Here is a 57,671-nt window from a genome sequence, read left to right on the forward strand (position 1 = left end):
TGCGGCTCGATCCGTATGTAGTCGGCGCGATAGCCGTCCCAGGCGGATACGACGATGCCGCCGAACAGCGAGGCGCCGACGTTGTCGGGATGGCCCTCCAGCTCGGTTGCCATCTGGAACAGCTTGTCTTCGCCGAGCGCATTGCCGATAAGCGCGTTGGCGGCGACCAGCGCCCCGACGATCGCCGACGCGCTGCTGCCGAGTCCGCGGGCCAGCGGAATCTCGCTGTACATGGATACGGCCAGCTCCGGAACGGATACGCCCGCTTCATCGAATACGAGCTGGGCAACCTTGTAGAGCAGATTCGATTTGTCTCGCGGCAAGCCCTGCATCTGATCGCCATGGAAACGGAACGTCGTCTGCTCGGACGCCTCAAGCTCGATCCAGGCGTACAGCGACAGCGCCATTCCCAGCGAATCGAAGCCGGGTCCCAGGTTGGCGGTGCTTGCCGGTATTTTCACGATGACTTTGCGATTGTTCATGCCGTTTATCCTTCAACCCGATAGACGCTCTTCACTTTGTGAACGACGTCGAGCGATTCGAAGCTGTCCAGCACCTTCCGGATCGCCGCCTTGTTCGCATCGTGCGTAATAACGATGATCTCGGCATCCGGGTTGCCCGGCGTCGGCTGCTGCAGCACGGACTCCAGGCTGACCTCGTAGTCGGCGAATACTTGCGTGATGCGGGCAAGGACGCCGGCGCGGTCCGCAACCTGCAGGAGAAGGAAATATTTCGACGAAATCTGCTCGTCGGTCTTCAGCTTCTTCTCCTTGTATGCGAGGCTTCCCTGCTTGCCGTTCACGCCGAGCTTCAAGTTCTTCACGACCGCGACGAGGTCGGACACGATCGAAGTCGCCGTCGGCAGCTCGCCCGCGCCCGCGCCGTAGAACATCGTCTCCCCTACCGCTTCGCCGTAGACGTACACGGCGTTGAATACGCCGTTGACCGAAGCGATCGGATGCGTTTGCTTCACCATCGTCGGCTGCACGCTAATGCTGATCAGGTCGTCCTGGCGCTCGGCGATGCCGAGAAGCTTCACTTCGTAGCCGAGGCGCTTCGCGTACAATATATCCTCCTTGCTGACCGAGGAGATACCCTGCACCGAGACGTCCTCGAGCGCGACGTTCGCGCGGAAGCCGATCGTCGCTAGAATCGTCATTTTGCGGGCGGCATCTAGCCCTTCGACGTCCGACGTCGGATCCGCTTCGGCGTAGCCGAGCTCCTGCGCCTCTTTGAGCACGTCCGGGTAGGAAGCGCCCTCTTGGCTCATTTTCGTCAAAATATAGTTCGTCGTGCCGTTCACGATTCCCATTACCTTCGTAATCCGGTCGGAAGAGAAGCCTTCGACCAGCGTGCGGATAATCGGAATGCCGCCGGCAACGCTCGCTTCGTACAGCACGTCGCAGCGATGCTCCCGCGCCTTGGCCAAAATTTCCGGTCCGTGCAGCGCCATCAAGTCTTTATTCGCCGTCACGACGGACTTCCCGCGCTCCAGCGCTTCGAGGATATATTCCTTCGTCAAGGCGATGCCGCCCATCACTTCGACGACGACGTCGATTTCGGGATCGCGGATAATGTCCCACGGATCCTCGGTGAGCTTATCCGCCGCTATCGACACGCTGCGCGACTTGCCTTTGTTCTGCACCAATACCTTCTCGATGACGATCGGCGAACCGACCTGGCTGGCGAGATCCTCCTGATGCCCTTCCACGATGCGGACGACGCCCGTACCGACCGTTCCTAACCCCAATAATCCTACTTTTACCGGCTTCATAGGTTCCCCTCCATCTATGCATATTTGTTCCATTCTTATCGTCAACCTTGCCCGATCACCGATGCTTTGCGAACGCCCGCCAGGCCTCGCAGCAGCTCGATGAGCGCGGACAATTCGCCGGACAGCTGCGATATATCGACCGATATGACGACGTTCGCGAAGCCCTGCAGCGGAATCGTCTGATTCATCGTCAGGACGTTGCCCTCCTGGCCGGCCACCAGAGAGAGCACGCTCGACAGCACGCCGGAACGGTGCTCCAAATCCATCGAGATCGTGGCGATGCGCTCCCTTTCCAGCTCGTTAAGCGCGTATACGCCGTCCTTGTACTTGTAGAAGGCGCTGCGGCTAAGCCCGGCGCGCTCGACCGCCTCGTGGACGGTGGCTGCCTCCCCCCTGCTCAGCATTTCCTTCACTTGTATCGTCTTCATAATCGCTTCCGGCAAAATGTCCTCCCGAACGACATAATAGCGGCTATTCACTATTCGTCCTCCCTAAAAAGACAATTGTACATCCATAGTGGACATTATATCGGATAACGCGCACATGAGCAATAGGTAAACGCGAAAAGAAAAGACGGCTTTCGCCGTCTTCCGCTTGCGCCGCGTGCGCGATTGCCGCTAATCGTTCGGGTTGTAGTCGGTTCCTTCGAAAAACTCGAACGCGAAATCGCCGATCCGGACCATGTCTCCGTCCTTCGCTCCCTGCTTGCGGAGCGCGTCGTCGACGCCCATCTTCCGCATCGTCCGCGCGAAGCGCATGACCGCGTCGTACGAATTGAGGTTCATCCGCCTCATATAGTTGCTTATGCCTTCGCTTTCGATCACGAATACTTCGTCTTCCTTATGAATCGTGAAGGTCGTCTCTTCGCGCTTCTCGTACGTGTATACTTTCCGCTCGGCCACGTCCTTCACGTCCTCGACCTCTACCTGCTCGGATACCGTATCGAGCACATCGGCGGCTTTGTACAGAAGCTCTTGAATGCCTTGCTTCGTCAAAGAAGAGATCGGCACGATCACGTATTCGCGATCGCCCCGTGCCTCCTCGAGCTGCTGCTTGAACAGCTCGAGCTGCTCGGCCGCGTCCGGCATGTCCATCTTGTTGGCCGCGATAATTTGCGGACGATCGGCCAGCTTCTCGTTGTACAGCACGAGCTCCTCGTTGATCTTCAGCCAATCGTCGAACGGGTCTCGCCCTTCGGAAGCAGCCATGTCGATGACGTGGATGATGACACGCGTCCGCTCGACATGGCGCAGAAATTCATGGCCGAGCCCTACCCCTTCATGGGCGCCCTCGATCAAGCCGGGCAGGTCCGCCATGACGAAGCTGCGGCCGTCCCCGACGTCGACGACGCCGAGATTCGGCGTAATCGTCGTGAAGTGATATGCCCCGATCTTCGGCTTCGCCCCCGACACGACCGACAGGAGCGTCGATTTGCCGACGCTCGGGAATCCGACGAGGCCGACGTCCGCCATCACCTTGAGCTCAAGGACGACCCAGCGCTCCTCGCCCGGCTCGCCATTCTCGGAAATGTACGGAGCCGGATTGCTTTGCGTGGCGAACCGGATATTGCCGCGTCCGCCGCGTCCGCCCTTCGCGATGACGATCCGCTGTCCGTGGCGCGTCATGTCCGCGATCACTTCCTGCGTGTCGTCGTCGATGATGACCGTGCCCGGCGGGATGCGCACGACCGTATCCTCCGCGCTCGCGCCGTGCATGCCCTTCACTTTGCCGCGTTCGCCGCGCTCTGCCTTGAAATGCTTCTGATAGCGGAAATCCATCAGCGTGCGGAGTCCTTCGTCGACCTGGAATACCAGATCGCCGCCGTGTCCGCCGTCCCCCCCTGCGGGACCGCCCATCTCCACGTACTTCTCGCGGCGGAACGAGACGATCCCGTCTCCCCCGTCGCCGCCTTTCACAAAAATTTTCGCTTTATCGACAAACATGCTTTGCCCCCGTTCACGCGCGCATTTCCGCCCTTAGCAGCACTTTGCCGTACGGCTGCTCGAAGGTAATCGGCTTCATCGGCGCGCCTTCCAACTGCTGTTGTATTTTTTGCTTCCACTGCTGTTCGTTCATCAGTTCGCCTTCATAATAAAAAGCCGCGAACAGCGCTTCCTCGTCGACCGAAAGCTCCAGCCTGAGAACGGCCGCATTGCCGTAGCCCGGCTTCGCGGCGAAGCGGTAAGCGTTAATCGTATGAATGATCGTTTCGGCTATTTGATCGGCGTCGGCCGTAATTTCGTTCAAATGGATGTCGCCGTTGATGGCGACCTGAAGCTCCAGCGTATTCGATATCGTGCGGAACGATTGGATGTAGCTGACGAGAGCGGGCACGCCGAGCTTGGAAATGCTGCTCTCCACGGCCATTCTAGCACTTATTTTCTCCACGCACTCCACCGTTTTATCCAGCTTGCCAAGTCTTATGTATCCGTATACGACCTGCAGGTCGTTCATCCAGTCGTGCCGGTGATGATTAAGCGTCCGGATCGCCGAGGCTTGCATCGAATTTATCGTACGCGCCGTCCGCTCCGCATGCTCCTTTCTCTCCGACAGGATCCAGTACGTCGCCGCGGCGGTAAGCCAAACAAGAAATACAGCAGTTAACCAAACTTTCGAAGGCCAAATCAGTACCGCGGCGCCTGGCAGCAAAACGGTGGCCGCCGCATAGTACTTTGCCACAGATAAGCGTCCCATTGATTAAACCTACTTTCGTCGTATTTCCTAGCTTATCCAGTATATCATGCGTCCGTCGCCCGGTCATCAGCGCCGAAATAAAAAAAACCGGCCTTGCGATGCAGGCCGGAATTTTTATTGAAATTAAGCTTCTACTGCTGCGGCTACCGGTGCCAGATCAACAGGGTATACGCTCACTTTTTTGCGATCGCGTCCCCAACGTTCGAACTTCACTACGCCTTCTACCTTCGCATAAAGCGTATCGTCTTTGCCGATGCCTACGTTCGTACCCGGGTGGATCTTCGTTCCGCGTTGACGGAACAAAATGCTTCCCGCCGTAACGACTTGGCCGTCGGCGCGCTTAGCGCCGAGGCGCTTCGATTGCGAATCGCGTCCGTTCTTCGTGGAACCTACGCCCTTCTTCGAAGCGAATAGCTGAAGATTCAGTTTCAACATCGTGTGTCCCTCCTTTATTCAAAAGGTTTCTGAAGCTAACGGGCTTCGCAAGATTAATCCCGCGAAAGCTCATGAATTACGACATGCTTGCCGTAAGATTTGACAATGGTTTCGAGCATAACGACCATCGACTCCAGCAGCAGCTGCATCCTTCCGTCCGCGGCTTCGTCGGCAAGCTCCGGAATATCCGACGCGAGCCACCCGTTCTTCACCGTGTACGGAAGTTCTTCTCCTGCCAAAGCTTCGATTGCATTGACGGTGCCGACCGATACGGCCGACACGCCCGCGCACACGATATCTTTGCCGGGCTTCGCATATTTGGCATGTCCTTCGACAGCGAAAGATACGATCCGTCTGTCAGCGGCTCGCCGCACGATCGTAACGGTAATCATCGGAAATGCCTCTTACGCTTGGATTTTCTCGATCGTTACTTTCGTGAACGGTTGACGATGACCTTGCTTGCGACGGTAGTTCTTTTTGGCTTTGTATTTGTAAACGATGATCTTCTGGCCTTTGCCTTGCTTCTCGACTTTGCCGGATACCGACGCGCCGGATACGACCGGAGCTCCGGTTACCAGACCTTCGCCTTTCGATACGGCCAAGACACGATCAAATGTTACGCTATCGCCTGCGTTTGCGTCCAGCTTCTCGATGTAGATCACATCGCCTTCCTGAACCTTGTACTGCTTACCGCCAGTTTCAATAATTGCGAACATGTTGGTGCACCTCCTTATTCTCGAAGACTCGCCTAATCCAGGTGGCATGCCGCCGAAGCCGCCTGCGCTTGCTAACCCGATCGGAGCGGTACTTGTATGGCTCGTTCCACAGGGGTACGAGACAGACACCTGACTAGTTTATCACATAAGGGTGCTTATTTCAACATGAATTCTTCTTGCAACACAACTATTTGTTCGCGGTCTCACGCCTGCTTGCCGCGCCGCAGCTCGCGCACCGTCCGGTCAGCTGCATCGCCGCATTCTCCCGCGCTTTCTTGCGCGTCATTTCGAGCAGCCCGAGCCTCGTCCAGCCGAGCACCGTCGTTTTGGTCCGATCGTCACGCGCCTTCTCGTTCATCCGCTGCATGACCCGTTCGCGATGCTGTTCATGCTGCATATCGATGAAATCGACGATAATGATCCCTCCGACGTCCCTGATCCGCAGCAGCCGGGCGATTTCGTCGGCGGCTTCCATATTCGTGCGAAAGACCGTGTCCTCAAGATCGTGGCTTCCCGTAAACTTGCCGGTATTGACGTCGACAACCGTCAGCGCCTCCGTCTCTTCCCACACCAAGTGGCCCCCGCTCGGCAGTGAAATTCGGCGCTCGAACGCCTTCTCCACCTGCATGCCGACGCGAAACCAGTCGAACAAGGCTTGTCCGTTTCTCGGCTCGTACAGCTTCAGCCTGCCTTGCAGCCCCGGCGTCATCTCTTGCAGCAGCTCGGCCGCCTCGTCCAGGCTCGCCGCGTCGTCGATCCATATTTCGTCCATGTCCGTCTTCAGCGTATCGCGGAAGACGCGGCGCATCAGTCCCGCTTCCTTATGCAGCTCGGAGGGGGCCGGCAATCGCTCCCCGCGATCGGCAATGGCATGCCAGAGCGCCCGGGCGCGGGTGACGTCCGAATGGAGCGACTGCTCGCTCTCGCCTTCGGCGGCCGTCCGCATGATGATGCCCTCTTCCTTCTCGCGAAGCTTCTCTCCGATCGAACGCAGCCTCCCGCGTTCGCTTTCCGGACCGATTTTCTTCGACACGCCTACATAATCGGCATTCGGCATGTAGACGAGCCAGCGTCCCGGCAGCGTGAAGTGCGTCGTGACCCGCGCGCCCTTGCCGCCGATCGGCTCCTTCATGATTTGCACAAGCAGCTCCTGTCCCGGGTTGACGAGTTCCTTGATCGAGGGCTTGCGCTTCGGCTGCTTCTCCAAATGGGGGTGCAGCAGCTCGTCTATATACAAAAAAGCGTTCTTGGCCAATCCGATATCGACGAAAGCGGCCTGCATGCCCGGCAGCACGTTAACGACGCGGCCTTTGTAGACGTTGCCGACCAAGCCGCTCCCCTTGGACTTCTCCAGGAAAAATTCGACCAGGCGGCCATTCTCCAGCAAGGCGGCTTGCAGCATTTCTCCATGTACGTGCATCAACATTTGCTTCATCCAGACGTTCACCCGCCAGTTTATGCTTTTCGTCTATTTTAACTGAAAAGCTCCGATACTGCACGGGCCGGATTGCGTTCGGACAAACACCCCTCGACGATTCTCTGTTCGGGCACGACTTTCACTTCCTTGCTGCCGGGCTCCACCATATAGATCAGGTGATAGCGCTCCCTGCTGAACAGTCTTGCGACGGAAATGATCGACTGCCTGCCGCTGACGATGAGGGGACTGGCCGTCTGGCCGAGCGCCAGCGCCTTCATCGCGATGCGGCCGCGGTGCATGAGGAATCGGTAGAATAGGAAGGGGACGTTGCGATAGTAGGTCCAGTTCGTAAGCAGCAAAAATACGCCGACGATGAGCAGATTCAGCTGAATGCCTTCACGACCGGTCAAGTACGGCAGCAGGGCGCCCGCAATCATCAGTACGCTGAACAACAGGCTGATGCGCGCGGTCCAGATCAGCACTTTATAGTAATTGAACGCATAGCTGAGCGCGGCCTGCAGCAGCTTGCCCCCGTCGAGCGGATGAATCGGAAGCAGGTTGAACAGGCCGATCATGACGTTCGCCTGCCAGACGTACGCCGCCCACTCCGGGTCCCAGAAGCCAAGCTTGCCGCAGGCCCAGGCCGCCAGCCCCATCCATACGTTTTGCAGCGGTCCTGCGATTGCGACCAGCGCGTCCTCCTTCGCCGGCACGCCTCCCGCTTCTTCCACCTCCGCCACCCCGCCGAACGGCAGCAGCTTCACCTCGCGGACGGTCCAGCCGAAGCTCTTCGCCACGAACACATGGCCAAGCTCGTGAACAAGAACGATGACGAACAGCGTGAACAGCTCCACGAAATAGCCCGTGACGACCGACCCGAGCATGACGATGACGAACAGCGGATGGAACGACCATGCGGTGCCCTTCCATTTAATCAAGCGGTATCACGCCCGCCGGATCGATATATTTGTCATTCTGCTTCACGGCAAAATAAAGCAGGCTCGGCTCCGCCCCATCCGCCTTCGGCAGCCGGCCGATCGGATCGCCCGCCTCCACCCAGTCGTTCTCCTGCACTTCGGTCTGCGCGAGCTTGCCGTACACCGTCACCCGCCCGTTCGCATGCTGAACGACGACCGTCGAGCCGCCGTTCGCCTGTTCGGAGAGGACGAGCACCCGCCCGGTTTCGACGGCTACGACCTCCGCCTCCGAAGCGCCCGCAAGCTCGACGCCGTCGAGCAGCTCGGCGAAGGTCCGCACCAACACGCCGTTCGCCAGCGGCGCGACGACAGGCAGCTTCACCGTTCCGTCCGCCCCGACCGCGGGTCCCGGATCGTTCCGGAAGATCGGAATAAACGACGGAGCGCCAGCGAAATGATCCTTATACCACGCCGCCGCGGCGGCGAAATCGATCTCGTCTTCGAGCGCCTGCGTCACGATCGCCCGTCCTTGCATCGCCCATTCCGAATCTTGGCGGAACATGGCCCATATCCCGGCAAACAGCAGCGAGGCAATGGCCAGCTTCCATAGAAACTGGTTTCGGAACGAATGCTTGCTCCTTTTGACGACCGGAGGGGAATGCCCCGCCTCGCCTTGACCCTTCACGAAGCTGCTTTTGCGGAAAGCATCGTGCGCTTCGTCCCACCGCGCCCACGGGTTCGGATTCGCCTTCCACGCGTCTTCGGGATCAAGCTCGTCCTCTCTGTGCCGATTCATTTCGTTTCGGTTATGCATCCTCTACGCCTCCCCGCGACCTTCGCTGGTTTTGACAGCTTGTTCCATTATTTATAACTATGAGGGCGGGGAGACAAGTATGCGAAGGAAAGCGGCGGGTAACAAAGAAAAAGCCGCCTCCCCGGACGAAGTCCGCATGGAGGCGGCTGATCGGCCGGCCTTAATCGGCCAGCTCGTACTTTTCTTGATGCGCTTTGATGCTGAAGATGAGACCGATCGAGAGCATGTTGAGCAGAAGCGACGTTCCGCCGTAGCTGACGAACGGCAGGGTGATGCCGGTAATCGGCATAATGCCGATCATCATGCCGATGTTCTGAAACACCTGGAACACGTACATCGATACGATGCCGATGACAATGAAGGACGCTCTCAGGTCGTAGCATTGGAAAGCGATCACGATCATCCGGTAAATAAGCAGGAAATAGAGCAGCAGCAGCACCGCGGAGCCCTGGAAGCCGAATTCCTCCCCGATGACGACGAAGATGGAATCGGAATACGCGTACGGGATGAAGCCGCCGTTTTTCATGTCGCCCTGCAGGTAGCCGTCGCCGTTCAGCCCGCCGGAGCCGATCGCGATTTGCGCGTTTTCCGATTGGTGCAGGGCGTCGGCGGTTGCCTCTTCGGGATTCAGGAACGTATTGATCCGCTCATACCAATGATCCTTTTTTTGGTCATAAAGATAATCATAGATTTCCTGGTTGAACATGTTGAACAGCGTCACGAACAGGACCAAACACCCGATAACGAGGCCGAGGCCGATCAACACGTGCGTATATTTCACATTGCCGATCCAGAGCATGCCGAGCACGATGACCAGATAGATAATGGCATTGCCGAGATCCGGCTGGATCATGACGAGCATGAACGGCAGGAACGAAAACGCGAAGATCGGCAGCAAGTCCTGCGAGAACGTCAAGCGGTCCCCTTGCCGGCGCCCCATAATGTAGGCGATACCGATAATGAGAATGATCTTGACCAACTCGGCCGGCTGGAACGACAGCTCTCCGATTCTGAACCAGCCTCTCGCTCCGTTGATGATCGCGCCGAAGAAGTAGACGAGAATGAGCAGCAAGACGCCTATGCCGTAGAGCGCATGCCAGCTCTTCAGGACGATCCGGTAATCGAACAGCGTCACTGCGATCGCGACGAAGAAACCCATGCCGTAAAAAATCAGCTGTTTCACTTCCGACCCTGCGTACTTGGTCGCGTCCGTGGCGCTGTGAATGGCGACGATGCTTACGGCCATAAGGAATACCAAGATGACCAATATTCCCCAGTCCAGTTTTTTTAATTTGTTAAGCAAAATGCAATCATCCTATTCCAAGGAACTTGCGGAAGCGCTTGAACGCCCCCGCCTTCTCGTCGAGCAGCATGAGGGGAACCATGTCCCCGAGGATGCGGCGCGCAATGTTGCGGTAAGCGATCGCGGCGCGCGAGGACGGGTTCATGACCGTCGGCTCGCCGTTGTTCGCGGCGGAGATGACCTTCTCGTCGTCCGGCACGATGCCGAGCAGATCGACGGCGAGCACTTGGCAAATTTCGTCGATGTCGAGCATTTCGCCGCTTTTCATCATGCTGTGGCGAATCCGGTTAATGACCAGCTTCGACGGGATCTTCTCCTGCTCCAGCAAGCCGATGACGCGGTCCGCGTCGCGAACGGCCGCATGCTCCGGCGTCGTGATGACGATCGCCCGGTCCGCGCCGGCGATCGCGTTGCGAAAGCCGTGCTCAATGCCAGCCGGGCAATCGATGATGACGTAATCATGCTCCTTCTTCAGCTCTAGAATCATGTCGCGGACCTGCTCGGGCTTCACCGAGTCCTTATCCTTCGTCTGGGCGGCAGGGAGCATGTACAGCTCGTCGAACCGTTTGTCCTTCACGAGCGCTTGATTTAACCGGCAGCGTCCTTCGGCGACGTCCACCAAATCGTATATAATGCGGTTCTCCAATCCCATGACGACGTCGAGATTGCGAAGACCGATATCCGTATCCACCATGCATACCTTCTTGCCCAGCAGAGCCAAAGCCGTCCCCAGGTTGGCCGATGTCGTCGTCTTGCCGACGCCTCCCTTGCCCGATGTCACAACGATCGCTTCTCCCATTTGTTACACCCCTTTAAACATAATCGGATTATGACGTATGCGGAATAATTGCGTCAGCTTGTCGATCTGCATTCGCCCCTCGCTCAGGAAGGCGAATTCCATGGCCGCGTCTCCGGTCATCCACTCCTCGGGCGGCCTGCTGATGACATCCGCGATGCGAAGCTGGGTAGGCCGCATGAGAGAAGCCGCGATGATCACGTCGGTCCGCCCGCCCGTGCCCGCATGCGCAACGCCGCGCAGCGACCCGAGTACGTAGATGTCGCCCGTGCACAACAAGGTACCGCCCGGATTCAAATCCCCGATCAACAATAAATCGCCGTCATGCTCATAGGTTTGGCCGGAGCGCACGATGGAGGTCAGCACATGCAGCTTCGCGTTATGCCCGCTTGGGGATTCCGCCCGCCCGTCCGATTCTACGGATTGGACCATCAGATTCCCTTGCGCCTTGATCACGTTCTTGATCCGATCTTTCTCGTCCTCGCTCGCCTGTCTCGCCCCGAGCTTCACCTGGACGTGCACAAGCGGTCCGGTTAGAAGCTGCTGGTGGGTCTTCTCCAGCTTATATTGAAGCTCGTCCAACAGCGTCGAGAATTCGCATTTATCGTCGAGAAGGAACACGAGACCTTCCTTAACGCCTTTAATGATGATGTGCTGCTTCTCGGTCACGTTCGTCCCTCCCCAACCTATTGAATTCTTGCCGGCCAGCGCGAATTCCTGCCTGCAGCCCTTAAATTATTGTTCTTCATTCTCCGGATTCGCCTTCACCTGCGCCTCGAACAGCCGTCTCGCCGGCACGTAGCAGACGAGGGCGAACGCCAGCTGCAGGAACAGGCTCGGCAGGATGTAATCGACCAGCGCGAAAGCGTAAGATTCGCTCGTTATGCGGAATACTTTATAAATGAAAAATATGGCGGTATCGTACAGAATGCAAGCCATTCCGATGACGGAAACGGCCATCATCAGCGTAGCCCTCTTCCGCTCGAGCAGAAGGCCCGTAAAGTAGCCGATCAAACCCATGATGAACGCGTGCGCCCCCATCAAATGGCCGAAATAAATGACGTCCTGCAGCATGCCGAAGCTAACGCCGAGCAGAAGCGCCCGATGCCGGCCGCTGTAAAGGGCGGCGAATAGAACCGCCACGAATATGAAATGCGGTACGATGCGGCTGCCGAAGCCAGCCGGAATGAGCCATGGCATGATCGTGCCTTCCAGAATGAACAAAAGAAGCATCAGCCCGATGATTCGGTTCATGCTCATTGCTCGGCTTCCTCCAATTCCGGAACCTGAACGACGAATACCTCCGTCAGATGGTCAAAGCTCGCCGCCAGCTCGACGGACGCCGTGAGCGTAAGACCGAAATCGCCGACCTGCTTCGATTCCACCGTCCCGACGACGAGCCCCCGCGGGTACACGTTGCCGAGACCGGACGTGATGACCGTATCCTGCACGGCCATCTTGTCGTCCTCGTCGATTTTGGTCATCAGTATGCGGGACGTTTCTTTGTTGTAGCTGCTCAATATGCCGAACGATTCGTCCTCGCGCCCGAGTATCGTTACCGCGATGGAGTTGAACGTAGGGGACGACTCGTCCAGCTCGGTTATCGGCGTGACCGTGGAGGTGAACGGCGTAACCGAGCTGACGAGGCCGATCAGCCCTTTGATCGTCGTGACGGCCATGTTGGGCCGCACGCCGTTCTCCGAGCCCAGATTGATCGTGAGCGACCGGTTGTTCGCGTCGTTGCTGACCGATATGACCTGGGCGATCAAGTAATTATAATTATACATCTGCTTCTGGCGCTCCGTGAAGGACAGAGCTTCTTTCAGCCGTTCGTTCTCTTTCTTGATGAAGTTGTATTCGATTTTTTCGCGGGAGTAAGCGGCCGCCGTTAGACGAAGCTGCTTGTTCTCTTCGTAGAGCAGGCGGAGATCGCCGATATCCTCAAAGAAGCCCGCTATGTAACCAGCGGGCTTGTAAAACCATTGCTGCACGAATCCGGCCGTATCCTTCAAAAACTTCTCCGGCCAAGTCAATTCCTTGCGGTCGCTGAGCGAGAAGCCGATGACCGCAATGAACAGTATAAACCCGATCATAAGCATAAACATACGCTTATTTCGCATTAGCTTAAACAGCTCGATCACCTGCCCGTTTCATATCCGTCTCCCAATTTGACTAACGTCCCGCTTTAGCGTCTCGAACGGGAGGCCGAACTGCTTTTGGATTTAAACAAGTGGATGTTGTCCAAGGAGCGTCCCGTCCCGATCGCGACGCAATCGAGCGGGTTATCGGCCACGATGACGGGCATGCCCGTCTCTCGCTGCAGCAGCTTGTCCAGGTTGCGAAGCAAGGCGCCGCCGCCCGTAAGCACGATGCCGCGGTCCATAATGTCGGCCGACAGCTCCGGCGGACATTTCTCGAGCGTAACCTTCACCGCGTCCACGATGGCGTTCACCGTATCGCCGAGCGCCTCCGTAATCTCGTCGGAAGTTATGGCGAGCGTCTTCGGCAAGCCCGTAACGAGGTCGCGTCCGCGGATTTCGATCGTCTCGGGATGATCGAGCGGAAGCGCCGATCCGATCTCCATCTTCAGCTGCTCGGCCGTTCTTTCGCCGATCATCAAATTGTACTGCTTCTTAATGTACTGCGTAACGGCTTCGTCCATTTCGTCTCCGGCTACGCGGATGGAACGGGCCGTAACGATACCGCCGAGCGAAATGACGGCTACCTCCGTCGTGCCTCCGCCGATATCGACGACCATGCTGCCGGTCGGCTCCCATACGGGCAGGTCCGCGCCGATCGCCGCCGCGAAAGGCTCCTCGATCGTATACGCTTCGCGCGCTCCCGCCTGCTTCGTCGCGTCCTCTACGGCGCGCTTCTCCACGGCGGTAATCCCCGAAGGCACGCACACCATCACGTTCGGATGGCGCGGGAACAGCGACTTCTGCTTTTGCGCCTGGCGGATGAAATATTTGATCATCGTGGCCGTCGTCTCGAAGTCGGCGATGACGCCGTCCTTCATCGGACGGACCGCGCGGATGTTGCCGGGCGTTCTGCCTATCATCTTCTTGGCATGCTCGCCTACGGCTTCGATCGTTTTTGTATCGGTACGAAGGGCGACGACGGACGGCTCCCTTACGACTATTCCTTTGCCTTTAACGAAAACCAGCGTGTTGGCAGTACCCAAATCAATGCCCAAATCTTTAGAAAAACTTCCGAACATATTGTTGCTCCCTTCTAATCGCGACAATCACTTTATTATATTACAGATAGCCTTGTTCCTTCAAACTGACGAATCGTCCGTCTCCGATGACGATATGGTCCAGCACTTCGATCCCGACGAGCTCTCCCGCCTCCGCCAGCCGCTTCGTAAGCGCGATATCTTCCGGACTCGGCGCCGGATCACCGCTCGGGTGGTTGTGCGCGCAAACGATGGAAGCGCTGCTGCGCTGAATCGCTGCCCGGAATACTTCGCGCGGATGGACGAGCGACGCGTTAAGCGTCCCTATCGATAGCGTTTCCCGGGCAATAATATGGTTTTTCGTATTCAGGAACAAGCAGACGAAGTGCTCCTTCTTCAAGTAGCGGAGCTCTTCCATTACGTAATCGGCCGCGTCCTGCGGCTTGCGGACGACGACCGCGTCGCCGATCCGGCTGCGCGCCATGCGCCGTCCGAGCTCGATGCCCGCCCGCAGCTGCAGCGCCTTGGCCGGTCCGATCCCGCGTATCGCGGTCAATTCCTCGACGCTCATATCCATTAAATTGCGCAGGCTGCCGCATTGCTTCAAGATCGAACCCGCCAAGTGAATGGCGGATTGCCGCTGGGTTCCCGTACGCAGCAATATCGCAAGCAATTCGGCATGGCTAAGCGCGTCCGCCCCATATTTCATCATGCGCTCTCTCGGACGTTCTTCATGGGGGACATCACGCAAAATCATATATTGCGGCTCCATGTCCCATCCCGCCTTTTTCGTCAAAGTATGGTTAACGTTTATCCTGCCTTTTGTTCTCAAAAAACATGAACGTCGTAACGCGCAAGCATGTCCGCCAGCAGCGACACCGGCAGCCCGACCACGGCGAAGTAGCAGCCGTCGATCCGCTCGACGATCGTCGCCCCAAAGCCCTGAATGCCGTATGCGCCGGCTTTGTCTCTCGGCTCTCCCGTTGCCACGTAGCGGGCAATGCGCTCCTCGCTAAGCGGCTTCATCCAAACCTTGGTCATCCGATGCTCCACCGCCGCTTCCCCGCCGGCGGTCAGCACGCAGGCAACTCCCGTGTACACCTCATGGCCGCGTCCCTGCAAGCCTCTGAGCATGCGCTTCGCGTCTTCGTCGTCGGCCGGCTTCCCGAGCACCTCGCCGCCTTGCACGACAATCGTATCCGAGCCGATAATAAGCGACGGCTCCGTATCGCGCCGCTGCATAAGAAGCTCTTCGGCGGCCCTCGCCTTGCGCAGGCTTAGCCGCTCTACGATCTGCACGGGCGTCCAATCCGAAGGGGTGGACTCGTCCGTATCCGTAGACAAAATAGAAACCGGCAAGGAAAGGTCCAGCGATGCGACCAGTTCCTTCCGGCGCGGTGACGACGAAGCCAGAATAATCCGGCTTATCGGCTCATCATTCGTTTGTGGATTTTTCATGACTCGAATATCGCTCGCTTTCGTTCTTGCTTCATGTCATTTGCCGGCCGCTACATTTTGCGATACAGCCATACGGAAATGACGGCTCCGATTAAACTGAACAAACTGAACTGGAGATGCAGCGATAGATTGAAGCTGATGACGTATAAATCAACGGCGGGAGACCATGAAGCCATGATCGGTTTCGTTAAGAAGGAAATGCCTGGAACGGGGGATAGCCAGCGTGCTACCAAAGCGCCGGCCAATAAACCCAGTATGATAAAAATGAGAAGAATCCAGCCGTTTTTCTTCATCTTTCAACGCCTCTCGCCATGATATGACACCTGCATCTATTATACGCATGATAGGATTCGTTTACAATGCGCTGATGGACTCAAACCATTCTTTTTGGGCAAGGACGGCCTTCATCAGCTCGGATTGCACAGACCATAACGCAGCGCGCGACGTTTCTTTATTATACATGGTCATCGACTCCGCCGCCTTATTCATCGATTGGACAATTTTTTCCAAATAACCCTTTCCCGTCTCGTCCGTTACCCCTATCCGCATCGCTTCCGCGCTTTCCGTCCATTTGCGATGCGCCTCCTGCCAAGCCTTTGCCGCTGCTTCGCCAACCGGGGACAGAGAAGGCTGCTCTAGCTGGGCCAGCGCCAATTCGTCCAGCGTTCGGACAAGCTCCGCCGTCTGCCCGAAGAAGCTTTGCGCTTCCGCCTCTTCCCCGCCGTACGGCAGCTCGCCCGGAGCCGCGACGGAGACTTCTTTGATGTAAAGCTCCAGCTCGGACAGCTGCGCGCGGACGGCTTCGGCTTTGCCGCGATCGCCGGCCATACCCGCGTATACCCGATAATCGCCGGAGCCCGTCAAGGCCGCCGCGGCGAGCCCTTTGCCCGTTAGCTGCGCGATTGCGGCATCCCGGCCTTCCGTATTGCTGAACACGCCGAACTGAAGCATGTAATACGTCTGGTCCAGGCCCGATAAGCTCACCGTCTCCGCCTGCCGGTCTGCGCCTTCGCCGGATTTGCCGCCGCTTGCCGCGGGAGGCCCTTCTTCGCCGCCTTTATTAGTATTCGGGCTTGCGGGCACGCCTGAGGGGGTATCGCCCGAAATCGCGTTTTCCGATGCCGGTTCGGCACTCGGCTCGCTACCCGAACCGCCGGGCCATATAGAGGCGCCGGTAAACAGCGACAGCAGCAAATAGCCAAACAACGCGCCTGTGGCAAGCGCGCCCGCAACCGACAAAAATACGTTGAACCAGGAAGGGCCCTTCGAGGAGCGCATCATGCGGGTCGTCCGGAGTGGCTTCGTTGGCGCTTCATCGTAAAGAGCGTCGTCCGCTTCCGCTCTATCCTGAAAATGTTCCCGAATCTCGCCCGCATCGGACTCTTCCTGATCCGGTAATCTATATTCTCGTTCATCCGGTTCATTCGGCCGCGGAGCGATCGCAATCGGCTTGGCCGGTTTCTTATCCTTGAGCCGCTTGCCGTCCGTCTTCGGCGGGGATGTCGGTTCCGGGCTCGCATCCGTCTCCCGGATCAGCTTCTCTAGCGCGCCGACATCTTCTTGGAACGGGCTGTTCCACGGCGTATTTTCGCTGACGGCGTGCTGCCCGCCGGACGGATAAAGCGGGATGACGTTCACCTTCGCGGGTTTCGCGGCTTGGCTGCTTGCAGCGGTCGTTTGGGACGAGGCTTTGTCCGGCGCTGCCTCCTGTTGTTTCGCGGGCTGGCGGTTATCGTCCGGGATGGTGTTTCCTGCGCGGTCGAAACGGTACGTAATCCGATTTTTTTGATTCATCTCATTCTCTCCTTGTCCCATTCTTCTATTTTTAATCTATGAATCAAATGAGAGATTTATGACCCAAACCCTGGGGGGGCTTCACCCAAACCCTGGGAGGGCTTCTACCCAAACCCTTCAAAGGGTTTTAAACCTTTCGAAACCTTCCAAAACTTCAAAGCCTCGAACCTTCAACATTTTCGAACCCTCCCAAACCAAAACCCTTCGAACCCTCAACATTTTCGAACCCTCCCAAAACCAAAACCTTCGAACCCTCCCAAACCAAAACCTTCGAACCCTCCCAAACCCTCCCTTCCAAGGGAGGGCCCCGAGGCGCTGCGCCCTCTGGACACCCGCAATTGGACTAACGTTGGAGCGACCGAGACGAATATGAGTTACTTGAGTCGAAGGATCGCTTCCGTCCCTGGGGACACGCTTCCTCTTGTTGCGCTTGGAAGGGCCCGTATTTGGACTAACGTTGGAGCGACCGAAACGGATTTGAGTTACTTGAGTCGAAGGATCGCTTTCGTCCCTGGGGACACGCTTCCTCTTGTTGCGCTTGGAAGGGCCCGTATTTGGACTAACGTTGGAGCGACCGAGACGAATATGAGTTACTTGAGTCGAAGGATCGCTTTCGTCCCTGGGGGACACGCTTACCGTTAAGGTGAGGCGCTAAGGGCATGTTGGGGGGGGCTATCAAAGGGTGCGAACCCATATTGATGATTCAATATTAGTTGTCTATTTACAATAGTGTGCGGCATACAGTATAATGACGACAGGAGTTGATCATATGGCTGATGTGAACGAAACGATTAATGGCTTATTGGGCGAGCTGAGGCGAGGAACGATCGTCATGGGCGTGCTCAGTCAATTGTCGGAACCGCAGTATGGCTATTCGCTCGTACCCGTGCTGGAGGAGAAGGGAATGGCCGTCGATCCCGGCACCTTGTATCCGCTGCTGCGCAGGCTGGAGAAGCAGGAACTGCTGGAGAGCAGATGGGACACGAATGAAGCTCGCCCGCGCAAGTACTACCTGCTCAGCCCGTTCGGACGGGAAGTCTACTCGGGATTATGCATGGAGTGGCGCAAGCTCGTCGCAAGCATGGAAGGAATTATAGGCGAAAATAAAGGAGGAGAGCCGGATGGAAGTAATTGAACGGTATGTGTATGCGGTGACGCAGCGTCTGCCCGAGCAGCAGAGGACGGAAATTAAGCGGGAGCTGCACGGCTTGATCGAAGATATGCTGGAGGAACGGACGCAAGGTGGCAAGGCCTCGCAAGCGGACGCGGAAAGCGTGCTGCTCGAGCTTGGCGATCCGAACGCGCTTGCCGCCAAATATCGCGGCTATGATCGTTATTTAATCGGTCCGCTCATGTTCGAGCCCTACTTGACCACGCTCAAAATCGTGCTCATTTCGATCGCCATCGCCTTAACCGGCTTGTTGGCGATCGATGCGATCGCTAACCCCGCTGAAATCGTTGAGCAATTCACGGAATATGTGGTCACGCTCATTGCGGCCTTTGCCCAAGGCTTCGGCTGGGTAACGATCGTGTTCGCTTTCATCGATTACCGCATGCAAAAAGAAACCGCAGGCAGCGGCAAATCCAAGCCGTGGAAGCCGTCCGACTTGCCGCAAATCCCCGACGCGCAAGCGCGGATCAAAATGAGCGATCCGATTTCGGGCCTTATTTTTACGGTGCTGTTCACGGTGCTTTGCTTGTACGCGATCGATCTGCTCGGCGTCTGGAGAATCACGGACGGCGAGAGGAAGGTCATTCCGTTTTTGAATGCGGATGTCTTCCGCCATTATTTCCCGATTGTATGGGTGCTTGCCGCTCTTGGCCTGTTGAAAGAATGCGTCAGAATCATCGTTCGCCGCCGGACGGGGAGCATGCTGGCGCTTCACGTCGCGATTTCGGTCGCATCCGCGGTACTTGTATGCGTCGCGCTGGCCGATCCCGCCATCTGGAACCCGGATTTCATCGGTCAGCTGGAAGCGGCGGGACTGCTGCAGGCAGGAGGAGAAGGATACGATACGGTCGTCTCGATCTGGACCGGCGTAACCGATTGGCTTGTCCTTCTTATCGGACTGTTCACGCTGATCGACGTCATAACCGAAACGTACAAATGGTATAAGGTCAAAACGGCCGCTTGATCCATGCAATAATCCCGTACGAAAAAAAAATGCCCGCCGGCTCCATGGAGCCGTCCGGGCATTTTTATGTCATTGGCCGGACTTCAGCGATTTCGCAAGCGCGTCGGCCACTTTCCAAATGTCTCCCGCGCCCATCGTAATGACGAGATCGCCGGGCGCGACCCGTTCCTTCAAATAGGCAAGCACCTCGTCCTTGGTCGGAAAATACGACGTGTTCGCGTTGCTGTTCGTCTTGATCAACTCGACCAGCTTGCGGGAATCGACGCCTTCGATCTGCTGCTCGCCGGCCGGCGAGTAAATATCGGTTATGACCACCTCGTCCGCCTCCGGAAACGCGCGGCTGAACTGCTCGAACAAGAAGTAGGTGCGCGTATACCGCTGAGGCTGGAATACGGCGATGATTCGTTTTCCCGTCGCCTTGGCCGCGCTGATCGTCGCCCTGATTTCCGTCGGATGGTGCGCGTAATCGTCGATCACGAGAATGTCGTTCGCTTCGCCGAGTACCTGGAACCGTCGCTTCGCGCCGCGGAACGATTGAATCGCTTCCGCGATTTTCTCGAACGAAAGCCCGGCTTCGAGGCAAGTGATAACGGTCGCCATGGCATTGTACACGTTGTGGCGGCCCGGTACGGCAAGCTCCACGTTCCCGAGCGGTTGCCCCTTGCGCATCATCGTGAACGACACTTTACGGTCTCCCAGCTCGATATCGCGAGCCGTATAGTCCGCGTCGGCTTCGATGCCGTACGTCACCAGCTGGGAGTCGCTAGCGCCGCCGGCGTATACTTGCGGAATCAATTCGTTCACTGTCTCGTCATCCGCGCAGACGATCGCTTTGCCGCCCTCTTTCACCTGCTGCAGAAACTTCACGTAAGCCGCCTTCAGCTTGCCGAAATCGCCGTCGTAATTTTCCAGATGGTCCGGCTCGATGTTCGTTACGATGGCAAGCGTCGGATGGTACTGCAGAAACGACCCGTCGCTCTCATCCGCTTCGGCCACGACATACTCGCCCTTGCCCGCTTTCGCGTTCGTGCCGAGATTAACGATCTCTCCCCCGATAATATAAGTCGGGTCCGCTTGGCATTCTTCCATGACAAGCGCAATCATCGAGGAAGTCGTCGTCTTGCCGTGCGCGCCGGCGACCGCCACTCCCTTGCCCGCGTTCATGAGCCTTGCCAGCATTTGCGCTCGGTGCAGCACTGGGATGTTCAGCTCCTCCGCCGCCTTCCGTTCGACGTCGTCCTTCGAGATCGCCGTCGAATAGACGACGAGATCGGCTCCCTTCACATGCTCCGGCTGATGACCGATAAATATGCTTGCCCCGTTGGCCGCAAGCTTCTCCGTTAATTCTTGACGCGCGACATCGGAGCCGGTCACTTTATAGCCCATTTCCAGCATAACGCGTGCGATGGCGCTCATGCCGTATCCGCCGATTCCGATGAAATGAACGTGTTCTGCCGTATTCAAAGACGGTTCACCAACCTTTTTCAGAATCCGAGTTGTACAAGATGCGGGAGCGAACGTCAGCTATCAAATAAAGCGTGCCTGTCACGACCCCAAGGTCTGTTTCCCCGGTTAACTGTTGTAGTTTTTGTAACGCTGCTTGCCAATTCTGTTCCACGATCAGCTCGAAGGCGCGCGCCTCCGGCTGCTGCCGCTGCATTTCCCGTACTAAATCAGCCAAAGCGGGCGCGTCTTTTTTCATCCGATAATCAGGCTCGGTCACAATAAGCGTATCCACTATTGGTAGTATATGCTTAATCACATCGCGATGATTCTTATTCTCCAGCATCCCCATCATGAGATGCAGACGGTCGTATTTATAGGTGTTTTCGAGGGCTGCTGCCAGCGTCTCCGCGCCTTCGGGATTATGGGCTCCGTCCAGCAAAATGCGCGGCGAACGCGAAATCATCTCCAGCCTTCCCGGCCACGCCGCTTCCTTTAAACCGTTCTCAAGCGCCTCGTCCTCGACGACGAGCGCGTTATATTGACGCAGCACCTCCAGCGTCATGACGGCGACGGCCGCGTTCGTCCGCTGATGGTCGCCGTTCAGCGTAATCGTCAGCGGCTCGATCGTCCGGAACAAGCCGTCGAACCGAAAGCTTTGCGCATCCTCTTGCACCGTTAGCGGCGTCTCGCGGAACTTCTCGCCCAGCAGGTAGAGCGTGCTGCGCTTCTCTGCGGCCGTCCGCTTAATGACCTGAACCGCTTCGGGCTGCGCAACCGCGCTGACGACCGGGATGCCGGCCTTGATAATGCCCGCCTTCTCCGCGGCGACCGCCGCGAGCGTGTCGCCGAGCCGGTCCATGTGGTCGTGGCCGATATTCGTAATGACCGAGACGACCGGATGCACGATGTTCGTCACGTCCAGCCTCCCGCCCAGCCCTGTCTCCCATACGACGTAATCCGGGTACGTCACCTTGGCGTAGAATAGAATCGCGAGCGCCGTCGACACCTCGAACATGGTCGGCGAGCCAAGCTCCGTCTCCGCAAGCGCTTCGACATGCGGCTTCAGCTCGTTTGCGAGCGCAAGCAGCGTTTCTTCTTCGATATCGGCCCCGTTATATTGAAACCGGTTCGTGAACTTCGAAATGTAGGGCGACGTAAACGTGCCGACGTCGTAGCCGCTCTTCAGCAATACGCTCGTTAAAAAGGCGCAGGTCGAGCCTTTGCCGTTCGTGCCCGCGACATGTATGAACTTGAGCCGGCGGTGCGGGTTGCCGAGCCGCTCCATCAGCCGCTCGATCCTCTCGAGCCCCGGCCGGATCCCGAACGGGATCAGCCCCGTAATCCAATCTACCGCTTCCCGGTAGGTTTGCAGCGGCCCTCGGGGCCGCTGCGCGCTATTCGTTTCCGTCATCCTTCTCGAACCTTCTTCCGTATTTGACGCGTTAACCGCGCAATTCCGCGATTCTGGCAAGCACTTTATCGCGTTTTTCCGCGTAATCGTTCATTTTGGCGCGTTCTTCCTCAATGACCTTGGCCGGCGCCTTCGCCACGAAGCCCTCGTTGCCGAGCTTCTTCTCGACGCGCTCGACTTCGTTGTTCAAATGCTGATGCTCCTTCTCGAGGCGCGCGATCTCCTGCGCGATGTCGATCAAGCCCGCGAGCGGCAAATACAGCTCCGCGCCCGTCACGATCGCCGTCATCGCTTTGTCCGGAGCGGCGACATGCAGACCGGTTACAAGCATCGAGGTGCCGCAGAACCGCTTGATGAACTCTTCGTTGCGGGAGAGGATGGCCGCTTCCGCTTCGCCGGCCGGCTTGATCAGCAGCTCGATTTTTTTGCTCATCGGCACGTTCACCTCGGCGCGGATATTGCGGACCGCGCGGATCATGTCCATGAGCAGTTCCATCTCCTTGACGGCTTCCGGCGCTTCAAGCGCCGCGTCGTACTTCGGCCACTGCGCAAGCGTAATCGTCTCGCCCTCATGCGGCAGATGCTGCCAAATTTCTTCGCTGATGTACGGCATGAACGGGTGGATCAGGCGCTGCGTCCGGTCGAGGACGTACGCGAGCACCGACTGGGTCGCCTTCTTCGCCGCCTCGTCCGTGCCGTACAGGCTGAGCTTGGCGAATTCGATGTACCAGTCGCACAGATCATCCCAAATAAAGTTATAGAGCAAGCGGCCAGTCTCGCCGAACTCGTAGCCGTCGATCAGGCGCGTGACGTCGCGGACCGTTTCGTTCAGCCGGTGCAGAATCCAGCGATCCGCCGTTCCGAGGCCCACCGTAATATCGATGTCCTTCGCTTCCACGCCTTCGAGATTCATGAGCGCGAAGCGCGAGGCGTTCCAAATTTTGTTCGCGAAGTTCCGCGCCTGCTCGACCTTCTCCCAGCGGAAGCGCAGATCTTGGCCCGGCGTGCTGCCGGTCGATATCATATAGCGCATCGCGTCGGCGCCGTACTTCTCAATGACGTCGAGCGGATCGACGCCGTTGCCGAGCGATTTGGACATTTTGCGTCCTTCCGCATCGCGCACGAGGCCGTGGATGAGCACGTCCTTGAACGGCTTCTCGCCCGTAAATTCGAGCGCCGTGAAGATCATGCGCGCCACCCAGAAATAAATGATATCGTAGCCGGTAACGAGCACGTCCGTCGGGTAATAGCGCTTCAGGTCATCCGTCCGGTCCGGCCAGCCGAGCGTCGAGAACGGCCACAGCGCGGAGCTGAACCACGTATCGAGCACATCGTTGTCCTGACGGAGATGATCGCCCGTCAAATCGTCGCGCGATACATGCGTTTCGCCGGTATTCTCGTCATACCAGGCCGGGATGCGGTGCCCCCACCAGAGCTGCCGGGAAATGCACCAGTCGCGAACGTTCTCGATCCAGTTCAAATAAATTTTCTCGAAGCGCTCCGGCACGAATTGCACGCCTTTGCCTTCCTTCTGCGCGGCGATCGCCGCTTCCGCGAGAGGCTTCATCGCCACGAACCATTGCGTCGACAAGTACGGCTCGACGACGGCGCCGCTCCGCTCGCTGTGGCCGACCTGATGAACGTGGTCCTCGATGCGGACGCAGACGCCCTGCTCCTGCAAATCCTTCATGAGCGCCTTGCGGCATTCCGCGCGGTCCATGCCCCGATACGGGCCGGCTTCCGCGTTCATCGTGCCGGACTCATCCATCACGATGATTTGCGGCAGATCGTGGCGCTGGCCGACCTCGAAGTCGTTCGGATCGTGTGCCGGGGTAATTTTCACCGCGCCGGAGCCGAACTCCTTCTCGACGTACTCGTCGGCGATAATCGGTATTTCGCGACCGACGACAGGCAGTACGATCATTTGGCCGATCAAGTGCTTGTAGCGCTCATCCTCCGGATGTACGGCGACGGCCGTATCGCCGAGCATCGTCTCCGGTCGGGTCGTCGCCACCGTAATGTAACCGGAGCCGTCTTTCAGCGGATATTGCAGATGATACAAGTGGCCGTTCACTTCCTTGTACTCCACTTCGATATCGGAAAGCGCCGTGCGCGCGGCCGGATCCCAGTTGATGATTTTTTTGCCGCGGTAGATGAGCCCCTTCTCGTACAAGCGGACGAATACTTCGCGGACGGCTTTCGAGAGCCCTTCGTCAAGCGTGAACCGCTCGCGCGAATAGTCGAGGGACAGCCCCATCTTGGCCCACTGCTCGCGAATCGTGTCCGCGTACTCGTCCTTCCACTCCCACACCTTCTCAAGGAACGCCTCGCGCCCCAAGTCGTGGCGGGTCACGCCCTGCTCGCGCAGCTTCTGCTCGACCTTGGTCTGCGTCGCGATGCCGGCATGGTCCGTGCCCGGCAGCCATAACGCGTCATAGCCCTGCATCCGCTTCGCGCGGATCAGAATATCCTGCAGCGTAAAGTCGAGCGCGTGCCCGATGTGCAGCATGCCCGTCACGTTCGGCGGCGGGATGACGATCGTATATGGCTCGGCGTCCGGCCTCGCGCCCGCTTTGAAATAATTGCCCTTCATCCAATAATCGTACCATTTTTGCTCGGCTGCCTTCGGATCGTAGGTCGTCGGCATCCCCGTCGTTTGATTTTCTGACATTCGCTCCATCCTCCACATTGAGATCTTCAACATGCAAAAAAACCTTCCGCCCTTAGCATAAAGGACGAAAGGTTCAGCTTCCGTGGTACCACCTTTGTTCCGCGCGAACCGCATTCGCGCGACACTCGAACAGATAACGGCTGCTGCCGGCCCGGCTTAATCGGGGCATCGGCCGCTCCCGCTTGGTCCGGGCAACTCCGGGGCGACCCGTAGCAGTTCTCTCCTGCGGAACCTCTCAGCGTTACGGTTCCGCTCTCTGAAGGCATCGCTGCGTACTAATCCCCTTCATTGTCGTTAAATTACCTATATATGCTTAATCATACCTTTCTTCAAGGGCGGAGTCAACCGGGCGAACGGTACAAACAAAAAGCCCCCGCCGCTCCTAATGAAGAGAGGCGGGGGCTTCCCCGGAAACGGACGGTTACGGAATGTACAAAAGTCTGCCTTCCGATACGTCCGATTCCTCCAAACGGTTGTAGATCAATATTTCGCGAGGATTCAAGCTGTAGCGCGTGGCGATTGCTTCCAGCGTCTCGTCCCTCTGGACGATGCACATCCGGATTTTGCGGAACTCCCTCTCCTCCGACTGCTTGCCGAGGAACAGCGTTTTCCACTCGATTTCGTCGCCCGACGGCTCCCGGACTTCGGCCTGCTCCTGCCGGGCCGTCTCCTCCGCCGCCTGTCTGGCCGCCTGCTCGCGCCGGCTCGTTTGAAGCAGCGTCTGGAAGCCGACGTTCACGCCTTGGCCGCCTTCGTTCTCGGGCTGCTTGACGTTTAGCGCAATACGCAGCTCCTGCTTCTCCGGCTCCAGCTCAGGCTCCGCTTCCTGCTCCTGCTGCAGCTCGAAATACGAAGGAGCTTGCGGGATTTGGTCCTCATCCTGCGATCGCTCCGTCTCGGGCTCCTGCTGCGCTTCTTCCGCGAACGGGGATGAAGCGGAGAGCCAGCTGTCGGCCTCCGGCTGCTCGCCTGTAGCCTCGTTCGCGCGTTCCTCCTCGCCGTTCTGCTCGCGCTGCTGGGGAGGTGATGCAAATAGCTGCGAGGACGACCATACGGTTTCCGGCGAGGCGGACGAGATCGTCACCGCGGCCTCATCCGCTTCGCGCTGGCTTTCGAGATCAACGAAGCTCTCGCTTTCGGCTTCGGTCTCCTCGGGTATGTAAGCCGCTTCCTCATATGCCGGTTCCCGGCCGGACGCCTCCGTCTGCCTTTCGTCGAATGCTTCGCGCTCGTGCACGACCGTGAACGGCTCTTCCCGCCATACTTCATCTTCATCCTGTTCCTGGATAGGCTGCGCCGAGATGCCGCGCAAGGAAAGCACGCCGGTAATGTTCAGCGTTCGGGCGGACAACAGATCGACGTCAAAGTTATCGATTTCGATCGATATATCGTCCAGCCTCGAAATCCGGTTCATCGGCAGCGTAATCTCGACCGGAATCCAATGCTCCAGCGCCAGCGGAGATTCGCTTTCTTTCTGCCCCCGGTATACCCCGCTTAGAAGCAGCTGTCCTTTAAGTACCGCATGGTCGCCTTGGTCGATGACTTGAATGCGAGGGACAAGCTCGATTTCCTCCAGCTCGTCGATCGCCGCGACGTCGTCCGGCAAATGGACGCGCTCATAGACGTCAAACCGCAGTCCGTTCGTTTGATCAGACACGCCACATTCCTCCCTTCTCGTACTGAATGCTTGGGCTAACGTTACATTCACTACTTATCTATATGGTAGGATGGGCAGGAGCATGACTATCATTTTGAACGGCGGATCGCGCTGCGCGCCAGCTTCTCGAGCCAGTCCGGCCAGGGAGCCCGCGCCTCCATTGAGGCGTTTGTCCATGGATGGGGAAAAAGCAGCTTCTCGCCGTGCAGCGCCTGATGCGGCAGCACGCGGGAATCGCCGCCATACAGCGCGTCTCCGAGGAGGGGATGGCCGATATGGCTCATATGCACCCGAATTTGATGCGTCCGGCCGGTTTCCAGCTTCACCCTTACGATCGTGAACTGCCGTCCGTCCGCGATCGCTTCGTAATGCGACACCGCAGGCTCGCCGCCGGCCGAGACGCGCCGCCTGGCGCGGTGATGCCGGTCCTTGCCGATGGGCAGGTCGATCTTCCCCGCAGCCTTGGCGAGGCGGCCTTGCACGACCGCGACGTAATGCCGGTCGATGCGCTTCAGCCGCATCGCTTCGTCCAACCTCCACTGGGCCAGATCGTTTTTGGCGTACAGAACCGGACCCGACGTATCGTCATCGAGCCGGTGGACGTGGCGAATCGTTAACGGATCGCCTTTCTCCAGCATGTGCCTCGCCGCGGCCTCGCCCAGCGTCCCCCGCTGTCCCGGAGAGGATTCGTGAACGGGCATGCCGGCCGGCTTGTGCAGCACGAGGCAGAAATCGTCCTCGTGCAATACGTCCGGCGCCGCCGACCGGGAAGGCTGGAGCGCCATCCGGTAAATCGGATCCGCCTTCGGATCCAGAGGAGGAAAGGCGAGCAGCCTCAGCTTGTCCCCGTTCCATCCGATGCCGCCTATCGAAAACAGCCGGTTAATCCACTTCGCCGGAAACAATGAACGGGCCAGCAGCCACTGCCGCACTTCATGCGGATGGCTGCCGGCCCGAAGCGGGACTGTCTCCGGCCGCTCAGCCGGAGCCCCGGTCCCGCTTGATTCTTCGGTCTCCGCGACGGAGCCGGCAACGAGGCTCGGCCAATCCAGCTCGAGCCATCGACCGCTTCGCTTCGCTTCCCCGAGCATCGTCATGCGCCCGTCCTACAGCCGGGCGAGCGCTCGATCGTGGGCTTCGATCGTCGCGTCGATATCCTCGTTCGTATGAACCGCCGAGACGAACATCCCTTCGAACTGCGAAGGCGCGATGCTGACGCCGAGGTCGAGCATCGCGGCGAAATAAGCCTTGAACCGCTCGAGATCGGATGTTTTGGCCGTCTCGTAATTGATGACGAACGTATCCGTGAAGAACGGGCATACCATCGAGCCGACGCGGTTGATCGTGCTTGCGATTCCGTGCTTGCGGGCATTCGCCTCGAAGCCGAGCTGCAGCCTGACCGCTTGCCGCTCCAGCTGCTCGTAAGTCTCGGGCGTAAGCAGCTTAAGCGTCGTGTAGCCGGCCGCCATCGCGAGCGGGTTGCCCGATAGCGTGCCCGCCTGATAGATCGGGCCGCTCGGCGCGATCAGCTCCATCAGCTCGCGCTTGCCGCCGTAAGCGCCGACCGGCAGTCCGCCGCCGATGACTTTGCCGAAGCACGTCAAATCCGGCGCGATGCCGTATAAGCCCTGAGCGCAGCTGTAACCTACGCGGAAGCCGGTCATGACCTCGTCGAAGATGAGCACGCTGCCGTACTGGGCCGTAATGTCGCGAAGGCCCTGCAGGAAGCCGGGAAGCGGCGGGACGACGCCCATGTTGCCCGCCACGGGCTCGACGATGACGCATGCGATCTCTTCTCCGAACTTCTCGAAAGCCAGCTCTACCGATTCGAGGTCGTTATACGGCACCGTAATCGTATTTGAAGCGACGTGCTCCGGTACGCCCGGGCTGTCGGGCAAGCCCAGCGTCGCCACGCCCGAACCCGCTTTGATAAGCAAACTGTCCGCATGCCCGTGGTAAGAGCCTTCGAATTTTAAAATTTTGCTCCGCTTCGTGTAGCCGCGAGCGAGCCGAAGCGCGCTCATCGTCGCTTCCGTGCCGGAATTCACCATCCGCACGATTTCCACGGACGGCACCCGTTCGATGACAAGCTCGGCCATTGCCGTCTCCAGCTCCGTCGGAGCGCCGAAGCTCGTTCCCTTCTCGGCCGTCCGCTTGATCGCATCGATAACCTCCGGATGGGCATGCCCCATAATAAGCGGTCCCCACGATGCGACGTAATCGATGTAGCCGTTACCGTCGATATCGTAAATGCGGCTGCCTTCCCCGCGGTCCATATAGACCGGATTCAAGCCGACCGATTTGAACGCCCGCACCGGGGAGTTCACGCCGCCCGGCATGACCTGCTTCGCTCTGGCGAACGCCGCTACCGAGCGCTCGTTATTTTTCAGGTTCGATTGTCCGCTCATCCTTTTATCCGTCTCCTCTCAGCCAACGGGCCGCGTCCTTCGCATGGTAAGTGATGATCAGGTCGGCGCCCGCGCGCTTCATGCCGGTCAGCGTCTCGAGCACGATGGCGCGTTCGTCGATCCAGCCGTTTGCCGCCGCCGCCTTCACCATCGAATATTCGGCGCTGACGTTGTAGGCGGCGACAGGCAGATTATACCGGTCCTTAAGCAGACGAATAACGTCCATATAAGCAAGCGCCGGCTTCACCATCAGCATGTCCGCGCCTTCGGCGATATCGGATTCGGCTTCGCGCAGCGCTTCGCGCACGTTGGCCGGATCCATCTGGTACGTCTTCCGGTCGCCGAACTGCGGCGCGGAATGCGCCGCATCGCGGAACGGCCCGTAATAGGACGACGCGTACTTCACCGAATAGGACAGGATCGGCACGTCGCCGAAGCCCGCATCGTCAAGCCCGTCGCGAATGGCGAGCACGAAGCCGTCCATCATATTGGAAGGCGCGATAACATCCGCGCCCGCTTCGGCTTGGGATACCGCCGTTTGAACGAGCAGGTCGAGCGAGGAATCGTTGTCCACTTCGGCGGCGCCCGTCGCTTCATGCACGTGTACGATGCCGCAATGGCCGTGATCGGTGAATTGGCACAAGCAGGTATCCGCGATGACGACAAGCTCCGGCGCCCATTTCTTGACCGCTCTTATCGCCTGCTGCACGATGCCGTTCGCGTCGTACGCCGACGTGCCGAAGGCGTCCTTATGCTCGGGAATGCCGAAGAGCAGCACCGATTGAATGCCGGCCGCGACGACATCCCGAATTTCCTCCTCCAGCAAGTCCAGCGAGAAATGGTACACCCCCGGCATCGACGGGATTTCTTCTTTGATCTGTTCGCCGTGCGTTACAAAAATCGGATAAATAAAATCGTCAGCGCTGAGCACCGTTTCTCTTACCAGGCTCCGAAGCGCCGCCGTTCTGCGCAATCTGCGGTTTCTAACCGTCGGGAAACTCATCTGTTCCTCATCCTTCCTCACGAAGTTTGCTTGTCGCATTGTGCCGGGCAATGGCGCTCAACAGTCCTTCGAGCGTCGAATCGTCGGCTTCGATAGCCGGCCGCAAGCCCGCCTCGGCGATCGTCTGCGACGTAATCGGCCCGATGCTTGCGATCGGGATGTCCGCGAGCAGCTCCGCCGGATTCTCGATCCCGTTTCTCTTCAGCACTTCAAGCAGGTTGGTCACCGTGGACGAACTCGTGAACGTAATCAAATGGATTTCCTTCTCGCGCAGCCACTCGAGCGCCAGCTCGTCCTGCCCCTCGGCTACGAACGTCTCGTACACGTCGATCTCGGTCGGGAGAAGGCCCAGCGCCTTCAGCTCGCGCGGCAGCACCTCCCGGGCCAGATCTCCGCGCGGCAGCAGCACGCGCTCGCCGGGCTTCAGCCGCGAAGCGAGCCGCTCCAGCAAGCCTTCCGCATGGAACTTCACGGGAAGCTCCTCGGCGATCAGCCCCCGCCGCGCCAGCGCTTCGGCCGTCTTCGGACCGACCGCCGCCAGGCTCGCGCCGTGGAACCGTCTCGCGTCGATCCGGAATTTGCGAAGCCAATCGAAGAAATAGTCGACTCCGTTCACGCTAGTAAACATAAGCCAGTCGTATTGCTCGGCCTGCTCCAGCGCCGCTTGTAGCGCCTCGACCGCGGCAGGCTCCGCCGACTCCCTCGTCTCGATGACGGGAAACTCGCACGGCTCGCCGCCGAGCGCCTCGATCCGGTCGGCAAGCTCGCTTGCCTGCGGCCTGGCGCGCGTGACGAGCACGCGCAAGCCGAACAGCGGCTTCTTCTCGTACCACTGCAGCTTCTCGCGCTGCAGCACGACCTCGCCGACGACGATGACGGCCGGCGGCTGGAAGCCGGCTTCCTTCACGACCGTCTCGATCGTCGCCAGCGTGCCGACGACCGTGCGCTGCTCGACCCGCGTCCCCCAGCGAATAAGCGCTACCGGCGTTTCCGGCGCCTTGCCGTGCTTCATCAGCTGATCGGCGATATAGCCGATCTTGGCGACGCCCATCAGAAAAATAAGCGTGCCGGTGGCATTCGTTACTTTGTCCCAATGAATCGAGCGGTCGAGCTTGTCCGGACTCTCGTGCCCGGTAATGATGGATAACGACGATGCCAGGTCGCGGTGCGTAACCGGAATACCCGCATAAGCGGGCACGGCGATCGCGGACGTAATGCCCGGCACGATTTCGAATTCTACCCCGTTGTCGACGAGCAGCTCGGCTTCTTCTCCCACTCGGCCAAAGATCGTCGGATCGCCGCCCTTCAGCCGGGTCACCGTCTTGCCCTGGAGCGCAAGGTCGACGAGCAGCCGGTTAATTTCCTCCTGCTTCATCGTATGGCGGTCCGGCAGCTTCCCAACGTAAATTTTTTCCGTCCCGGGCTTCAAATACCGGAGCAGCCTCGGACTTGCCAGCCGATCGTACACGACGACGTCGCACAGCTTCAAGCATTCGAGCCCCCGCACCGTAATGAGCTTCGGATCGCCGGGCCCCGCCCCGACCAAATATACTTTCCCCTTATTCAACTCGTTATCCCCCAATTTCCGCCAAAATGCGGTCCGCGCCGCGCGAGACGAGCGCCGCCGCCACATCGCGGCCTAGCTGCTCCGGATCCGTCCCGCGCTTCGATTCCTTCAGCAGCGTCTCGCCGTCCGGCGTTCCGACCATGCCGGTCATGCTGAGCAGACGGTCGCCGCCATCCGTGCCGACAATTTCGCAGTACGCGCCGATCGGCACCTGGCAGCCTCCGTTCAGGGCGCCGAGGAAGCTGCGCTCCGCGCGGACCGCAATCTCCGTCTCTGCGTCGTTATACAAGGAGAGCAGCTCGCGGATTTGCTCGTCGTTCCGCCGGCACTCGATGCCGAGCGCGCCTTGCCCCACCGCGGGCAGGCATACGTCTACCGGCACGCTTGCCGATATCCGGTCCTCCCAGCCCATTCGCATAAGGCCCGCGGTCGCAAGCACGATCGCATCGAGCCCCTCCGTCTCCAGCTTGCGGATGCGCGAATCGATATTGCCGCGAATGGATTCCAGCTTCAGATCCTCTCTGGCATGCTTCAGCTGGCTCGACCGGCGCAGGCTGCTCGTTCCGACGCGCGCGCCGCGCGGCAGGTCGGCGAGGCTGCTTCCCTGGCGCATAATGAGGCAATCCCTCGGATCGACGCGCTTCGGGACGGCGCCGTTCATTAGCCCTTCCGGCAGCTCGTAAGGCATATCCTTCATGCTGTGGACGGCAAGATCGATCTCGCCGCTCAGCAGCGCTTGTTCGATTTCCTTCACGAACAAGCCCTTCCCGCCGACCTTCGACAGCGTCACGTCGAGAATCCGGTCGCCCTTGGTCACGATTTTTTTGATCTCGAATTTGTAATCGCAGCCGTGCTCGCGGCTTATCCGCTCAAGATCGTCGATGACTTGACCCGTCTGCGTGAGCGCCAGCGCGCTTTGTCTTGTGCCGACAACGATCACTCGTTGTCCGTTATGCTTCTTCTCCATCATGGTTGCCCCCTGTCTAATCGATGCAGCAGGCCGGTTAGCCACTCGTCGGCATCGATATTGCTACGGTTATGCCGCTGCAACGCCTCTTCCGCGGCCAGCTTCAATACGATCCTTCGTTGCCGCTCGTCCGGAAGGCGGCTGACCGCCTTCTCGCGCAAGCTGCGCAAGCGGGCGGTCACTTGTTCATATTCCGGCCCGTAGCGCTCTGCCAGCTCCGTCTTGATCAACTGGGATAGCGCCGGACTCGCGCCCGACGCGGTGACGGCAAGCAGCAGATCGCCCCTGCGGACGACCGACGGCGAAATAAACGTTCCCCGCTCCGCCTCGTCGGCCGCGTTGACCAGCGCGCCGTGCCGCTCGCCGTCGGCGGCGATCGCCGCGTTGACGCGCCTGTCGTTCGTGGCCGCGAACAGCAGCCAGGCGCCGGCGCTATCTGCCTCCTCATACTCCCTAAGCTCCGTCCGGATGACGCCTTCCTCCGCCAGCTTCCCGATCGCCGGCGTAACGTCGGGGCTGATTACGGTCACTTGATCGGCGCCCGCTTCGAGCAGGCCGAGCAGCTTCCGCTGCGCCACTCCGCCGCCGCCTACGATGACGCAGCGCTTGCCGCGCAGCTGCAGTACGACCGGATAATATCCATTCATGAGAATAACCTCCGCCGCCGTTAGTGAAAAGATGAAATCGAGTTCGCGAGCAAATTCAAAATCAACGTCCCGAAGGCGAGCATGTAAAGCCTGGCCAGCTGCTGCCCCGGCCGCTTCAAGCGCGCCCGCTGGTACACGTAGATGACGTACATCGTCAGCGTCGCGCAGGAGGTGACGACCTTCCAGTCGAAGAGCAGCGACGCCCGCCCCTCGACGAGTACCGACGTGACGGCGATCGCGAGCGACATCGCGAGCAGCGGCACGCCGATTATGACCGCGCGGTCCCCGTACCGCTCGATCAGCTCGAGGCTCGGCAGCCGCCTGACGAAGCTCGTCCAGCGCTTCCGCTTCAATTGGTTATGGAGAAACAAATACATGCCCGCGAACAGCGCCCCGATGGTCAGCGCCGCATAAGCGCACAGCACAAGGCTGATATGTATGTACAGAAGCTCGCGCGTCGTCCTCCATACCGCAAGCGACTCGCCGCCCCCTTGATTGCTGTACAGGTTGAGGGCGAGCACCGCGAATCCGATGACGTTGACGAAAAAAACGACGAAATCGATTTTGATGAACCGGCTGATGACGAGCGAGATCGTAATCAGCAGCCAGGTAAAGCCTAACCAGTATTCAAACGGGGTGACGGCGGTCATCTGCAGGTGGGACGCGATGCGCCAGATCAGGTAGCCGGTTTGTAATACCCATACAAAAATAAGCAGCCCTGCTCCTATCCGTTTCGCTCTCAGACTCGCGTTCATGAAGTCGGAGAAAAAAAACAGTAGGCTCAGGGCGTAAATGTAAAGTATCGCATCGTATAGCCAAGTTTGCGTCGCCATAGTTCCTCCACATTGCGGCCCTCTATCTTGTAATAGGTGCTAACACCACCGAAGCTGCATGGGTTTGAACGTTTTTCTTTTTTGCCGCAACGACAGTTTCTGCTGCCGCGTCAAGCTCGGCTTGGCGCGTCTTAGCAAGCTCATCCTCCAGCGCGAACAGCTTGACGAACATATCCATCGCTTCGTCCGCCCGCTTCTCGCCGGCCATTTCCTTAATGCGCAAAATCGGATCCTGCATCATTTGATTGACGATGCTCTTCGTCAGCTTGCGGATGACCTTCAGCTCGTGCTCCTCAAGGTCCGGCAACTTATTCATGAGACTGTTCATCGTCCCCTCGTGAATGTCCGCCGCCTTCGTCTGCAGCGCGCGGATCAGCGGAACGACGCCAAGCGTCTTGTACCACTGCTCGAACAGCTCCATCTCTTCGCTGATCATGGCCTCGATCTTGGCCGCTTCCTGGCGGCGATGCTCCAGATTGCTCTCCACGATGCCCTCCAGGTCGTCGATGTCGTACAGAAATACGTTCTCGACCGCCGCGATGGACGGATCCAGATCGCGAGGAACCGCGATATCGATCATGAACAGAGGCTTCGCCTTGCGGCGCCGCATCGCTTCCGAGACCTGCCGGCGCGTCAGCACGTAGCCGTCCGAGCCGGTGGAGCTAATAATGATGTCCGCTTCGTGCAGCTTATCGGCGGCCTCGTCCATCGACCAGGCGATCCCGTTAAACTTGTCCGCGAGAGCAGCCGCCCGCTCGAAGGTCCGGTTCACGACGATGACCCGCTCCGCGCCGTTCGCGTACAGATGCTTCGCCGTCAGCTCGCCGGTTTCGCCGGCGCCGATGACCATAACCGTCTTCTTGCTGAATTGTCCGAAAATCCGCTTGCCGAGCTCGACGGCCGCGTAGCTGACCGATACGGCCGACTCGCCGATCGTCGTCTCGGTATGCGCGCGCTTCGCCATCGTCAGCGCCTGCTTGAACAGCATGTTGAACAGCGTTCCGGTCGTTTTCTGCTGCTGGGCCAGCAGAAACGCGTTCTTGACTTGACCGAGAATCTGGGTCTCGCCGATCACCATCGAATCGAGCCCGCTCGCCACGCGGAACAGATGGTCGATCGCCTTATTATCCTCGTACATATATAAATGGTTCGTAAACTGCTGCCGCGGCAGGTTGAACCACTTCTCCATGAAGCTCCGGATATAATGTCCGCACAAATGATGCCTGTCAACGACTGCATAGATCTCCGTTCGATTGCAGGTCGCTACAATAACACATTCCATGATGCTTTGTGTCTGCATGAGCTGTGTCAGCGCATCGGGCAAATCCCGTTCCGCGAACGCGAATTGTTCTCTCACTTCTACGGGAGCCGTCCGGTAATTCAGTCCGACTGCGATAATGTGCATGCGCGGTCACCTGCCTCCTTCTTTACTGTGTATGATCCGTCGATGTTAACGATAAGTATATCACAATTCGACATTCAGATATTATTCATTTATGAATAATATTTGAAAAGTACAACCTCATTATTCCCTATTGTTACAAAGAAATAACCATGGACGCCGGGCCCATGGTTACATCTCACGTTCATTAATTAACGCTCTTAGACGAGCTCGATTTGTTTCATCTTTGGTTCTTCGACTTGCAACTCGCCCATTCCGCGCACCAGCTTCTTCGCGTAGGCTTGCTTCGGCTTCAGTACAGCGAGCATGTAGTCGATCGCAAGCTGAGGATCAACGGTTTCACCGCAGGTATAGCAGTCCAGTGCGGCAAAGCCTCTCTCAGGATACGTATGAATCGAGAGATGACTCTCCGACAGCAGCACGAGCACGGTTGCTCCTTGAGGTTCGAATTGTTTCGCTTGAACGGACAATACGGTTGCACCACAAGCTTCAGCAGCTTCTACCATGTGTGATTGCAAAAATTCAGCGCTGTTCAGTAGATCGAAGTCTACTCCCCAAGTGTCAACAGCAACGTGTCTTCCGAAAGTTGAGTATTCCATCTTTCGGTTCCCCCTTCCTAGGAATAAAATGTTTGAAAAATTTCATCCGCTAGGACCTACGTCATTCACTTCTCGAGGGATTAATCTCTCGCAACATAACTATGTCCTGAGTGAATCCTGGTTCCTATTATTCTGTTCAACAATGTTTTCAACGAGAATAAAAATAACATCTATCCGTGATAATTGCAACCCTTTTTTTTCGCGAGGTGCGATTTGGCATTTCCGCCGCAGTCCCGTATACAATGTATGAGCATACGGCTTATCCCGCAACGCTTTTTTCCGGTCAGCCCGCCATATTATTTTTCGTGTCCGATTCGCTGAATACCGAGATATGATCCACTTTGCCGGTCGACTCCGGGATAACGAATTTCAATTGGAATTGCTCGTTGATCTCGTAGGCGTATATGTCGTCCGAGCCGTTAACCGTTTCCTTGTCGGCCTTGCCGAGAGCCGCTTCGATATCCTTCAGCGTAATCGAATGAAGCTCGTCCGCATAAGCTCTTATATCGAAGACGATCATCCCCTTGTTGTACCCGAAGGTAATGCCTTTCTTCTCGTAAGCCGCATAAATGCCCTTGCCGGCCGTTTCGTTCGTGTCCGGCTTGCCCCATGCCTTCTCGATCTCGTCGAAGAGGGCCGTATGAGCGGCATATTCGCAGCCCGGAACCTTGCCTTTCTTCGCCAACTCGACGAGCTCGCCGATCGTCACGGCGCCCTCGGAGGGCACTTCGCCGCCGTTGCCCGTATCGCTGCCCGGCGTATCAAGCCCGCCCGAGGGCTCGTCTGCAGGCGGCGCGCTAGGCTCCCCGCTTGGCTCGATGCTTGGCTCGATGCTCGGTTCGGTGCTGGGCGCTTCCGATGCAGGCGGCTGGACGTTCGGCTCGTCGCCGCTGCACGCGCCTAGTGATAAGGCGAGCGCGAAGATAATGCCCGCCGCGAATGGTTTGAATCGTCTCGATTGTTTCATTTCGTTCACTCCTGTCTGTCTGGTACGGTAGTCGTTACCTACAGGTGTAACCGGCTGGCGCCGTCCTTTGGAGGCATACGCTCGTTTCGCGATGAAATATAAGCTAATTTATAAGTGCAAAGCTTATAACTGCTTATATTTTAAAAACCGCTCTCTATTACTAACCGCTTCGCGCTTCGATTTGTTGCAGCTCTCGGCCATGAAAAAAATGAGAAAAAAAGAGGAGCCGCTTCAAGCAGCTCCCCGATTTATAAAATTCGTTACGCCTCGAGTATGAATAATTTCCGCGTTAACTCCGTTAAACGCTCGTCGATTTTGACGATTTCGGCGGCTTCGCCCGCTTGGTTGCGCAGGTCGAGCAGCTCGTTGACCGCGCTGTTGATCAGGTCGATCTCCCGCTCGATCAGCCGGCTTCGGAATACCCGCTCCAGCTGTCCGCGCGTATCCTTGAACTCGAATACGATGCGGTCGCCCGATTGGGAGCTTTCGACGATTTTTTCGACGGTGCCGTTCCTATAATGATAAATCATCGTATAATGGCTGTAGATTCGGTTGACGATCGCGCTGCCGCGGAAAGCCGACACCGCTTTGCGCATGGCATTGGTAAGTCTTGGCCCAACAAGACGGCAAGAAAGTACGCATACATAATAGTCTTTTTGACGTTCGAATGTCAGTCGGACTTCTTCCCTCCCTGCTACGTCTTCGAGAACGAGCTCCTGGTTTCCATTGTCGAGCACAAGCACCTCTAGGCGCAATTGCTGCTCTTCGAACAATCGGATAAACTTCGCCATCTCTTCATTCGTCAATTGCAGTTTGGCATTTACATACTCCGTGGCTAGCCGCTTAGCCATAAAAAATCTCCTCAATTCTTTGAACTTGCATGCTTTGGTCTTAAGTATATTATACGTGATCAAAGCTTTTTATTCCTGCCGTCCAGCGCCGATATTTACGCATATTCCACAAAAAAACGGAGGAATTCACGAGGAAGGGCGACTTTTTCGCTATATCCTCTGCTTTATATAAGAACTTGCCCGGCATGCTCCCTTATGTGGCAATCGCTTCCGAAATGACCTCCCAGAGCCGTTCGCGCCCGAGCCCGGATTCCGACGAGAACAGCACTACGGAATCGCGCGGGTCCGCTTCCAGCGTCGTTTTGATCATTTTGATATGCTTGTCCCATTTCGATCTCGGAATTTTGTCCGCTTTCGTGGCGACGATGCACGTCGGAATTTCATAATGCTTCAGCCAGTGGTACATTTGCTGGTCCTGCTTCGACGGCTCGTGCCGGATGTCGATGACGAGCAGCTGCAGCTTCAGCTGCTCCCGTTCGCGGATGTACCGCTCGATCATTTCGCCGAATTGCTCGCGCTGCGTCTTCGATACTTTGGCGTAGCCGTAGCCGGGAAAATCGACGAGATAGACGAAATCATTGACCCTATAGTAGTTAAGCTGCTGGGTTTTGCCCGGCTGCGAGCTCGTCCTCGCCAAGTTCTTGCGGAGGATGAGCTTGTTGATGAGCGACGATTTCCCGACGTTCGAACGCCCTGCCAGAGCGATCTCTGGCAAGGCGTCTTCAGGGTATTGATGAGGTTTGACCGCACTGACGACAAACTGCGCATCTGTTATTTTCATAAAATCGGTGTACCTGCCTTCTCTTCCGTTTGAACCGGAATGAGCGCATGCGAGAGCACTTCATCCATCTGGCTGACAGGAATAAATTGCATATCATTGCGTACGCTGTCGGGAATATCCCTTAAGTCCCGTTCGTTGTCTTTGGGCAACAGCACCTTGCGGATGCCGGCGCGGTGCGCGGCAAGCGACTTCTCCTTCAGCCCGCCGATCGGAAGAACGCGTCCCCTCAACGTAATTTCACCTGTCATCGCGACTTCCTTGGATACGAAGCGGCCGGTGAGGGCCGAAATAAGAGCCGTTGCGATCGTAATGCCGGCGGACGGCCCATCCTTCGGAATCGCCCCTTCCGGTATATGAATATGGATATCGTTCTTCTCGTGGAAGCTTGGATCGATCCCGAGCTCGACCGCCTTGGAGCGCGTATAGCTGAACGCCGCCTGCGCGGATTCCTTCATGACGTCGCCGAGCTTGCCGGTTAACGTGAGCTTGCCGCCCCCTGGCATGACCGTCACCTCGATCACGAGCGTGTCCCCGCCGACCTCCGTCCAGGCGAGGCCCGTAACGGCGCCGACCTGGTTCTCGCTCTCCGCCAGACCGTACCGGAACTTCGCGGGTCCAAGCCATTCCTTGAGCAGCTCGCTTCTCACTTCGAGCGTCTCCCGCGTTCCCTCCTGCTCCTGCGAGACGAAATGCTTCGCCGCCTTCCGGCATACGGCCGCGATCTGCTGCTCCAGATTGCGCACCCCCGATTCGCGCGTATATTCCCGGATGAGCTGCAGCAGCACATCCTCCGACAGGGTCAGCTGCTCCTCCTCGAGGCCGTGCTCCTTCTTCTGCTTGGGCAGCAAATACCGCGTGCCGATCTGCAGCTTCTCGAGCTCCGTATAGCCCGGTATATAGAGCACCTCCATCCGGTCCAGCAGCGGGCGCGGTATGTTGTGCAGCGCGTTCGCCGTCGTGACGAACATGACGTTCGACAAGTCGAACGGCACCTCGACGAAATGGTCGCTGAACGTGCCGTTCTGCTCCGGATCAAGCACCTCCAGCAGCGCCGACGCGGGATCGCCGCGGAAATCCATCGCCATCTTGTCGATTTCGTCGAGCAGGAACACCGGATTGGAGGAGCCCGCCGTCTTCATCCCTTGGATGATTCGGCCCGGCATCGCGCCAACGTAGGTGCGGCGGTGTCCGCGAATTTCGGCTTCGTCGCGCACGCCGCCGAGCGAAATCCGCACGAACTTGCGGCCGAGCGACCTCGCGATCGAGCGCGCCAGCGACGTCTTGCCGACGCCGGGAGGTCCGACCAGGCAAAGTATCGGTCCTTTGAGTCTCTTCACGAGCTGCTGCACGGCCAAATATTCCAGCACCCGCTCCTTCGGCTTCTCGAGCCCGTAATGATCCTCGTCCAGAACCGCTTCCGCTTTGGCGATGCTCAGGTCGTCCTCGGTCTGCTTGCTCCAGGGAAGCGACAGCAGCCAGTCGATGTAATTGCGGATGACGCCGCCTTCCGCCGACGTGGACGGCATCTTCTCGAGCCGATCGATTTCTTTCTCGATCTTCTCCTTCACCGCCGATGGCACGCCGGATTCGGCCAGCTGGCCGCGAAGCTCCTCGATCTCGCCGGCGCGCCCTTCCTTCTCGCCGAGCTCCTTCTGGATCGCCTTCATTTGCTCGCGCAAATAATATTCCTTCTGCGTCTTCTCCATCTGTTTCTTGACGCGCTGGTTAATCTTGCGCTCGAGCTCGAGCACTTCCCGCTCGTTGTTCAGGATGTCGAGCAGCTTCTCGAGCCGCTCGCCGACGTCGATCGTCTCGAGAATGTCCTGCTTATCCTTGATTTTGAGGGACAGATGGCTCGTAATGACGTCGGCCAGCCGGCCCGGCTCGTCGATGTCCGACACGGCGGCGAGCGTCTCCGGCGTCACCTTCTTGGACAGCGAAATATAATGCTCGAATTGATTCAGAACGGAGCGCATGAGCGCGTCTACTTCCGGATCATCCGTTTCCTGCTCGGGCAGTTCCTTCACCGATACCTCGTAAAAGTCGTCGTTAGGCAAATAATCAACGACCTCCGCGCGGACGACGCCTTCCACCAATACGCGGATCGTGCCGTTCGGAAGCTTCAGCATTTGCCTGACCTTCGCGATGGTGCCGACCTTATAAATATCTTCCCGGGTCGGCTCCTCAATGTTCACCTCGGATTGCGAACAAAGCAATATCATATGATCCTCGACCATCGAGCGCTCAAGCGCCCGCACCGATTTATCCCTGCCCACATCGAGGTGCAGCACCATGCTGGGATAAACGAGCAGCCCTCTCAGCGGTAGCAGGGGCAGCCGACGAACCTTCGATTTACCAGGTCCCACACCAGCACCTCCATTTAGTAACGTCTATCCCATTTTATCATTCTACGGAATCCGCCTGCAAATAGGTAACGCTCGGCGCGATAAACCGCTCGTTGCCGACCGGCGCGTCCACTTGGTCCGCCATGACGCCGGCTTCCGGAAAGACGTGGCCGAACGCCTCCTCGATCCTTTCGACCGGAATCACCTCAAGCCCTTCAAGATCCGCGAATATGGCCTGCCAATTCTCCCTCGGAATGATGACCCGCTTCGCTCCCGCCTGGAACGCGGCTTCGACCTTGGCGAGCACGCCGCCGACGGGCTTCACGTTCCCGTGAATGCCGACTTCGCCGGTCATCGCCAGCTTATTGTCGATCGGCAGTCCTTTGATGGCCGAAGCAATCGCCGTCGCCATCGCGACGCCGGCGGACGGTCCGTCGATCGGCGTTCCGCCGGGAAAGTTAATATGCAGGTCGAAGTCCTGCGGGTTCATGCCGATGCGGCGAAGAACGGTAAGCACGTTCTCGACCGAGCCCTTCGCCATGCTCTTCCGCCTGAGCGTCCGGGAGCCGCCGCCAAGCTCTTCCTCGTCGACGACACCGGTAATGGTGAAGTGCCCGCTTCCCGCGCCCGCCGGGATGGCGCTGACCTCGATCTCGAGCAGCGTCCCCATGTTCGGCCCGTACACGGCCAGGCCGTTCACGAAGCCGACCTGCGGCGCCTCCGGCACCTTGCGGTCGGGCCGCGGCGGGATTTGGCTGCTGTTGACGACCCACTCGATGTCGGCGGCCGATATGCTCTCGCGCTTCTCCGACAAAGCGACGCCGGCGGCCAGCTGAATGACGTTCACCGCCTCCCGACCGTTCGTCGCGTATTTCTTGACGACGTCGATCGCTTCCGGACACGGCGCGAAGCCGATCTTCTTCACCGCGTTCTCCGCGACCAGGCCGATCTCTTCGGCAAGCAGCGGGCGGAAGAACACTTCCATGCAGCGGGAACGGATGGCCGGCGGAATTTCTTGCGGCGAGCGCGTCGTCGCGCCGACGAGCCGGAAGTCCGCGGGCAAGCCGTTCTGGAAAATATCGTGAATGTAAACCGGGATATTCGCATCCTCCGAATTGTAATAAGCGCTCTCCAGGAACACTTTGCGGTCTTCGAGCACTTTTAACAATTTATTCATTTGAACCGGATGCAATTCACCGATTTCGTCGATGAACAAAATACCGCCATGCGCTTTCGTCACGGCGCCCGGCTTCGGCTGCGGAATGCCGGCGACGCCCATCGCGCCGGCGCCTTGATAAATCGGGTCGTGGACCGAACCGATGAGCGGGTCGGCAATGCCCCTCTCGTCGAAGCGGGCCGTGGTCGCGTCGATCTCCGTAAATTTGGCGTCCGGCAAAAACGGGGACGAGGGGTTCTTCTTCGCTTCCTCGAGCACGACGCGCGCGGCAGCCGTCTTGCCGACCCCGGGCGGCCCGTATATGATGACATGCTGCGGATTCGCGCTGCACAGCGCAGCCTTGAGGGCGCGAAGCCCGTCACGCTGCCCTACGATATCCTGCATCGCCTGCGGCCTCGTTTTCTCCGCAAGCGGCTTCGTCAGCGATACCGACCGCAGCTTGCGCAGCTTATCCATTTCCTTGCGCGATTCCCGGTCGACCGCTGAGCGGTTCGTCTTCTGGTTGCGCAGCAAATTCCAGAAATACAAGCCGATCACGACGGCGAAAAAGACTTGAATCAACATCAAAACAACACTCAAACTCATAACCAATCCACTCCTCTCGGGGCACAATCTACATAATTGGTAGTATTGCCCCTTGGAAGAGGGAATAACCGCCTTCGCGATTTTTTTCCGAATACGCGTTATTCTGGCAGAAATCCCGCGAAAGCCAGCCACCTGCCGGCGGGCCCGATAACCCCTTCCAGCAGCGTAACCGGCGTCACCGGCGGCCAATCGAATGTCGTAGAGGCGAATAAGTAGGCCGACCATAGAATCATGGCCGCATACATCCCGTATTCCCGCTTATGCCCCCGTTTCGCAATGAGTTTGAAGCCTAACCATAGCAGCGTTACGAGCACCGCCGCTCCGATGACCGCCTGGATATCCAACCGTACCCTCCTCCTTCTCATTTTTTCCCTTCTTTCAGCCGCTCGACCTGAATCGGCTCTTTGCTTAAGCCGACATTCGTCAGCGTAACGTCGGCCGCGATCTCGACTTGGATGTTCGCAAACACGCTGTCCCAGTCCTTCTTCCACTTGCGCCATTGCTTGCGGTATTTGCGGTGGGCCAAGTCGGCGAACCCGACGGCATCGGTCTTCAGCCTCCGCACCGCCTTCCACCCGGAATCCGCGAGCTTGACGATCTCCTTCTCCGCCGCCTGCTCCAGCGCCGCGACCGTTGCCGGGTCGTTCAGATCCTTTATTCCGCAATCGATCTGCGTGAGCGAGCCGCTTGCTTTGATCTGCACCTTCACGGACAGCTTGCCGTCCCGGATGGCCGGCTTCAATTCCGTCGTCGAGCTGCCGATGGAGACGGATGCTTGTTTGGATGGGTCATCCGGACAAGCCGGTGCAATCATCGTCATATCCACCGTATTTCGGATGAATGCCACGCCGAGCCCTTCCTGCCGGGATAACCAGCCGACCATTTTATCTTTATTGATGACGGCGATCCGGCCGAGCCTCAGTTTCGACGGCAGCGTCGTTTTCTCGAAAGCCTTGAGCGAGTCCGTCTCCGTTTTCCCGGACAAATACACTTCCGGCAGCAGCGCGCCGGCCGAATCGCTGGACAAGCTCATCGCGAGTTCGTACAATTTCACCTCGGGCAGCGTCGACAAGTATTTTTCCTCCATGTTGTTGATTTCCCGGATGCCGTTGCCGGGTATCCGTTCGATCTGCATCATTTGCTCCAATACTTTGCGGGCGTTGCCCCGCGTGATCAGCACGTCGACCGTTTCCCTCGCGTCCGGATTCCGCAAGTACACGTCGAGAATCGGATCGAGTCCGCGCCTTGCCGTTTCTTCGCTGATGACGATGATGCGGTTGTGGGCAAAATACAGCTTGCGCGGGCTTTCCAAATAGCTGCGCGAGTTGGCCTCCCGGATTGACTTCCCTTTCGTTGAATAGACGATAACCGGCGCGGAGGAGGATCCCGCGCCCATAATGCCGATGCCCGACGAGATCGTGGACGGGATGACGACCTGGAAGGATACGACCCAATCCTCGCCGTCCCTGTCGACCGACGTCGCCGACGTAATGGCCAGCTCGTTCAATTCGATGCGGTCCCAGCAGCCCGTCAGCAGGAGTGCGAAAAAGGCTAGAACGACGGCGGATCGGGCAGTCTTCACGGCCGTCATGTGACCGCCTCCTCCGCATTGGCCTTTCTCCCGGCGAAGAGCAAGCCGATCCAGATCAGTAAAAAGATCGTGAAATTATTTAATATTTTATAAATGGTTAACGTTTTGAAAATATATTCGTTCACGGCGCTGTTTCTTGACCACGAATAGAGCGCCGTCGCGGCAACGAACAGGCCGATCGCAATATACAGGCCGTTATGGGGCCGCAAACGGAAGGAGTAGAGCATCATCTGATTGAAGCAGAACACGAACACCGAAGCCTTCGTGAACATCGAGGCTATCCAAGCCATAATCAAGACAACGTCGATCCGTTCGATGAATTCCCCGATCTGGACGGTTCCGAGCGCGGTGAAGACCGGGTAGGACAGCGAAGCGATCAATTTTGCCCCCAGCACGGCCAAGGTAATCGCGATGATGAGACAGAAGAATACCGAGGCCAACGCAGCCCCCCACAGCGCCGCTTTGCCGGCGTGCGCCGTATTTTTCATGTAAGGCATGAGCAGCAGAACAACGGTTATGTCGGTCAGCCAGCCGACAGGAGGCACGGATGCGGTCAATTGCTGAAGCGGCATCGTTTCGAAAACCGGCAAAAAATGATGCCAATCGTATTGGCCCCAAAGCAAAAAGAGGTTGATGCCCAGAAACAGCATGGAAACGACCATGACGAAAAAAGAAACGCGTCCGATCACCTCGACCCCTTGAGCGCATATGTATACGGCTACGATCGTGATGAGCAGCGCGACCACGGCAAGCGGCGTCGTTATCATAAATTGCTGGGAAATAAAATTCGAGAACTGTCTGACGATGGATGCCGAGCCTATCAAATAGTAGGCGCCGAGAAGGAGGGCGATTCCGGTCGCGGCAGCCTTGCCGAAACTGCCCTCCAGCCATTCCATCAATGGTTTGCCGTTATAGCGGCGGCTAATGGCGACGATGATATAGAGAAGCGGCAGAATGAAGAGAAACGAAAGCATTGGCGACAACCACCCGTCCTGCTTCGCCGTCTGGATCACTTGGTTCGGAATAACCATCAATGCGCTTGGGGTGACGGCATTCGCGATAATCGCCGTTGCCTGAAGGCTCGTAATTTTCTGCTTCATCGTCTCCCCTTCCCTTCTCCGTTGCTTTTACCTTGATTGCCGGCGTTTGGCTCGGCGCTTCCCTGTCTCGCGGTCGCCTTCCCGAACAAGGCGGGCCGCTTCTTCATTGCCCACCAAGGAACGCGAATGAACACGTCCTTCAAGTTGCCCGGGACGAGCGGCGATAACGGCGTCAGATAAGGCACGCCAAACGACCGCAGCCCGGACATATGCGCAAGAATAACCATCAAGCCGGCCATAATGCCGAACAAGCCGAAGGAGCCCGCCAAAAACATCATGCCAAAGCGGATAAGCCTGGCCGCGCTCCCCATATTGACAGAAGGAATGACGAAGCTTGCGATGGCGGTGAACGAAACGACGATGACCATGGCTGCCGATACGAGCCCCGCCTGGACCGCGGATTGCCCGAGCACCAGGGCGCCGACGATCGAAATCGCCGAACCGATGATGCGCGGCATCCTGACCCCGGCTTCCCTCAAAATTTCAAAGGTCAGCTCCATAATCATCGCCTCGATCAGCGCCGGGAACGGCACGCCTTCCCGCTGGGCGGCTAGGCTGATTAACAAGGAGGTCGGCAGCATTTCCTGATGGAACGTCGTAATGGCGATATAGAGCGAAGGAAACAGCATGGATACGAGAAAGGAGCTCATGCGGATAAGCCTCAGAAAGGACGCGATGTCGTACCGCTGGTAGTAGTCCTCGCTCGACTGAAAAAATTTGACGAACGTAACGGGAGCGAGGAGCACGAACGGCGTGCCGTCCACGATAATCGCAAACTGTCCTTCGAGCAGGCCGGCGGCGACCGCGTCGGGCCTCTCCGTATTCTGAATAAGCGGAAACGGCGTGAACGTTTTTCCAAGAATAAATTCCTCGATATAGCCGCTCTCGAGAATGCTGTCCGTATCGATCAGGTCCAGCCGCCGGCTAACGTCCCGAATCATCTGCTCATCGGCGATTCCTTTCATGTATACGACGACCACCGTCGTTCGCGTCCGCTTGCCGATCAGCTTGTATTCCATGCGCAGATCGGCCGATTTGATCTTGGCCCGGATAAGCGCCGTATTCGTGCGCACGCTCTCGGTAAAGCCTTCCTTCGGCCCGCGGACGACGGTCTGCGAGCTCGGCTCCTCGACACCGCGCTTCTCCCTGCCTCCCGTATCGGCGGCGATCGCCGTCGCGAACCCGTCCAGCATGATAACGGAGCAGCCTTCCAGAATCGCCAGCAGCACGTGATCCAGGCTGTCAAGCTTCCGTATGCCTCCAACGGACAACGAGCGAAGCATCAAGCCTTGCAGAGGCTCTTCTTCAAACTCGCCCGCGTCCGGCTTCAAACTTTCGTCAAGCATGCTCGTCACGAGCGAATTGATCAAGCCGTTGTCCGAAATATCCGAAATATAGACTAAGGCCGCCCGCTTGTTCCTCAGCACCTGGAGCTGCCTGATCACGATGTCCGGCTCCGAGCCTAGCTCTCCGGTCAGCCATTTGATGTTCGTATCCAAATCGGCGGACAAAGCCTTCACGGCATCCGATCCGGATTCGATGCCGCTCTTCGTGGATTCGCTCACTTACGCATCCTCCTTTCCAGCCCGTCTATTCTTGAAGGCGACGATCATGACCAACACGATCGGAAATACGATTTGAAACAGCGGAAAATGGTATTTCACGTTGTAGACGAAGCCGAACCAAATATGCTCCATATAGCTCCTGAACAAAAAGGAGCCCCCGTAGATGATCCCGCCTGCAATCAGAACCGCCGTTTTATGGGACAGCTTTGTCAAGTACCGTATACCGATCACGGCGCCCAGATAGTAGGACGTCAGCTTGAACATCACGCCCGTGAACAGGAGCAGCGCCACAAGCGGGTCGATACGCTCCAGCACCCTGGCCGCTTCGATGGAGCTGGCAAGCTGCATGAGCGGAACGGTAACGGCTGGCGCCAGCTTGCCCATGCCCGCCACGATAAGCAGGTTCGTAAGCGTAATGAACAACCCGGAGAACAAATAGCACTTCACGGCAATTGCCGTAACCGCGTTCCGGTCCGCGTCCGTCAATTTCCAAAACATGAGGAACAGCACGAGCTCGCCGAACGGAAACGATACCGTCTCGGGGAAGGCCGCGTCCCAGATCGGCTTCAGTCCTTCGTCAAACACGGGGATAATATAATCAAGGTTGAACAGACCTGTGCCGGCCATGAGCAGAAACAATAAGGCGTAAATGCCGATGACGACCGGAATCGTAAATTCCGCCATTCGGAAAAATACGGCCGCGCCGCCGACGATCGACAACCCCGCCGTTAAGCATATTAGAGCCATAACGGCGGACAGCGGCGTCGTCGGGAGCAAATAGATGATGCTTAAGTCGCCGAATTCCCGCACGTTCCGAATCGATTTATAGCAAAAATAAAAAACGTAGCAGACCGATAGGAGATAGCCCGCCGGCTTGCCCAAATACTTCATCATGATCTCGAATAAATGCATGTCCGGTTCGTAACGGTAGATGGCGAGATTGACGCCCCATAACAAAGCCAGTCCGCATAGCATGCCGACAAAGACGGCCAGCCATGCATCCTTGCCCGCTTCGATCGCCAGCAAAAACAGCGGGGAGCTTCCTATCAAAAAGATTACGATTAACGAACCAAGCTGATTAAGGCTGATTCTCTCCATCATCCTCCCACCTTCTGTCCCTTGCGCCCGGTATCCGTTATTTTCTCTCGAGTGTGGAAATCTATGCATCTATTTCCGTTTCGAACCGATAACAAAAAAAAGACTTGTTCCGTCCATTGGACGGAACAAGTCTTACTTGCAGAAGCGATTAGGCCGGCGCATGATGCTTGCGGCCCGGGATTTCCCCCGTTGCCTCGAATACGCGGACGATCTCGTCGATTTCTTTCTTCAGCTCGCTGAGCAGCTCCGCTTCGGGCACTTTGCGAATCATCTCCCCGTAGCGGAACAGCATGCCTTCGCCGCGAGCGCCCGCGATGCCGATGTCGGCTTCGCGCGCTTCGCCGGGACCGTTCACCGCGCAGCCGAGCACCGATACTTTAATCGGCACTTTGATTTTGGCGATATAGTCCTCCACCTCGTTGGCGATCGAGAACAGGTCGATGTCGAGCCGTCCGCAGGTCGGACAGGATACGAGCGTCGCGGCGTTCGTAATGAGGCCGAACGTCTTGAGCAGCTCGCGGGCGACCTTCACTTCTTCGACGGGATCGGCGCTCAGGCTGATCCGCACCGTATTGCCGATGCCGAGCGCCAGCAAGGCGCCGATGCCGGCCGAGCTCTTGATCGTGCCCGTATGAAGCGTTCCCGCCTCGGTAATGCCAAGATGGAGCGGATATTTGATCTTCTCCGCGGCCATCGTGTATGCCGCAATGGCCATCGGCACGTCCGACGCCTTCAGCGACACGATAATGTCGTGGAAATCGAGCTCCTCCAGGATGCCGATATGGAACAAGGCGCTCTCGACCATCGCCTCCGGCGTCGGGTAACCGTATTTCTCGAGCAGGTGATTTTCAAGCGAGCCGGCATTTACGCCGATACGGATCGGAATGCCTCTCTCCTTGCATGCCTTCACGACCGCTTCGACCTTCTCGCGGCGGCCGATGTTGCCCGGATTGATCCGGACTTTATCGATGCCGTTCTCGATGGACATAAGCGCAAGCCGGTAGTCGAAATGAATGTCGGCGACGAGCGGAATATGGATGCGCTTCTTGATCTCCTTGATCGCTTCCGCCGCTTCCTTGTTGTTGACGGTAACGCGGACGATCTGGCAGCCGGCTTCCTCGAGGCGCAATATTTCCGCTACCGTCGCCTCCACGTCCGCCGTCTTGGTCGTGCACATGCTCTGAATGATCACTTCGTTGCTGCCGCCAATCGTCAGATCGCCGACTTTTACTGCTACCGTGTCTTGACGCAAGTACATAGCTTCTCTCTCCCATGAACGTCAAATTCCACCCTTGACGAGCGGCTTAAAAAACCGCTCGGCCGGGTGGAGAACATGACGGTAATAGCTGCATCTATACGAACGAAAGGTTAGGCGCTCTCTTCCTTCTTCTTGCCTTTCTTGGCGGCAAGCTCGGGCATAATCTTATCCTTCACGGATTGCTCCGTAATGAGGCATGTGCTGATGTCGTCGCGCGACGGCACTTCGTACATCACCTCGAGCATGATGCCTTCGATGATGGCGCGCAAGCCGCGCGCGCCCGTGTTGCGCTTGATCGCTTCCTTCGCGATGGCGTCCAGCGCGGCGGGCTCGAAGTCCAGCTTCACGTTATCCATCTCGAGCAGCTTCTGATATTGCTTGACGAGCGCGTTCTTCGGTTCGGACAAAATCCGAACGAGCGCCGGCTCATCGAGCGGCTCGAGCGTCGAAATAACCGGCAGACGGCCGACGAATTCCGGAATCAAGCCGAATTTCAGCAGGTCCTCGGGCAGCACCATCGTCAAGTATTCGCCCGGCTTCAAATCCTTCTGCGCCTCGCCGGTCGAATTAAAGCCGATGACCTTCTTGCCGATCCGGCGCTTGATGAGCGATTCCAGGCCGTCGAACGCGCCGCCGCAGATGAACAGAATGTTCGTCGTGTCGATTTGGATAAACTCTTGATGCGGATGCTTGCGGCCGCCCTGCGGAGGTACGGAAGCAACCGTGCCTTCCAAAATTTTGAGCAGCGCCTGCTGCACGCCTTCGCCCGACACGTCGCGCGTAATCGAAGGATTCTCCGACTTCCGCGCCACCTTATCGATCTCGTCGATGTAAATAATGCCGCGCTCCGCTTTCTCCACGTCGTAGTCGGCGGCTTGGATCAGCTTGAGCAAAATATTCTCGACGTCCTCGCCTACGTAACCCGCTTCCGTGAGCGAAGTCGCATCCGCGATCGCGAACGGCACGTTCAAAATTTTGGCCATCGTCTGCGCGAGAAGCGTCTTGCCGGAGCCCGTAGGACCGAGCAGGAGGATGTTGCTCTTCTGCAGTTCGACGTCTTCGATTTTGCTGCCGGAGTTAATCCGTTTGTAGTGATTGTAAACCGCTACGGACAGCGATTTTTTGGCGAATTCCTGACCGATGACGTAAGAGTCGAGAATCGCGCGAATGTCCTTCGGCTTCGGAATATCCTTCAAATCGAGCTCTTCCTCGTTGCCGAGCTCCTCTTCGACGATTTCCGTGCAAAGCTCGATGCACTCGTCGCATATATAGACGCCGGGACCGGCAACCAGCTTGCGGACCTGATCTTGCGATTTGCCGCAGAACGAACATTTCAGCTGGCCTTTTTCGTCATTGAATTTAAACATGCTTTTCACCCCTTCGATTAAATCGTCGATACCGGTGTCGTAATAACCTTGTCGATCAGACCGTATGCCAGAGCTTCATCCGCGCTCATGAAATAGTCACGGTCGGTATCTCGATCGATTTTGTCATAAGGCTGTCCGGTGCGCTCCACGTAAATTTGATTCAGCTTCTGCTTCGTTTTCAATATCCAGTCTGCGTGAATCTTAATGTCGGTGGCTTGGCCGCGTACGCCGCCGAGCGGCTGATGGATCATAACCTCCGCGTTCGGGAGCGCGAAGCGCTTGCCCTTGGCGCCGGCCGTCAGCAGCAGCGAGCCCATGCTTGCCGCCATGCCCATGCAGATCGTGGACACGTCGGGCTTGATGAATTGCATCGTATCATAAATGCCCATCCCCGCGGTTACGGAGCCGCCGGGCGAGTTGATGTACAGATGAATGTCTTTCTCCGGATCGTCGGCCGCCAGAAACAGCAGCTGCGCAATGACGGAGTTTGCAACATCGTCATCAATTGCACTCCCGAGGAAAATGATGCGGTCCTTCAGCAAACGGGAGTAAATATCGTAAGAACGTTCCCCGCGGTTTGTTTGTTCGACTACGATCGGTACCAGATTCATGCGACCAACCTCTTTTCGTTTATGACTTTGGTTACTTACTTATTGTAACACGTCATCGTATTGATGTCATTTTTCCGATACTTCATTATACGATAACGGTTATTCGATATGTACGGAGATTAGCCTCGCGTGTCAAGCACATTTTTGTTATGTAGTGTCAAAATAAGGCACGTAACGAAGACGTGCCTTATCTCGGGCCAAGCGATTATTCAATTGCCGTTATCGGCGATTAAGCCTCTTTGCTGTTCTCGATCAGGAAAGTGATCGTTTTGCGGAGCGCGATTTCTTCCTGCAGATTGCTCAGGTTGCCGTTTTTCGCGAAAATGTCGCGAAGCTCCTCGGCAGGGCGGTTGTACTGCTTGGACAGGTTCTCGAGCTCGCCGTTCAAATCGTCGTCCGAAGCCTCGATGCCTTCCGCTTTCGCGATCGCTTCGAGCACGAGGTTGTTCAGGACGCGCTTCTCGGCGTCCGAACGCATTTGGTCGCGGAGCACGGACTCGGTCTGGCCGGAGAACTGATAGTACAGCTCCAGGTTCATGCCTTGCATGCGAAGGCGGTTTTCAAAGTCCTTAAGCAGGTAATCCGTCTCGGCGACGATCATCGCCTCCGGAATTTCCACTTCGGCGGCAGCGGCCGCTTTCTCGACGATCGCGTTGGCGCGGACTTGCTCGTTATCGTTCTCTTTGCGGGCTTTCATCTTATCCGTAAGGTCCTGCTTGTACTCTTCGAGCGTATCGAACTCGCTGACGTCCTTCGCGAACTCGTCGTCAAGCGCCGGCAGCGTTTTGCGTTTGATTTCGTGCAGCTTCACCTTGAATACGGCCGGCTTGCCGGCGAGATGCTGCGCATGGTATTCCTCGGGGAACGTAACTTCAACGTCCTTGAAATCGCCGATTTGCATCCCTGCGACTTGATCCTCGAATCCCGGAATGAACGAATTCGAGCCGAGCTCGAGGGAGTAGCGCTCGCCTTGTCCGCCTTCGAAAATTTCTCCGTCCACGTAGCCGTCGAAGTCGATGACCGTAATGTCGCCGTTCTGGGCCGGGCCTTCCTCGACGACCGTCAGCTCCGCATGGCGCTGCTGCAGACGCTCGAGTTCCGCCGCAATTTCTTCTTCGGTCACTTCCGAGGAAACGGCTTCGACGACGAGCCCTTTGTACTCGCCTAGCTTAACTTCCGGCTTGACGGTTACTTTCGCTTTGAATTTGAACGATTGACCTTTGGCGAACTGCTCGACGTCGATTTCGGGACGGTCGACCGGCTCGATGCTCGTTTCTTTCACGGCATCGGAATACGCGTCCGGCAGCAAAATGTCGATCGCGTCCTGATACAGGCTCTCCACGCCGAAGCGGGATTCGAAAATGCCGCGCGGCACTTTTCCTTTGCGGAATCCCGGTACGTTTACTTTCTGAACGACTTTCTTGAATGCTTGATCAAGAGCGTCACTGACTTTCTCGGCGCCTACTTCCACGTCGAGCGTCACGATGTTCTTGTCTATTTTTTCCCAAGTTGCTTTCATTTTATGCCTTCCCCTCCGAAAATGCGCATGCATTACTAGTTTTCACGTTTCATAAACCATTCTATTATAATCAAGATGGACAACCATTTCAAGACCGCGGTTCGTCATCGCCCGGCTGCTGCAGGAAAGCAACCTGTCTGAGCGCCCTGCAAGCCTGCTCGTAACGGAATCTCAACCCTTCGGTAATGCCGTATGTATCGCGGATATCGTCGTCGCTCGCCGAACCGTACACGGTCAATAAAAGCGTCAAATGAAGCGCGGCGGCGAATATATCGATCGTATCCCCGTCCTCCCTCAGCATCCACTGATAAGCCGCCGTGCCGTATAGAAACTGAAGGCTTTCCTTCCACAATTCTCTGGCAAAATGAGGAAGCGTCGGATCCTCGATCTCGGCCACTTGCTCGGTCCGCTCCAGTATCCCGATGACCGGCTGCGGGAAATCGTCCATCGACAGCGGCGTGGCGTCCACCTCGAGCCGGACCGTCTCCCCTAGCCGGTCCATCGTCAGCGTTCCGGAGAAGCCCCGCTTGCGAAGACACTGCAGCGCCTTGAACTGCACCACGGGATGCACCTGGCTCGTGAGCAGCCAGTGCTTGATGGATTCGTTAACGTCCGGCGACTGGATATAGGCGGCCCTCTCGAGGGCCAGCAGCTGCTGATCGATCATCGGATGATGCTGCATGATGTAGAGCACCTGGTTGATATAGGCCTCATCCTGCTCGGAAGGATTGAGCAGCTGCTCGCGGAGCGAGTCCTCGTCCTCCTCCTCCCGCCCGTCGCCGGAGCCCGTACCGAGTCCGCCCGCGCCGGAATCCGGAAACGCCATCTCGAGCCAGGTCAGAAGGCTGTCCCACTCTTCGTAATGGCGCTCGTCCTCGCCCTGGCATTGCAGCAGGAAGCGAAGAAGCTCCTTGGCCTCCCCGTACTGCTCCGCCTCCAGCATGCGCGTCAGCTGGATTTGGTAATGATCCAGCATGCTCGGGAACAAATATACGTTATCCTTGTTGTCACCCTGCGTATCATTGGGAGTCGTGATGGTAACACCGCCTTCTGGTCTTGCCGTATGTACATTCTTCTAATCTTGCGTTCGATTATACCATGTGCGGATGAAAGAAAAAACCAATACCGCTTTCGGTCGCGTTTTTTAAAATGGGCTTGCATATTGATCATTCGGTGTGATATATTCTTACTTGTGTCCCGGTAGCTCAGTTGGATAGAGCAACGGCCTTCTAAGCCGTCGGTCGGGAGTTCGAATCTCTTCCGGGACGCCACTACCTATAACCTTTAACTTAAACCGCCCTCGGGCGGTTTTTCTTTTGTCAAGCGGCCGGTTTTTCTCGAAAATGACAAAAAGTCCGCCGGCCCCGTCCTCTCGGTGGCGGAACCGGCGGCCGATGCCGACAAAAGCTAATGTTCCGGACGCCCCAGCAGATCGGCGAGCTCTCCCCTGACCTGTCCGAAGGAAAGCACCTGCTCCTTGAACGTTTCCCTGGCGCCCCAGTTCGTTTTCATATTGACGTTCAGGAAGAGGTCCACGGTTACGTCCTCGCAGACCTGATGCCTATTGCTGTCGAGCCAATCCGTCTCGGGCCGCGCGTCGCTGCGGACGACGGCCTGCATATCGAAATCATTGTCCTCGGACAGCGAGAAGTAGGCGAACAGCCGCCCCTCGCCCGTTTCGTCCGTCGCGACCTCCACCTCGCCGCAGCGGATGCCGTCCCGCACAGCGGAACGTCTTACGCGCGCTTCTGCAACTTCCAACGCCCTCGCCTCCCGTCTCGATCGTTAAAACAGCTGCATCGACTCAATATGCCGCTTCGTCTCTTCCGATCCGTATTCGTACATCTTCTTGTATATGCGCTGGATTATTTCGTCGTACCCCGCATTCCGTTCGCCGTCGCCGGCCGTGCCGTACGGATGGGAGACAAAATGCCAAGTTTGCGCTTCATCCATGCTGGACAGCTCGTCGAACAGCTCCCGCAGCCGGATGTGCTCTCTTTCATTTAAATAAACCTCGAGCTCGTAAGCCGCCGCCTGCTGATCCTCCAATATTTGTCCCGCCTGAACGGATACGAAATATCGCTTCCGGTCGTCGTTGCCGTGCTCGCCCAGGTCTTTCTCGCTCATGCTGCAATCCCCCCTTCCTGTTGGCTTCCGTTGCAGCCTCTTCTAGCATCCCCCTTCGGACAGACATTTTATCCCTTTTTTCCGCATATAACGGATATTATCGCTACCTTTAGACCAGCAAAAGAGAGGAATGAGAACGATGTGCGGAATTACCGGCTGGATCGACTGGAACCGTGATCTCACGATGCAAAGCGAAAGCCTCGAGAAGATGACCGACACGCTCGCGCCGCGCGGCCCCGACGCCGCGGGCACCTGGATATCGGCGCATTGCGCTTTGGGCCACAGACGCCTGTCCGTTATCGACCCCGAGAACGGGGCCCAGCCGATGATTCGTCATACGGGCGACGACAAGTACGTCGTCGTCTATAACGGTGAATTATATAACGCGCCGGAGCTGCGCAAGGAATTGGAGAGCAGGGGCAGAACGTTCTCCACAAGCTGCGACACCGAGGTGCTGCTGGTCGCTTTCATGGAATGGGGCAAGTCGTGCGTCGAGCGGTTTAACGGCATATTCGCTTTTGCGATCTGGGACGTAAGCGCCCAGGAGCTGTTTCTGGCGCGCGACCGGCTTGGCGTCAAGCCGCTGTTCTACAGCACGCGGGACGGACTGTTCATTTTTGGCTCGGAGCAAAAATGCATTCTGGCCCACCCGGCCGTTGAGCCGGAGGTCGGAGCGGAAGGATTGGCCGAAATTTTCATCCTCGGGCCCGCCCGCACCCCCGGCCATGGCGTATACAAGCAAATCGGCGAGCTGCGGCCGGGCAAATGCATGACCGTAAGCCGCGAAGGCGTACGAACCGTCACCTACTGGCAGCTTGATAGCAAGCCGCATGAGCAAACGACGGAGGAGACGGCCGAGCATGTCAAAGCGCTCCTCAAGGATACCGTGGAACGCCAGCTCGTTTCGGACGTGCCGGTCTGCACCCTGCTGTCCGGGGGCCTCGATTCCAGCGCTTTAACGACGCTCGCCGTGAACTATTACAATCAGACCGGCCAGGGCAGCGTGCATACGTACTCCGTCGACTACAGGGACAACGACAAGCATTTTCAGGCGCATGCCTTCCAGCCGAACAGCGACGCGCCGTGGATCGAGCGGATGACCTCGCATTTGGGAACGGTTCACCACGGGGTCCAGTTCGACACGCCCGAGCTCGTCCGTGCCCTGCATGCCGCGACCCTCGCGCGGGATTTGCCCGGCATGGCGGACGTGGACGCCTCGCTGCTGCTGTTCTGCCACGAGATCAAGAAGGACGCCACCGTGGCGATTTCCGGCGAGGCGGCCGACGAAATCTTCGGCGGCTATCCGTGGTTTCACCGGGAGGAGGCGCTGAACGCGGACACGTTCCCGTGGTCGCTCGCGTCCGCGATGCGCGCCGAGCTGCTGGCGCCGGACGTGGCGGCCTGGATCAAGCCGCTCGAATATATCGGCGACCGATACGCGGAGGCGATCGCGGAGACGCCGCATCTGGACGGCGAGAACGGGACGCTTCGCAAAATGCGCCAAATGTCTTATTTGAACATTACCAGGTTCATGCCGACGCTGCTCGACCGCAAGGACCGGATGAGCATGGCGGCCGGCCTCGAGGTCCGCGTGCCGTTCTGCGACCACCGCCTGGTGGAGTATGTCTGGAACATCCCTTGGGAAATCAAGACGTCCGGCGACCGGGAGAAGGGCATTCTCCGCAAGGCGCTGCGGGGCGTCCTGCCGGAAGACGTCCTGACCCGTAAAAAAAGCCCGTATCCGAAAACGCACAACCCGAATTATTTGACCGCCGTCAAAGGGCTTCTCCTCGAAGTGCTCGACGATCCGTCCTCCCCTCTCCTTCCTCTCATCAACGTGAAGAAGGTGCGGGAACTCGCCGAATCGGATTCCGCCAAGTCGAACATTCCCTGGTTCGGCCAGCTCATGTCGGGCCCGCAGCTGTTCGCGTATTTGTACCAGGTCAATGTATGGCTGAAGCAGTATAAGGTCGTCATCGCGTAACCCAAAATCGAATAACCCCGGTCGCGGCCGCGTTCCTGCCATAAGCAGCGCGCCTGCGATCGGGGTTATTCCGTTTGCTTGCCTCCGGCTCATGATCCGGACTTAGGACTGCCCGAGCCGCGAAAGCAGCTTCCGCAGCGCTTCGCCGCGGTGGCTGATCCGCTGCTTCTCCTCCTTCGACAGCTCGGCCATCCCGCGGCCAAGAGCCGGCAGCCAGAAGAGCGGATCATAGCCGAAGCCGCCTGTTCCGTGCGGGCGGTCCGTAATAAAGCCGTCCACCGCTCCCTCCGCTTCGATAAAAGCGCCCGTTGCGGGATCGTACAAGGCAAGCGCGCACACGAACCGGGCTTTGCTGAGCAGCCGCGACCCGTCCGGAAGCGATTCGCGGCGCGCATCCGAACCGTCGTCTCCCAGCTTCCCGAGTTCCCGGAGCAGCTTCGCGTTATTGGCTTCGTCCGTCGCGCCCTCGCCCGCGTACCTTGCGGAGTAGACGCCCGGCTCGCCCCCGAGCGCGTCCACGCGCAGGCCCGAATCGTCGGCCAGCACCGGCACGCCGAGCGCGTCGCCGGCCGTCTTCGCCTTGATGCGCGCATTGGCCGCAAAGGTGTCCCCGTCTTCGACGATGTCGGGAATTTGCGGGTAATCGAGCAGGCTCGCGGTTTGCTTCCCGAGCTGCTTCAGCGCATGGGCGAATTCTTTTGCC

At 57.8% G+C, this 57,671-nt stretch carries 55 protein-coding genes, 1 tRNA gene and 2 other annotated features (2 of these 58 cut by a window edge); of the genes, 4 read left to right on the forward strand and 52 right to left on the reverse strand.

Translation table 11 applies throughout. The features are described from left to right. The 21 genes from thrB to IDH41_RS17890 all read right to left on the reverse strand — a co-directional run. Positions 1-482: the beginning of a homoserine kinase gene (gene thrB, locus IDH41_RS17790; RefSeq protein ID WP_190863359.1), read on the reverse strand. 496 nt of this gene lie to the left of the window's left edge; the window shows 482 of its 978 coding nt (coding positions 1-482); the start codon lies at positions 480-482; its stop codon lies beyond the left edge, outside the window. Positions 483-487: 5 nt separating this feature from the next. After that, entirely contained in the window at positions 488-1,774 is a 1,287-nt protein-coding gene (locus IDH41_RS17795) for a homoserine dehydrogenase (protein ID WP_190863361.1), read from the reverse strand. Between the two features lie 41 nt (positions 1,775-1,815). Beyond that, the gene (locus IDH41_RS17800) at positions 1,816-2,253 is read right to left on the reverse strand and encodes an ACT domain-containing protein (RefSeq protein ID WP_190863363.1); all 438 of its coding nucleotides are present in this window, start codon (positions 2,251-2,253) and stop codon (positions 1,816-1,818) included. 138 nt (positions 2,254-2,391) lie between these two features. Beyond that, on the reverse strand, positions 2,392-3,717 hold the full coding sequence (obgE, locus tag IDH41_RS17805) for a GTPase ObgE (RefSeq protein ID WP_190863365.1): 1,326 nt from the start codon (positions 3,715-3,717) through the stop codon (positions 2,392-2,394). A 13-nt stretch (positions 3,718-3,730) separates the two neighbouring features. After that, positions 3,731-4,453, reverse strand: a complete 723-nt coding sequence (locus tag IDH41_RS17810) for a Spo0B domain-containing protein (protein ID WP_317890769.1) — start codon at positions 4,451-4,453, stop codon at positions 3,731-3,733. A 138-nt stretch (positions 4,454-4,591) separates the two neighbouring features. After that, positions 4,592-4,903 (reverse strand): 50S ribosomal protein L27, encoded by a 312-nt coding sequence (gene rpmA / locus IDH41_RS17815; RefSeq protein WP_190863369.1) that lies wholly within the window; start codon positions 4,901-4,903, stop codon positions 4,592-4,594. Positions 4,904-4,956: 53 nt separating this feature from the next. Further along, entirely contained in the window at positions 4,957-5,295 is a 339-nt protein-coding gene (locus IDH41_RS17820; protein ID WP_190863371.1) for a ribosomal-processing cysteine protease Prp, read from the reverse strand. Between the two features lie 12 nt (positions 5,296-5,307). Beyond that, entirely contained in the window at positions 5,308-5,619 is a 312-nt protein-coding gene (rplU, locus tag IDH41_RS17825) for a 50S ribosomal protein L21 (RefSeq protein WP_190863373.1), read from the reverse strand. Between the two features lie 14 nt (positions 5,620-5,633). Then, positions 5,634-5,723: a sequence feature (ribosomal protein L21 leader region), on the reverse strand. Between the two features lie 83 nt (positions 5,724-5,806). Beyond that, positions 5,807-7,054, reverse strand: coding sequence for an Rne/Rng family ribonuclease (locus IDH41_RS17830; RefSeq protein ID WP_223829823.1), 1,248 nt, complete (start codon positions 7,052-7,054; stop codon positions 5,807-5,809). A gap of 38 nt (positions 7,055-7,092) precedes the next feature. After that, the gene (locus IDH41_RS17835; RefSeq protein ID WP_190863375.1) at positions 7,093-7,974 is read right to left on the reverse strand and encodes a M50 family metallopeptidase; all 882 of its coding nucleotides are present in this window, start codon (positions 7,972-7,974) and stop codon (positions 7,093-7,095) included. Further along, the gene (locus IDH41_RS17840; protein WP_190863377.1) at positions 7,967-8,767 is read right to left on the reverse strand and encodes a M23 family metallopeptidase; all 801 of its coding nucleotides are present in this window, start codon (positions 8,765-8,767) and stop codon (positions 7,967-7,969) included. The genes IDH41_RS17835 and IDH41_RS17840 overlap by 8 nt, the downstream gene beginning before the upstream one ends. A gap of 160 nt (positions 8,768-8,927) precedes the next feature. Next, complete coding sequence (locus tag IDH41_RS17845; RefSeq protein ID WP_190863379.1) at positions 8,928-10,070, reverse strand: FtsW/RodA/SpoVE family cell cycle protein; 1,143 nt, start codon at positions 10,068-10,070, stop codon at positions 8,928-8,930. 7 nt (positions 10,071-10,077) lie between these two features. Then, the gene (gene minD, locus IDH41_RS17850; RefSeq protein WP_190863381.1) at positions 10,078-10,869 is read right to left on the reverse strand and encodes a septum site-determining protein MinD; all 792 of its coding nucleotides are present in this window, start codon (positions 10,867-10,869) and stop codon (positions 10,078-10,080) included. Positions 10,870-10,872: 3 nt separating this feature from the next. Then, positions 10,873-11,535: a septum site-determining protein MinC gene (locus IDH41_RS17855; RefSeq protein ID WP_190863382.1), complete on the reverse strand. Its 663-nt coding sequence runs from the start codon at positions 11,533-11,535 to the stop codon at positions 10,873-10,875. A gap of 66 nt (positions 11,536-11,601) precedes the next feature. Beyond that, positions 11,602-12,126, reverse strand: a complete 525-nt coding sequence (gene mreD, locus IDH41_RS17860) for a rod shape-determining protein MreD (RefSeq protein ID WP_190863384.1) — start codon at positions 12,124-12,126, stop codon at positions 11,602-11,604. Beyond that, positions 12,123-12,986 carry a rod shape-determining protein MreC gene (gene mreC / locus IDH41_RS17865; protein WP_190863386.1) on the reverse strand — a complete coding sequence of 288 codons (864 nt, stop codon included), beginning with the start codon at positions 12,984-12,986 and terminating at the stop codon, positions 12,123-12,125. The genes mreD and mreC overlap by 4 nt, the downstream gene beginning before the upstream one ends. 65 nt (positions 12,987-13,051) lie before the next feature. Then, the gene (locus tag IDH41_RS17870; RefSeq protein WP_190863388.1) at positions 13,052-14,086 is read right to left on the reverse strand and encodes a rod shape-determining protein; all 1,035 of its coding nucleotides are present in this window, start codon (positions 14,084-14,086) and stop codon (positions 13,052-13,054) included. Positions 14,087-14,126: 40 nt separating this feature from the next. After that, on the reverse strand, positions 14,127-14,816 hold the full coding sequence (radC, locus tag IDH41_RS17875) for a RadC family protein (RefSeq protein ID WP_190863390.1): 690 nt from the start codon (positions 14,814-14,816) through the stop codon (positions 14,127-14,129). A gap of 56 nt (positions 14,817-14,872) precedes the next feature. After that, on the reverse strand, positions 14,873-15,502 hold the full coding sequence (locus IDH41_RS17880) for a Maf family protein (protein WP_190863392.1): 630 nt from the start codon (positions 15,500-15,502) through the stop codon (positions 14,873-14,875). A gap of 50 nt (positions 15,503-15,552) precedes the next feature. Beyond that, a complete protein-coding gene (locus tag IDH41_RS17885) occupies positions 15,553-15,795 on the reverse strand; it encodes a DUF4321 domain-containing protein (RefSeq protein WP_190863393.1) in 243 nt (80 codons plus the stop codon). Between the two features lie 61 nt (positions 15,796-15,856). Further along, positions 15,857-17,296 carry an SPOR domain-containing protein gene (locus IDH41_RS17890; protein WP_190863395.1) on the reverse strand — a complete coding sequence of 480 codons (1,440 nt, stop codon included), beginning with the start codon at positions 17,294-17,296 and terminating at the stop codon, positions 15,857-15,859. Positions 17,297-18,065: 769 nt separating this feature from the next. Between IDH41_RS17890 and IDH41_RS17895 the strand changes: the two genes are divergently transcribed. Then, positions 18,066-18,431: a PadR family transcriptional regulator gene (locus IDH41_RS17895; protein WP_190863397.1), complete on the forward strand. Its 366-nt coding sequence runs from the start codon at positions 18,066-18,068 to the stop codon at positions 18,429-18,431. Beyond that, a complete protein-coding gene (locus tag IDH41_RS17900) occupies positions 18,418-19,431 on the forward strand; it encodes a hypothetical protein (protein ID WP_190863399.1) in 1,014 nt (337 codons plus the stop codon). The genes IDH41_RS17895 and IDH41_RS17900 overlap by 14 nt, the downstream gene beginning before the upstream one ends. A 69-nt stretch (positions 19,432-19,500) precedes the next feature. On the opposite strand, the gene murC is transcribed toward IDH41_RS17900, so the two are convergent. The 28 genes from murC to IDH41_RS18040 all read right to left on the reverse strand — a co-directional run bounded on the left by murC (position 19,501) and on the right by IDH41_RS18040 (position 53,845). After that, positions 19,501-20,895: a UDP-N-acetylmuramate--L-alanine ligase gene (gene murC / locus IDH41_RS17905; RefSeq protein WP_190863401.1), complete on the reverse strand. Its 1,395-nt coding sequence runs from the start codon at positions 20,893-20,895 to the stop codon at positions 19,501-19,503. Positions 20,896-20,902: 7 nt separating this feature from the next. Then, positions 20,903-22,288: a bifunctional folylpolyglutamate synthase/dihydrofolate synthase gene (locus tag IDH41_RS17910; RefSeq protein WP_190863403.1), complete on the reverse strand. Its 1,386-nt coding sequence runs from the start codon at positions 22,286-22,288 to the stop codon at positions 20,903-20,905. A gap of 31 nt (positions 22,289-22,319) precedes the next feature. Next, entirely contained in the window at positions 22,320-24,959 is a 2,640-nt protein-coding gene (locus tag IDH41_RS17915; RefSeq protein WP_190863405.1) for a valine--tRNA ligase, read from the reverse strand. 57 nt (positions 24,960-25,016) lie between these two features. After that, positions 25,017-25,257: a binding site (T-box leader), on the reverse strand. A 123-nt stretch (positions 25,258-25,380) separates the two neighbouring features. After that, positions 25,381-26,616, reverse strand: coding sequence for a LysM peptidoglycan-binding domain-containing protein (locus IDH41_RS31985; protein ID WP_190863407.1), 1,236 nt, complete (start codon positions 26,614-26,616; stop codon positions 25,381-25,383). An 89-nt stretch (positions 26,617-26,705) separates the two neighbouring features. After that, positions 26,706-27,713: an RluA family pseudouridine synthase gene (locus IDH41_RS17925; RefSeq protein WP_223829824.1), complete on the reverse strand. Its 1,008-nt coding sequence runs from the start codon at positions 27,711-27,713 to the stop codon at positions 26,706-26,708. A gap of 9 nt (positions 27,714-27,722) precedes the next feature. After that, positions 27,723-29,024, reverse strand: a complete 1,302-nt coding sequence (hemL, locus tag IDH41_RS17930; RefSeq protein ID WP_190863409.1) for a glutamate-1-semialdehyde 2,1-aminomutase — start codon at positions 29,022-29,024, stop codon at positions 27,723-27,725. 4 nt (positions 29,025-29,028) lie between these two features. Then, positions 29,029-30,027 carry a porphobilinogen synthase gene (hemB, locus tag IDH41_RS17935; protein WP_190863411.1) on the reverse strand — a complete coding sequence of 333 codons (999 nt, stop codon included), beginning with the start codon at positions 30,025-30,027 and terminating at the stop codon, positions 29,029-29,031. A gap of 7 nt (positions 30,028-30,034) precedes the next feature. Beyond that, positions 30,035-31,594 carry a uroporphyrinogen-III C-methyltransferase gene (gene cobA / locus IDH41_RS17940; RefSeq protein WP_223829825.1) on the reverse strand — a complete coding sequence of 520 codons (1,560 nt, stop codon included), beginning with the start codon at positions 31,592-31,594 and terminating at the stop codon, positions 30,035-30,037. Between the two features lie 4 nt (positions 31,595-31,598). Further along, positions 31,599-32,564 (reverse strand): hydroxymethylbilane synthase, encoded by a 966-nt coding sequence (hemC, locus tag IDH41_RS17945; RefSeq protein WP_397328158.1) that lies wholly within the window; start codon positions 32,562-32,564, stop codon positions 31,599-31,601. Beyond that, positions 32,561-33,208, reverse strand: coding sequence for a precorrin-2 dehydrogenase/sirohydrochlorin ferrochelatase family protein (locus tag IDH41_RS17950; protein ID WP_190863416.1), 648 nt, complete (start codon positions 33,206-33,208; stop codon positions 32,561-32,563). Before IDH41_RS17950 ends, hemC begins: the two co-directional genes overlap by 4 nt. 20 nt (positions 33,209-33,228) lie before the next feature. Next, on the reverse strand, positions 33,229-34,041 hold the full coding sequence (gene ccsA / locus IDH41_RS17955) for a cytochrome c biogenesis protein CcsA (RefSeq protein WP_190863418.1): 813 nt from the start codon (positions 34,039-34,041) through the stop codon (positions 33,229-33,231). Between the two features lie 22 nt (positions 34,042-34,063). Beyond that, positions 34,064-35,446, reverse strand: coding sequence for a glutamyl-tRNA reductase (gene hemA, locus IDH41_RS17960; RefSeq protein WP_190863419.1), 1,383 nt, complete (start codon positions 35,444-35,446; stop codon positions 34,064-34,066). A gap of 197 nt (positions 35,447-35,643) precedes the next feature. After that, on the reverse strand, positions 35,644-36,042 hold the full coding sequence (gene speD, locus IDH41_RS17965) for an adenosylmethionine decarboxylase (RefSeq protein WP_190863421.1): 399 nt from the start codon (positions 36,040-36,042) through the stop codon (positions 35,644-35,646). Positions 36,043-36,325: 283 nt separating this feature from the next. Further along, on the reverse strand, positions 36,326-37,009 hold the full coding sequence (locus tag IDH41_RS17970) for a DUF4309 domain-containing protein (protein WP_190863423.1): 684 nt from the start codon (positions 37,007-37,009) through the stop codon (positions 36,326-36,328). Positions 37,010-37,269: 260 nt separating this feature from the next. Further along, complete coding sequence (locus IDH41_RS17975; protein WP_190863425.1) at positions 37,270-37,860, reverse strand: non-ribosomal peptide synthetase module; 591 nt, start codon at positions 37,858-37,860, stop codon at positions 37,270-37,272. Between the two features lie 193 nt (positions 37,861-38,053). Then, positions 38,054-38,641: a ribosome biogenesis GTP-binding protein YihA/YsxC gene (yihA, locus tag IDH41_RS17980; protein ID WP_190863427.1), complete on the reverse strand. Its 588-nt coding sequence runs from the start codon at positions 38,639-38,641 to the stop codon at positions 38,054-38,056. Further along, entirely contained in the window at positions 38,638-41,007 is a 2,370-nt protein-coding gene (gene lon / locus IDH41_RS17985) for an endopeptidase La (RefSeq protein WP_190863429.1), read from the reverse strand. The genes yihA and lon overlap by 4 nt, the downstream gene beginning before the upstream one ends. A 37-nt stretch (positions 41,008-41,044) precedes the next feature. Further along, positions 41,045-42,748 carry an ATP-dependent protease LonB gene (gene lonB, locus IDH41_RS17990; protein WP_190863431.1) on the reverse strand — a complete coding sequence of 568 codons (1,704 nt, stop codon included), beginning with the start codon at positions 42,746-42,748 and terminating at the stop codon, positions 41,045-41,047. A gap of 98 nt (positions 42,749-42,846) precedes the next feature. Beyond that, complete coding sequence (locus IDH41_RS17995; protein ID WP_190863432.1) at positions 42,847-43,092, reverse strand: hypothetical protein; 246 nt, start codon at positions 43,090-43,092, stop codon at positions 42,847-42,849. Positions 43,093-43,109: 17 nt separating this feature from the next. Beyond that, positions 43,110-44,339, reverse strand: a complete 1,230-nt coding sequence (locus IDH41_RS18000) for a Ger(x)C family spore germination protein (RefSeq protein ID WP_190863434.1) — start codon at positions 44,337-44,339, stop codon at positions 43,110-43,112. Beyond that, a complete protein-coding gene (locus IDH41_RS18005) occupies positions 44,336-45,439 on the reverse strand; it encodes a GerAB/ArcD/ProY family transporter (RefSeq protein ID WP_190863437.1) in 1,104 nt (367 codons plus the stop codon). The genes IDH41_RS18000 and IDH41_RS18005 overlap by 4 nt, the downstream gene beginning before the upstream one ends. Beyond that, on the reverse strand, positions 45,436-47,004 hold the full coding sequence (locus IDH41_RS18010; RefSeq protein WP_190863439.1) for a spore germination protein: 1,569 nt from the start codon (positions 47,002-47,004) through the stop codon (positions 45,436-45,438). Before IDH41_RS18010 ends, IDH41_RS18005 begins: the two co-directional genes overlap by 4 nt. Beyond that, positions 47,005-48,102, reverse strand: coding sequence for a GerAB/ArcD/ProY family transporter (locus IDH41_RS18015; protein WP_190863441.1), 1,098 nt, complete (start codon positions 48,100-48,102; stop codon positions 47,005-47,007). 148 nt (positions 48,103-48,250) lie between these two features. Next, entirely contained in the window at positions 48,251-49,360 is a 1,110-nt protein-coding gene (ispG, locus tag IDH41_RS18020) for a flavodoxin-dependent (E)-4-hydroxy-3-methylbut-2-enyl-diphosphate synthase (RefSeq protein ID WP_190863442.1), read from the reverse strand. Between the two features lie 110 nt (positions 49,361-49,470). After that, entirely contained in the window at positions 49,471-50,727 is a 1,257-nt protein-coding gene (clpX, locus tag IDH41_RS18025) for an ATP-dependent protease ATP-binding subunit ClpX (protein WP_190863444.1), read from the reverse strand. A 17-nt stretch (positions 50,728-50,744) separates the two neighbouring features. After that, a complete protein-coding gene (gene clpP, locus IDH41_RS18030; protein WP_190863446.1) occupies positions 50,745-51,338 on the reverse strand; it encodes an ATP-dependent Clp endopeptidase proteolytic subunit ClpP in 594 nt (197 codons plus the stop codon). 229 nt (positions 51,339-51,567) lie between these two features. After that, positions 51,568-52,857, reverse strand: coding sequence for a trigger factor (tig, locus tag IDH41_RS18035; RefSeq protein WP_190863448.1), 1,290 nt, complete (start codon positions 52,855-52,857; stop codon positions 51,568-51,570). A gap of 88 nt (positions 52,858-52,945) precedes the next feature. Next, the gene (locus IDH41_RS18040; protein ID WP_223829826.1) at positions 52,946-53,845 is read right to left on the reverse strand and encodes a hypothetical protein; all 900 of its coding nucleotides are present in this window, start codon (positions 53,843-53,845) and stop codon (positions 52,946-52,948) included. A 206-nt stretch (positions 53,846-54,051) separates the two neighbouring features. Between IDH41_RS18040 and IDH41_RS18045 the strand changes: the two genes are divergently transcribed. Continuing rightward, positions 54,052-54,128, forward strand: a tRNA-Arg gene (locus IDH41_RS18045). Between the two features lie 136 nt (positions 54,129-54,264). Here the strand turns inward: IDH41_RS18045 and IDH41_RS18050 are convergent. Both IDH41_RS18050 and IDH41_RS18055 read right to left on the reverse strand, forming a co-directional pair. Continuing rightward, complete coding sequence (locus IDH41_RS18050; RefSeq protein WP_190863450.1) at positions 54,265-54,618, reverse strand: hypothetical protein; 354 nt, start codon at positions 54,616-54,618, stop codon at positions 54,265-54,267. Positions 54,619-54,642: 24 nt separating this feature from the next. Continuing rightward, complete coding sequence (locus IDH41_RS18055) at positions 54,643-54,984, reverse strand: hypothetical protein (protein ID WP_190863452.1); 342 nt, start codon at positions 54,982-54,984, stop codon at positions 54,643-54,645. A 139-nt stretch (positions 54,985-55,123) separates the two neighbouring features. On the opposite strand from IDH41_RS18055, the gene asnB reads away from it, so the two are divergent. Further along, positions 55,124-56,968 carry an asparagine synthase (glutamine-hydrolyzing) gene (gene asnB / locus IDH41_RS18060; protein WP_190863454.1) on the forward strand — a complete coding sequence of 615 codons (1,845 nt, stop codon included), beginning with the start codon at positions 55,124-55,126 and terminating at the stop codon, positions 56,966-56,968. A gap of 102 nt (positions 56,969-57,070) precedes the next feature. On the opposite strand, the gene rdgB is transcribed toward asnB, so the two are convergent. Further along, positions 57,071-57,671, reverse strand: partial view of an RdgB/HAM1 family non-canonical purine NTP pyrophosphatase gene (gene rdgB / locus IDH41_RS18065; RefSeq protein WP_317890770.1) — the 3' portion only. It continues 62 nt past the right edge of the window; 601 of the gene's 663 nt are visible here — the last part of the coding sequence; its start codon lies beyond the right edge, outside the window; it ends in the stop codon at positions 57,071-57,073.

The sequence above is a fragment of the Paenibacillus arenilitoris genome, assembly GCF_014705655.1.
GTDB lineage: Bacteria > Bacillota > Bacilli > Paenibacillales > Paenibacillaceae > Pristimantibacillus > Pristimantibacillus arenilitoris.

Excerpts from the sequence above, each read along its gene's own strand:
- IDH41_RS18005 (WP_190863437.1), bottom strand. The coding sequence starts at position 45,439 with ATGAAGCAGAAAATTACGAGCCTTCAGGCAACGGCGATTATCGCGAAT.
- IDH41_RS17910 (WP_190863403.1), bottom strand. The coding sequence starts at position 22,288 with ATGACGGAAACGAATAGCGCGCAGCGGCCCCGAGGGCCGCTGCAAACC.
- IDH41_RS17970 (WP_190863423.1), bottom strand. The coding sequence starts at position 37,009 with ATGAAACAATCGAGACGATTCAAACCATTCGCGGCGGGCATTATCTTC.
- mreC (WP_190863386.1), bottom strand. The coding sequence starts at position 12,986 with ATGCGAAATAAGCGTATGTTTATGCTTATGATCGGGTTTATACTGTTC.
- IDH41_RS17925 (WP_223829824.1), bottom strand. The coding sequence starts at position 27,713 with ATGACGATGCTCGGGGAAGCGAAGCGAAGCGGTCGATGGCTCGAGCTG.
- IDH41_RS17900 (WP_190863399.1), top strand. The coding sequence starts at position 18,418 with ATGGAAGTAATTGAACGGTATGTGTATGCGGTGACGCAGCGTCTGCCC.
- IDH41_RS17950 (WP_190863416.1), bottom strand. The coding sequence starts at position 33,208 with ATGAATGGATATTATCCGGTCGTACTGCAGCTGCGCGGCAAGCGCTGC.
- lonB (WP_190863431.1), bottom strand. The coding sequence starts at position 42,748 with ATGAGTTTGAGTGTTGTTTTGATGTTGATTCAAGTCTTTTTCGCCGTC.
- IDH41_RS17895 (WP_190863397.1), top strand. The coding sequence starts at position 18,066 with ATGGCTGATGTGAACGAAACGATTAATGGCTTATTGGGCGAGCTGAGG.
- asnB (WP_190863454.1), top strand. The coding sequence starts at position 55,124 with ATGTGCGGAATTACCGGCTGGATCGACTGGAACCGTGATCTCACGATG.
- obgE (WP_190863365.1), bottom strand. The coding sequence starts at position 3,717 with ATGTTTGTCGATAAAGCGAAAATTTTTGTGAAAGGCGGCGACGGGGGA.
- IDH41_RS17915 (WP_190863405.1), bottom strand. The coding sequence starts at position 24,959 with ATGTCAGAAAATCAAACGACGGGGATGCCGACGACCTACGATCCGAAG.
- clpP (WP_190863446.1), bottom strand. The coding sequence starts at position 51,338 with ATGAATCTGGTACCGATCGTAGTCGAACAAACAAACCGCGGGGAACGT.
- mreD (WP_190863384.1), bottom strand. The coding sequence starts at position 12,126 with ATGAGCATGAACCGAATCATCGGGCTGATGCTTCTTTTGTTCATTCTG.
- IDH41_RS18055 (WP_190863452.1), bottom strand. The coding sequence starts at position 54,984 with ATGAGCGAGAAAGACCTGGGCGAGCACGGCAACGACGACCGGAAGCGA.
- IDH41_RS17830 (WP_223829823.1), bottom strand. The coding sequence starts at position 7,054 with ATGAAGCAAATGTTGATGCACGTACATGGAGAAATGCTGCAAGCCGCC.
- radC (WP_190863390.1), bottom strand. The coding sequence starts at position 14,816 with ATGGAGCCGCAATATATGATTTTGCGTGATGTCCCCCATGAAGAACGT.
- rplU (WP_190863373.1), bottom strand. The coding sequence starts at position 5,619 with ATGTTCGCAATTATTGAAACTGGCGGTAAGCAGTACAAGGTTCAGGAA.
- hemB (WP_190863411.1), bottom strand. The coding sequence starts at position 30,027 with ATGAGTTTCCCGACGGTTAGAAACCGCAGATTGCGCAGAACGGCGGCG.
- IDH41_RS17870 (WP_190863388.1), bottom strand. The coding sequence starts at position 14,086 with ATGTTCGGAAGTTTTTCTAAAGATTTGGGCATTGATTTGGGTACTGCC.
- IDH41_RS17975 (WP_190863425.1), bottom strand. The coding sequence starts at position 37,860 with ATGGCTAAGCGGCTAGCCACGGAGTATGTAAATGCCAAACTGCAATTG.
- rpmA (WP_190863369.1), bottom strand. The coding sequence starts at position 4,903 with ATGTTGAAACTGAATCTTCAGCTATTCGCTTCGAAGAAGGGCGTAGGT.
- tig (WP_190863448.1), bottom strand. The coding sequence starts at position 52,857 with ATGAAAGCAACTTGGGAAAAAATAGACAAGAACATCGTGACGCTCGAC.
- IDH41_RS18000 (WP_190863434.1), bottom strand. The coding sequence starts at position 44,339 with ATGACGGCCGTGAAGACTGCCCGATCCGCCGTCGTTCTAGCCTTTTTC.
- speD (WP_190863421.1), bottom strand. The coding sequence starts at position 36,042 with ATGGAATACTCAACTTTCGGAAGACACGTTGCTGTTGACACTTGGGGA.
- ccsA (WP_190863418.1), bottom strand. The coding sequence starts at position 34,041 with ATGGCGACGCAAACTTGGCTATACGATGCGATACTTTACATTTACGCC.
- IDH41_RS18015 (WP_190863441.1), bottom strand. The coding sequence starts at position 48,102 with ATGGAGAGAATCAGCCTTAATCAGCTTGGTTCGTTAATCGTAATCTTT.
- IDH41_RS17885 (WP_190863393.1), bottom strand. The coding sequence starts at position 15,795 with ATGAAGAAAAACGGCTGGATTCTTCTCATTTTTATCATACTGGGTTTA.
- IDH41_RS17795 (WP_190863361.1), bottom strand. The coding sequence starts at position 1,774 with ATGAAGCCGGTAAAAGTAGGATTATTGGGGTTAGGAACGGTCGGTACG.
- hemC (WP_397328158.1), bottom strand. The coding sequence starts at position 32,564 with ATGATGGAGAAGAAGCATAACGGACAACGAGTGATCGTTGTCGGCACA.
- minD (WP_190863381.1), bottom strand. The coding sequence starts at position 10,869 with ATGGGAGAAGCGATCGTTGTGACATCGGGCAAGGGAGGCGTCGGCAAG.
- IDH41_RS17820 (WP_190863371.1), bottom strand. The coding sequence starts at position 5,295 with ATGATTACCGTTACGATCGTGCGGCGAGCCGCTGACAGACGGATCGTA.
- hemL (WP_190863409.1), bottom strand. The coding sequence starts at position 29,024 with ATGAGCGGACAATCGAACCTGAAAAATAACGAGCGCTCGGTAGCGGCG.
- IDH41_RS17880 (WP_190863392.1), bottom strand. The coding sequence starts at position 15,502 with ATGAAAAATCCACAAACGAATGATGAGCCGATAAGCCGGATTATTCTG.
- IDH41_RS17890 (WP_190863395.1), bottom strand. The coding sequence starts at position 17,296 with ATGAATCAAAAAAATCGGATTACGTACCGTTTCGACCGCGCAGGAAAC.
- IDH41_RS17840 (WP_190863377.1), bottom strand. The coding sequence starts at position 8,767 with ATGCATAACCGAAACGAAATGAATCGGCACAGAGAGGACGAGCTTGAT.
- hemA (WP_190863419.1), bottom strand. The coding sequence starts at position 35,446 with ATGCACATTATCGCAGTCGGACTGAATTACCGGACGGCTCCCGTAGAA.
- yihA (WP_190863427.1), bottom strand. The coding sequence starts at position 38,641 with ATGAAAATAACAGATGCGCAGTTTGTCGTCAGTGCGGTCAAACCTCAT.
- clpX (WP_190863444.1), bottom strand. The coding sequence starts at position 50,727 with ATGTTTAAATTCAATGACGAAAAAGGCCAGCTGAAATGTTCGTTCTGC.
- ispG (WP_190863442.1), bottom strand. The coding sequence starts at position 49,360 with ATGTACTTGCGTCAAGACACGGTAGCAGTAAAAGTCGGCGATCTGACG.